The sequence below is a fragment of the Xenophilus sp. Marseille-Q4582 genome (assembly GCF_916700565.1).
In the GTDB taxonomy this organism is placed as follows: Bacteria; Pseudomonadota; Gammaproteobacteria; order Burkholderiales; family Burkholderiaceae_C; genus Xenophilus.
In genome coordinates this window covers 772,580-826,451 of sequence record NZ_CAKAKO010000006.1, presented here as the reverse complement: position 1 = coordinate 826,451, position 53,872 = coordinate 772,580, and the positions used below count along the sequence as shown (strand labels likewise).

At 70.7% G+C, this 53,872-nt stretch carries 56 protein-coding genes (2 of these 56 cut by a window edge); 31 read left to right on the top strand and 25 right to left on the bottom strand.

Features of this window, described 5'->3' with window-relative positions:
• Together LG388_RS24115 and LG388_RS24110 are read left to right on the top strand one after the other, a co-directional pair.
• A protein-coding gene (locus LG388_RS24115; RefSeq protein WP_225785193.1) for a LysR family transcriptional regulator crosses the window boundary here: on the top strand, positions 1–172 show its 3' portion. It extends 725 nt beyond the left edge of the window; the window shows 172 of its 897 coding nt (coding positions 726–897); the start codon falls outside the window, past its left edge; it ends in the stop codon at positions 170–172.
• 220 nt (positions 173–392) lie between these two features.
• On the top strand, positions 393–2,657 hold the full coding sequence (locus tag LG388_RS24110) for an acyl-CoA dehydrogenase (protein ID WP_225785082.1): 2,265 nt from the start codon (positions 393–395) through the stop codon (positions 2,655–2,657).
• Here the strand turns inward: LG388_RS24110 and LG388_RS24105 are convergent.
• A complete protein-coding gene (locus LG388_RS24105; protein ID WP_225785081.1) occupies positions 2,551–3,441 on the bottom strand; it encodes a helix-turn-helix domain-containing protein in 891 nt (296 codons plus the stop codon). The genes LG388_RS24110 and LG388_RS24105 overlap by 107 nt on opposite strands.
• Before the next feature lie 132 nt (positions 3,442–3,573).
• Here LG388_RS24105 and LG388_RS24100 point away from each other — a divergent pair, with 132 nt between their 5' ends.
• The 3 genes from LG388_RS24100 to LG388_RS24090 all read left to right on the top strand — a co-directional run bounded on the left by LG388_RS24100 (position 3,574) and on the right by LG388_RS24090 (position 8,272).
• A complete protein-coding gene (locus LG388_RS24100) occupies positions 3,574–3,990 on the top strand; it encodes a hypothetical protein (protein ID WP_225785080.1) in 417 nt (138 codons plus the stop codon).
• 177 nt (positions 3,991–4,167) lie between these two features.
• Entirely contained in the window at positions 4,168–6,963 is a 2,796-nt protein-coding gene (gene acnA / locus LG388_RS24095; protein ID WP_225785079.1) for an aconitate hydratase AcnA, read from the top strand.
• 109 nt (positions 6,964–7,072) lie between these two features.
• Positions 7,073–8,272 (top strand): FAD-dependent monooxygenase, encoded by a 1,200-nt coding sequence (locus tag LG388_RS24090; RefSeq protein WP_225785078.1) that lies wholly within the window; start codon positions 7,073–7,075, stop codon positions 8,270–8,272.
• A gap of 54 nt (positions 8,273–8,326) precedes the next feature.
• Here LG388_RS24090 and LG388_RS24085 read toward each other — a convergent pair whose 3' ends face one another.
• Positions 8,327–9,097: a hypothetical protein gene (locus LG388_RS24085; RefSeq protein WP_225785077.1), complete on the bottom strand. Its 771-nt coding sequence runs from the start codon at positions 9,095–9,097 to the stop codon at positions 8,327–8,329.
• A gap of 197 nt (positions 9,098–9,294) precedes the next feature.
• Positions 9,295–10,008 (bottom strand): autoinducer binding domain-containing protein, encoded by a 714-nt coding sequence (locus tag LG388_RS24080; RefSeq protein ID WP_225785076.1) that lies wholly within the window; start codon positions 10,006–10,008, stop codon positions 9,295–9,297.
• 244 nt (positions 10,009–10,252) lie between these two features.
• On the opposite strand from LG388_RS24080, the gene LG388_RS24075 reads away from it, so the two are divergent.
• Both LG388_RS24075 and LG388_RS24070 read left to right on the top strand, forming a co-directional pair.
• On the top strand, positions 10,253–10,648 hold the full coding sequence (locus LG388_RS24075) for a DUF4902 domain-containing protein (protein WP_225785075.1): 396 nt from the start codon (positions 10,253–10,255) through the stop codon (positions 10,646–10,648).
• Between the two features lie 173 nt (positions 10,649–10,821).
• The gene (locus LG388_RS24070) at positions 10,822–11,430 is read left to right on the top strand and encodes an acyl-homoserine-lactone synthase (RefSeq protein WP_225785074.1); all 609 of its coding nucleotides are present in this window, start codon (positions 10,822–10,824) and stop codon (positions 11,428–11,430) included.
• Positions 11,431–11,440: 10 nt separating this feature from the next.
• Here the strand turns inward: LG388_RS24070 and LG388_RS24065 are convergent, their stop codons facing one another.
• Complete coding sequence (locus LG388_RS24065; protein ID WP_225785073.1) at positions 11,441–12,715, bottom strand: MFS transporter; 1,275 nt, start codon at positions 12,713–12,715, stop codon at positions 11,441–11,443.
• An 82-nt stretch (positions 12,716–12,797) separates the two neighbouring features.
• On the opposite strand from LG388_RS24065, the gene LG388_RS24060 reads away from it, so the two are divergent.
• Positions 12,798–13,862, top strand: a complete 1,065-nt coding sequence (locus LG388_RS24060; RefSeq protein ID WP_225785072.1) for an AraC family transcriptional regulator — start codon at positions 12,798–12,800, stop codon at positions 13,860–13,862.
• Positions 13,863–13,912: 50 nt separating this feature from the next.
• On the opposite strand, the gene kynA is transcribed toward LG388_RS24060, so the two are convergent.
• Positions 13,913–14,791, bottom strand: coding sequence for a tryptophan 2,3-dioxygenase (gene kynA / locus LG388_RS24055; RefSeq protein WP_225785071.1), 879 nt, complete (start codon positions 14,789–14,791; stop codon positions 13,913–13,915).
• A gap of 94 nt (positions 14,792–14,885) precedes the next feature.
• The gene (locus tag LG388_RS24050; protein WP_225785070.1) at positions 14,886–16,082 is read right to left on the bottom strand and encodes an amino acid aminotransferase; all 1,197 of its coding nucleotides are present in this window, start codon (positions 16,080–16,082) and stop codon (positions 14,886–14,888) included.
• Positions 16,083–16,254: 172 nt separating this feature from the next.
• On the opposite strand from LG388_RS24050, the gene LG388_RS24045 reads away from it, so the two are divergent.
• Positions 16,255–16,638, top strand: coding sequence for a RidA family protein (locus tag LG388_RS24045; RefSeq protein ID WP_225785069.1), 384 nt, complete (start codon positions 16,255–16,257; stop codon positions 16,636–16,638).
• Positions 16,639–16,701: 63 nt separating this feature from the next.
• On the opposite strand, the gene LG388_RS24040 is transcribed toward LG388_RS24045, so the two are convergent.
• Together LG388_RS24040 and LG388_RS24035 are read right to left on the bottom strand one after the other, a co-directional pair.
• A protein-coding gene (locus LG388_RS24040) for an IS5-like element ISStma16 family transposase (RefSeq protein WP_086009121.1) occupies positions 16,702–17,494 on the bottom strand; the annotation gives its coding sequence in 2 pieces (ribosomal slippage) (positions 16,702–17,236 and positions 17,235–17,494; 795 coding nt in all).
• A gap of 45 nt (positions 17,495–17,539) precedes the next feature.
• A complete protein-coding gene (locus LG388_RS24035) occupies positions 17,540–18,937 on the bottom strand; it encodes a GntP family permease (RefSeq protein ID WP_225785068.1) in 1,398 nt (465 codons plus the stop codon).
• 222 nt (positions 18,938–19,159) lie between these two features.
• Between LG388_RS24035 and LG388_RS24030 the strand changes: the two genes are divergently transcribed.
• Together LG388_RS24030 and LG388_RS24025 are read left to right on the top strand one after the other, a co-directional pair.
• A protein-coding gene (locus LG388_RS24030; protein ID WP_225783007.1) for an IS3 family transposase occupies positions 19,160–20,343 on the top strand; the annotation gives its coding sequence in 2 pieces (ribosomal slippage) (positions 19,160–19,451 and positions 19,451–20,343; 1,185 coding nt in all).
• A gap of 42 nt (positions 20,344–20,385) precedes the next feature.
• Positions 20,386–20,664, top strand: coding sequence for a hypothetical protein (locus LG388_RS24025; protein WP_225785067.1), 279 nt, complete (start codon positions 20,386–20,388; stop codon positions 20,662–20,664).
• A 35-nt stretch (positions 20,665–20,699) separates the two neighbouring features.
• On the opposite strand, the gene LG388_RS24020 is transcribed toward LG388_RS24025, so the two are convergent.
• The 4 genes from LG388_RS24020 to LG388_RS24005 all read right to left on the bottom strand — a co-directional run bounded on the left by LG388_RS24020 (position 20,700) and on the right by LG388_RS24005 (position 23,905).
• A complete protein-coding gene (locus tag LG388_RS24020; RefSeq protein WP_225785066.1) occupies positions 20,700–21,008 on the bottom strand; it encodes a YkgJ family cysteine cluster protein in 309 nt (102 codons plus the stop codon).
• Positions 21,005–21,562, bottom strand: coding sequence for a hypothetical protein (locus tag LG388_RS24015; protein ID WP_225785065.1), 558 nt, complete (start codon positions 21,560–21,562; stop codon positions 21,005–21,007). Before LG388_RS24015 ends, LG388_RS24020 begins: the two co-directional genes overlap by 4 nt.
• A 51-nt stretch (positions 21,563–21,613) precedes the next feature.
• Positions 21,614–22,576 (bottom strand): ornithine carbamoyltransferase, encoded by a 963-nt coding sequence (argF, locus tag LG388_RS24010; protein ID WP_225785064.1) that lies wholly within the window; start codon positions 22,574–22,576, stop codon positions 21,614–21,616.
• Positions 22,577–22,708: 132 nt separating this feature from the next.
• Complete coding sequence (locus tag LG388_RS24005; protein ID WP_225785063.1) at positions 22,709–23,905, bottom strand: aspartate aminotransferase family protein; 1,197 nt, start codon at positions 23,903–23,905, stop codon at positions 22,709–22,711.
• A gap of 203 nt (positions 23,906–24,108) precedes the next feature.
• Here LG388_RS24005 and LG388_RS24000 point away from each other — a divergent pair, with 203 nt between their 5' ends.
• Positions 24,109–24,432, top strand: coding sequence for a DUF3579 domain-containing protein (locus LG388_RS24000; RefSeq protein WP_225785062.1), 324 nt, complete (start codon positions 24,109–24,111; stop codon positions 24,430–24,432).
• A 129-nt stretch (positions 24,433–24,561) separates the two neighbouring features.
• On the opposite strand, the gene rpsT is transcribed toward LG388_RS24000, so the two are convergent.
• Positions 24,562–24,876 carry a 30S ribosomal protein S20 gene (gene rpsT / locus LG388_RS23995; RefSeq protein ID WP_225785061.1) on the bottom strand — a complete coding sequence of 105 codons (315 nt, stop codon included), beginning with the start codon at positions 24,874–24,876 and terminating at the stop codon, positions 24,562–24,564.
• 120 nt (positions 24,877–24,996) lie between these two features.
• Between rpsT and murJ the strand changes: the two genes are divergently transcribed.
• From murJ to yccS, 4 genes are all read left to right on the top strand, one after another.
• Positions 24,997–26,559, top strand: a complete 1,563-nt coding sequence (gene murJ, locus LG388_RS23990; RefSeq protein WP_225785060.1) for a murein biosynthesis integral membrane protein MurJ — start codon at positions 24,997–24,999, stop codon at positions 26,557–26,559.
• Between the two features lie 83 nt (positions 26,560–26,642).
• A complete protein-coding gene (locus LG388_RS23985) occupies positions 26,643–27,494 on the top strand; it encodes a SirB1 family protein (protein ID WP_225785059.1) in 852 nt (283 codons plus the stop codon).
• Between the two features lie 7 nt (positions 27,495–27,501).
• A complete protein-coding gene (locus LG388_RS23980; protein ID WP_225785058.1) occupies positions 27,502–27,927 on the top strand; it encodes a VOC family protein in 426 nt (141 codons plus the stop codon).
• A gap of 87 nt (positions 27,928–28,014) precedes the next feature.
• Complete coding sequence (gene yccS, locus LG388_RS23975; protein ID WP_225785057.1) at positions 28,015–30,243, top strand: YccS family putative transporter; 2,229 nt, start codon at positions 28,015–28,017, stop codon at positions 30,241–30,243.
• A gap of 50 nt (positions 30,244–30,293) precedes the next feature.
• Here yccS and LG388_RS23970 read toward each other — a convergent pair whose 3' ends face one another.
• From LG388_RS23970 to purM, 7 genes are all read right to left on the bottom strand, one after another.
• Positions 30,294–31,268 (bottom strand): GlxA family transcriptional regulator, encoded by a 975-nt coding sequence (locus tag LG388_RS23970; protein ID WP_225785056.1) that lies wholly within the window; start codon positions 31,266–31,268, stop codon positions 30,294–30,296.
• Between the two features lie 93 nt (positions 31,269–31,361).
• Entirely contained in the window at positions 31,362–31,985 is a 624-nt protein-coding gene (locus LG388_RS23965; RefSeq protein WP_225785055.1) for a DJ-1/PfpI family protein, read from the bottom strand.
• Positions 31,982–32,560, bottom strand: a complete 579-nt coding sequence (locus LG388_RS23960) for an isochorismatase family protein (protein WP_225785054.1) — start codon at positions 32,558–32,560, stop codon at positions 31,982–31,984. Before LG388_RS23960 ends, LG388_RS23965 begins: the two co-directional genes overlap by 4 nt.
• Before the next feature lie 91 nt (positions 32,561–32,651).
• Positions 32,652–33,725: a DNA methyltransferase gene (locus LG388_RS23955; protein WP_225785053.1), complete on the bottom strand. Its 1,074-nt coding sequence runs from the start codon at positions 33,723–33,725 to the stop codon at positions 32,652–32,654.
• Entirely contained in the window at positions 33,718–34,824 is a 1,107-nt protein-coding gene (locus LG388_RS23950) for a hypothetical protein (RefSeq protein ID WP_225785052.1), read from the bottom strand. Before LG388_RS23950 ends, LG388_RS23955 begins: the two co-directional genes overlap by 8 nt.
• Before the next feature lie 63 nt (positions 34,825–34,887).
• Positions 34,888–36,009, bottom strand: coding sequence for an AI-2E family transporter (locus LG388_RS23945; RefSeq protein WP_370630232.1), 1,122 nt, complete (start codon positions 36,007–36,009; stop codon positions 34,888–34,890).
• Between the two features lie 37 nt (positions 36,010–36,046).
• Entirely contained in the window at positions 36,047–37,087 is a 1,041-nt protein-coding gene (gene purM / locus LG388_RS23940; RefSeq protein ID WP_225785051.1) for a phosphoribosylformylglycinamidine cyclo-ligase, read from the bottom strand.
• A gap of 178 nt (positions 37,088–37,265) precedes the next feature.
• On the opposite strand from purM, the gene hda reads away from it, so the two are divergent.
• From hda to LG388_RS23905, 7 genes are all read left to right on the top strand, one after another.
• Complete coding sequence (gene hda / locus LG388_RS23935) at positions 37,266–37,952, top strand: DnaA regulatory inactivator Hda (protein ID WP_225785191.1); 687 nt, start codon at positions 37,266–37,268, stop codon at positions 37,950–37,952.
• 30 nt (positions 37,953–37,982) lie between these two features.
• Positions 37,983–39,614: a polynucleotide adenylyltransferase PcnB gene (gene pcnB, locus LG388_RS23930; RefSeq protein ID WP_225785050.1), complete on the top strand. Its 1,632-nt coding sequence runs from the start codon at positions 37,983–37,985 to the stop codon at positions 39,612–39,614.
• A gap of 22 nt (positions 39,615–39,636) precedes the next feature.
• Entirely contained in the window at positions 39,637–40,110 is a 474-nt protein-coding gene (gene folK, locus LG388_RS23925) for a 2-amino-4-hydroxy-6-hydroxymethyldihydropteridine diphosphokinase (RefSeq protein WP_225785049.1), read from the top strand.
• A 92-nt stretch (positions 40,111–40,202) separates the two neighbouring features.
• Complete coding sequence (locus tag LG388_RS23920) at positions 40,203–40,835, top strand: trimeric intracellular cation channel family protein (protein WP_225785048.1); 633 nt, start codon at positions 40,203–40,205, stop codon at positions 40,833–40,835.
• The gene (locus LG388_RS23915; RefSeq protein ID WP_225785047.1) at positions 40,835–41,203 is read left to right on the top strand and encodes a DMT family protein; all 369 of its coding nucleotides are present in this window, start codon (positions 40,835–40,837) and stop codon (positions 41,201–41,203) included. Before LG388_RS23920 ends, LG388_RS23915 begins: the two co-directional genes overlap by 1 nt.
• Positions 41,204–41,321: 118 nt before the next feature.
• On the top strand, positions 41,322–41,966 hold the full coding sequence (locus LG388_RS23910) for a DUF47 domain-containing protein (RefSeq protein WP_225785046.1): 645 nt from the start codon (positions 41,322–41,324) through the stop codon (positions 41,964–41,966).
• Between the two features lie 24 nt (positions 41,967–41,990).
• Positions 41,991–43,001, top strand: a complete 1,011-nt coding sequence (locus LG388_RS23905; protein ID WP_370630235.1) for an anion permease — start codon at positions 41,991–41,993, stop codon at positions 42,999–43,001.
• Positions 43,002–43,078: 77 nt separating this feature from the next.
• Here LG388_RS23905 and LG388_RS23900 read toward each other — a convergent pair whose 3' ends face one another.
• Together LG388_RS23900 and LG388_RS23895 are read right to left on the bottom strand one after the other, a co-directional pair.
• Positions 43,079–43,558, bottom strand: coding sequence for a hypothetical protein (locus LG388_RS23900; RefSeq protein WP_225785044.1), 480 nt, complete (start codon positions 43,556–43,558; stop codon positions 43,079–43,081).
• Positions 43,555–44,082: a GNAT family N-acetyltransferase gene (locus tag LG388_RS23895; RefSeq protein WP_225785043.1), complete on the bottom strand. Its 528-nt coding sequence runs from the start codon at positions 44,080–44,082 to the stop codon at positions 43,555–43,557. Before LG388_RS23895 ends, LG388_RS23900 begins: the two co-directional genes overlap by 4 nt.
• 174 nt (positions 44,083–44,256) lie before the next feature.
• On the opposite strand from LG388_RS23895, the gene rpsP reads away from it, so the two are divergent.
• The 6 genes from rpsP (at position 44,257) to LG388_RS23865 (ending at position 48,445) form a co-directional block, all read left to right on the top strand.
• The gene (gene rpsP / locus LG388_RS23890; protein WP_225785042.1) at positions 44,257–44,520 is read left to right on the top strand and encodes a 30S ribosomal protein S16; all 264 of its coding nucleotides are present in this window, start codon (positions 44,257–44,259) and stop codon (positions 44,518–44,520) included.
• A 21-nt stretch (positions 44,521–44,541) separates the two neighbouring features.
• Complete coding sequence (rimM, locus tag LG388_RS23885; protein WP_225785041.1) at positions 44,542–45,111, top strand: ribosome maturation factor RimM; 570 nt, start codon at positions 44,542–44,544, stop codon at positions 45,109–45,111.
• A 21-nt stretch (positions 45,112–45,132) separates the two neighbouring features.
• The gene (gene trmD / locus LG388_RS23880) at positions 45,133–45,888 is read left to right on the top strand and encodes a tRNA (guanosine(37)-N1)-methyltransferase TrmD (RefSeq protein WP_225785040.1); all 756 of its coding nucleotides are present in this window, start codon (positions 45,133–45,135) and stop codon (positions 45,886–45,888) included.
• A 164-nt stretch (positions 45,889–46,052) separates the two neighbouring features.
• The gene (rplS, locus tag LG388_RS23875) at positions 46,053–46,436 is read left to right on the top strand and encodes a 50S ribosomal protein L19 (protein WP_225785039.1); all 384 of its coding nucleotides are present in this window, start codon (positions 46,053–46,055) and stop codon (positions 46,434–46,436) included.
• Positions 46,437–46,648: 212 nt separating this feature from the next.
• On the top strand, positions 46,649–47,377 hold the full coding sequence (locus tag LG388_RS23870) for a CoA pyrophosphatase (protein ID WP_370630231.1): 729 nt from the start codon (positions 46,649–46,651) through the stop codon (positions 47,375–47,377).
• Positions 47,378–47,440: 63 nt separating this feature from the next.
• Entirely contained in the window at positions 47,441–48,445 is a 1,005-nt protein-coding gene (locus LG388_RS23865) for a CobD/CbiB family protein (protein ID WP_225785038.1), read from the top strand.
• Positions 48,446–48,499: 54 nt separating this feature from the next.
• On the opposite strand, the gene rsgA is transcribed toward LG388_RS23865, so the two are convergent.
• From rsgA to LG388_RS23850, 3 genes are read right to left on the bottom strand one after another with little or no spacing between them, the layout of a single operon-like run.
• Positions 48,500–49,483: a ribosome small subunit-dependent GTPase A gene (rsgA, locus tag LG388_RS23860; RefSeq protein WP_225785037.1), complete on the bottom strand. Its 984-nt coding sequence runs from the start codon at positions 49,481–49,483 to the stop codon at positions 48,500–48,502.
• 9 nt (positions 49,484–49,492) lie between these two features.
• A complete protein-coding gene (locus LG388_RS23855) occupies positions 49,493–49,852 on the bottom strand; it encodes a 4a-hydroxytetrahydrobiopterin dehydratase (protein ID WP_225785036.1) in 360 nt (119 codons plus the stop codon).
• Between the two features lie 18 nt (positions 49,853–49,870).
• Positions 49,871–51,142 carry a M48 family metallopeptidase gene (locus LG388_RS23850; RefSeq protein ID WP_225785035.1) on the bottom strand — a complete coding sequence of 424 codons (1,272 nt, stop codon included), beginning with the start codon at positions 51,140–51,142 and terminating at the stop codon, positions 49,871–49,873.
• Between the two features lie 149 nt (positions 51,143–51,291).
• On the opposite strand from LG388_RS23850, the gene orn reads away from it, so the two are divergent.
• Positions 51,292–51,891, top strand: a complete 600-nt coding sequence (orn, locus tag LG388_RS23845) for an oligoribonuclease (protein ID WP_225785034.1) — start codon at positions 51,292–51,294, stop codon at positions 51,889–51,891.
• Between the two features lie 366 nt (positions 51,892–52,257).
• On the top strand, positions 52,258–53,872 hold the 5' portion of the coding sequence (locus LG388_RS23840) for a DEAD/DEAH box helicase (protein WP_225785033.1). 278 nt of this gene lie beyond the right edge of the window; only the first 1,615 of its 1,893 coding nucleotides appear in the window; the start codon lies at positions 52,258–52,260; the stop codon falls past the right edge of the window.

Genomic DNA, 53,872 nt, shown 5'->3' with positions numbered 1-53,872 from the left:
CACCCTGGCGCTGCGGCCGATGGCCCACTGGCATGGGCTGCAAGTGCGCCGTGTGGGCCGTCCGCAGCTCGCGCGCATGCTCACGCTGCTGCGTGCGCCGGGCAACTCGCCTTCGCCCGCCGTCGCGGCTTTCCGGGAGCTGCTGATCGGCCACGCAGCGCCCCCGGGCTGAGCCCGGCGCCGCCGGCCGCAGCCGCTCGGGCTTCGGCCCCTGTCCGACATCCGCCGGCGCGCTGGTCCCGCGCCGCGCAAGGGCCGGCGGCGCCATGCTTCGGGACTGCATGCAGGGCCCGGCCGGCGGGCTGGCCTTCGCCCTTCATGACGGCCATCGCCGGCCCCGCGTGCGCGGGCACCCGGTGCCGGCCCGGGCATCGCTTCACAGGAGTTCATGCATGACGGTCGCAGCGTGGTTGGGGCGCCGGGCGCGCCCGGTGCTGGCGAAAGCCCTGCCGGCCTTGGGAGACACCGAGCGCATCGCGCTGGAAGCCGGCAGCGTGGGCTTCGAAGGCCAGCTCTTCGCGGGCCGGCCCGATTTCAATGCGCTGGCGCGCACCGGGCCGATGGGGCTGACGCAGCGCGAGCAGGCCTTCCTCGACCACCCGGTGCGCCGCCTTTGCCGCATGCTGGACGACCATGCCATCGACGAGGCCGGCGACCTGCCGCAGGAGGTCTGGCGCTGGCTGCGCGACGAGCGCTTCTTCGGCCTGGTCATTCCCGAGCAGCATGGCGGCCTGGGCTTCAGCCACCAGGCGCATGCCACGGTGGTGGCGCGCATCGCGACGGTGAACGTGGCGGCGGCCGTCACGGTGATGGTGCCCAATTCGCTGGGCCCGGCCGAGCTGCTGCTGCGCTACGGCACGCCCGAGCAGCAGGCGCACTGGCTGCCGCGGCTGGCCGACGGCCGCGAGCTGCCCTGCTTCGCCCTCACTTCGCCCTACGCCGGCTCCGACGCGGCGTCGATCCCGGACCGCGGCGTGCTGGTCGAGCGCGAGTTCGAAGGCCGCATGACGCGCGGCTTCCTGGTCGATTTCGACAAGCGCTACATCACGCTGGCGCCCGTGGCCACCGTGGTCGGGCTGGCCTTCCAGGCGCACGACCCCAGCCGGCCCGAAGGCGAGCGCGACCTGGGCATCACCTGCGCGCTGATCCCGGTGCCGCAGCCGGGCCTGCAGATCGGCCGCCGCCACCGGCCCATGGCCTCGGCCTTCATGAACGGCCCGATCCGCGGGCGGCAGGTTTTCGTGCCGCTGGACTGGGTGATCGGCGGCGAGGCCCAGGTGGGGCAGGGCTGGCGCATGCTGATGGAATGCCTCGCCGCGGGCCGCGCCCTGTCGCTGCCCGCGCTGGGCTCGGCCATGCAGCAGACCGCGCTCTTCGTGGCGCAGGGCTACGGCCGCGTGCGCGAGCAGTTCGGGCTGCCCATCGGCCGCTTCCATGCCGTGGCCGACCTGACCGCGCGCATGGCGGCCGAACTGTATGCCACCGATGCCGCGCGGCGCTACACGGCCGTGGTGCTCGATGCGGGCGAGCGGCCCAGCGTGGCCGGCGCCCTGCTCAAGGTGCAGCTCACCGAGGCCGGACGGCGCGCCGTCAACCACGGCATGGACATCCTGGGCGGCAAGGGCATCATCGCCGGCCCGGCCAACCTGCTGGGCAATGCCTACCGGCAGGCCCCCATCGCCATCACGGTGGAAGGCGCGAACCTGCTGACGCGCGCGCTCATCGTCTTTGGCCAGGGCGCGGTGCGCTGCCATCCGCATGTGCGGGACGAGATGAAGGCCGTGCAGTCCGGCGACGACGAAGCGCTGGGCCGCGCGCTGCTGGCCCATGCCCGGCATGTGCTGCGCAACTTCGGCCGCAGCCTGTGGGGCGCGCCGCTGCGGGGCACCGTGCCCGACGGCCTGCTGCGCGAGGCCCTCGCCATTGCGCGGCTGAGTGCGCGCCTGGCCTTCGCGGCGGACCTGGCCATGGGCCTGCTGGGCGGCCGGCTCAAGCGCATGGAGCTGCTGTCGGCCCGCCTGGGCGATGTGCTTTCCCACCTGTACCTGGCCAGCGCCTGCGTGTGGCGCTTCCATGCCGAGGCGGCGCAGGCGCCGGCGCTGCTGCCGCTGGCGCGCGCGGCCATCCAGGCCCAGCTGCAGGCGGGTGCGCAGGCGCTGCAGGGCTTCTACGCCAACCTGCCACAGGCCGGCGCGCGCTGGCTGGGCGCCCTGACGGCCGGGCGCGCGCCGGCGGCGGTGCCCGACGCATGCTGGCTGGACCTGGCCGAATCGCTGGCGCAAGAGCCCGTGCTGCTCGCGCAACTGCTGCCCGATCTGCAGCGGCCCGCCGCCGGGGGCCTGCTCGACCTGATGGAGGCGCTGGAGCTCGCGCAACGGCTGGGCCCCGAGGCCCAGGCGCTGCAGAAGGCCTGGCGGCAGACAGGCTCCGTCGCCGCCGCCTGCCAGGGCGCGCGCGATCCGGCGCTGGCGCGCGCCTACCTGCAGGCGGTGGACCGCGTGATCCAGGTGGACGACAGCCCCGGCCCGCGCGACGAGGCGCGCGCTGCGCTCACGCGTGCGGCTGCGGCGGGGACGCGGGCCTCAGCGCCTGCAGCGCCTGCGCCGTCGCCGCATCGGCCGGAAAGAAGGATTCCACGGCCAGCTCCTGCAAAGTGACGTCCATCGGGGTGCCGAACAGCGTGGTGGTGCTGATGAAGCTCAGCAGGCCCGCTTCGGTGCGCAGCTGCAGGGGCACCACCACGCCGGCCAGCTCGCCGCCCGCGGCGGGCGCCTGCGTGCCGTCGCAAGGGCAGGGGTAGGCCGCCAGTTCGTCATGCAGCGCCTGCAGTTGCGCGTCGCCGGTGGCGGCGATCTGCTGCTGCAGGCGCTCCAGCAGGTGCTCGCGCCACTGGCGCAGGTTGGCGATGCGCGGCGCCACGCCCTGCGGGTGCAGCGACAGGCGCAGGACGTTGACCGGCGGCGCCAGCAGCTCGGCCGCGCTGCCCGCCATCAGCAGCGGCACCTGCGCGTTGTGCGCCAGCAGGTTCCAGTGCCGGTCCACGGCCAGCGCGGGGTAGGGCTCGTGCCCCTGGAGCACGCGCTGCACCGCCTGCCGTGCCGCAGCCATGGCCGGATCGTCCAGGCTGCGCTGGCGGTACATGGGCGCGAAGCCGGCCGCCACCAGCAGGGTGTTGCGCTCGCGCAGCGGCACCTGCAGGCGCTCGGCCAGCCGCAGCACCATCTCGCGGCTGGGCGCGGCACGGCCGGTTTCCACATAGCTCAGGTGGCGCGTGGAGATGTCCGCGTCCTGCGCCAGGTCCATCTGGCTCAGGCGTCGGTGCTGCCGCCAGTGGCGCAGGTGGGCGCCGAAGGGGTCGCGGGCGCCGGGGCCGGGGCGCGCGGCCGGTGCGGGGCCGGCGAGGCCGGCCAGCGAGGAAGAGGCGGTGCGGGCGGAAGTCATGGCGGCATTCTGGCGCCGAAGGGGCGCACGGCCATGACCTCCGAGGTCATGGACCCGCTGCGGCCGCCGCGACACGATGCGACCCAGCACGGCCCGCCGTGGATGCCGCGCCAACTTCCCAAGGAGTCCACCATGTCCTCTTCTTTTCTTGCCTCGCCCCGCTTCCTGCCCCGTGTCATGGCGCTCGACGCCGCCTCCTGCGCGCTGACCGGCGCCCTTCAGCTGGGCCTGACCGACACCCTGGCCCGGCTCACGGGCCTGCCCGCCGGGCTGCTCACGGGCACGGGCGTGTTCCTGTTGGCCTATGCGGCCGTCGCCGCCTGGGTCGCGGGCCGGCAGCCGGTGCCGCGCACGCTGATCGGGCTGATCGCCGTGGGCAACTTCGGCTGGGCCGCGGGTTGCGCGCTGCTGATGGCGGCCGGGCCCTTCGCGCTCACGGGGCTGGGCATGGCCTGGCTGCTGGCGCAGGCCCTGACCGTGGTGCTGCTGGGCGAGGCCCAATGGATGGGGCTGCGTGCCACCCGCACGCCGCAGGTCGCGGCCGCCTGACGCGGGCGCCGGCGGCGGCCGCGGTGCGCACACCCCGCGCCTCACCTTCGCCGCCATAACCGACAGGCGCGGCAGGGCGCGCCGCGCGCCTACCGCGTTCGCCATGGAAGCCTGCTATCTTGTGGCGGTGTCACACCGCGTGGCCCCCACCACGACTGAACAAGGAGCGCGATTTCCATGGCTGCTGCCGCATCCCAAGCCACCCCCCAAGCCCCCGCCGCCGGCGCTTTCGCCACCCTCAAGACCTTCAAGACCGGCACCGGCGAGTCGGGCAAGTTCTGGTCGCTCAAGGAGCTGGCCAAAAAGTACCCCAACGTGGCCAAGCTGCCGGTGTCGATCCGCATCGTGCTGGAGTCGGTGCTGCGCAACTGCGACGGCCAGAAGGTGACGCCGGCGCACGTGGAGCAGCTGGCCAACTGGCAGCCCAACGCCGAGCGCACGGAAGAGATTCCCTTCGTCGTGACGCGCGTGGTGCTGCAGGACTTCACCGGCGTGCCGCTGCTGGCCGACCTGGCCGCCATGCGCAGCGTGGCCGCCAAGCTCAACAAGTCGCCCAAGACCATCGAGCCGCTGGTGCCGGTGGACCTGGTGGTGGACCACTCGGTGATGGTGGACCACTACGGCACGCCGCAGGCGCTGGACCTGAACATGAAGCTGGAGTTCTCGCGCAACAACGAGCGCTACCAGTTCATGAAGTGGGGCATGCAGGCCTTCGACACCTTCGGCGTCACGCCGCCGGGCTTCGGCATCGTGCACCAGGTCAACCTCGAATACCTCGCGCGCGGCGTCTACAAGGCGGCCGACGACAAGGCCGACGTGCCCACCTGGTACCCCGATTCGCTGGTCGGCACCGACAGCCACACGACCATGATCAACGGCGTGGGCGTGGTGGGCTGGGGGGTGGGCGGCATCGAGGCCGAAGCCGCCATGCTGGGCCAGCCGGTGTACTTCCTGACGCCCGACGTGGTGGGCTTCGAGCTCACGGGCCAGCTGCGCGAGGGCGTGACGGCCACCGACCTGGTGCTGTACGTCACGCAGATCCTGCGCAGCGAGAAGGTGGTGGGCAAGTTCGTCGAATTCTTCGGCCCCGGCGCCGCGTCCATCCCGGTGCCCGACCGCGCCACCATCGGCAACATGGCGCCCGAGTACGGTGCCACCATGGGCTTCTTCCCGGTCGACGAGAAAACGGTCGACTACTTCCGCGGCACGGGGCGCACCGAGGCCGAGATTGCCCGCTTCGAGGCCTACTACAAGGCCCAGGGCCTGTTCGGCATGCCTGCGCCGGGCGAGCTGAACTACACCAAGATCGTCAAGCTGGACCTGTCCACCGTCACGCCCAGCCTGGCCGGCCCCAAGCGGCCGCAGGACCGCATCGACCTGGGCCATCTGTCGACGCGCTTCAAGGAGCTGTACAGCAAGCCGGTGGAAGCCAACGGCTTCAACCAGCCGGCCGACAAGCTGACGCAGCGCGTGCCGCTGAATATTGCGACTGAGGCGGCGCCGGCCAAGGCGCCGGTCACCATCGGCAACGGCGACGTGCTGATCGCGGCCATCACCTCGTGCACCAACACCTCCAACCCCAGCGTGCTGCTGGCGGCCGGCCTGCTGGCCAAGAAGGCGGTGGAGGCCGGGCTGACCGTGAAGCCGCACGTCAAGACCTCGCTGGCGCCGGGCTCGCGCATCGTCACCGAGTACCTCGAGAAGACCGGCCTGCTGCCTTACCTGGAAAAACTGGGCTTCTACCTGGCCGGCTACGGCTGCACCACCTGCATCGGCAACGCCGGCGACCTGGCGCCCGAGATCAACGAGGCCATCACCGCCAACGACCTGGTGGCGGCGGCCGTGCTGTCGGGCAACCGCAATTTCGAGGCGCGCATCCATCCGAACATCAAGGCCAACTTCCTGGCCTCGCCGCCGCTGGTGGTGGCCTTCGCCATCGCGGGCAACGTGATGGTGGACCTGATGACCGAGCCGGTGGGCCAGGGCACCGGCGGCAAGGACGTGTACCTGGGCGACATCTGGCCCAGCGCGCAGGAAATCGCCGACCTGCTGGGCTTCGCGATGAACGCCAAGGCCTTCCGCCAGAACTACGAGCAGATCGCGGCCAACCCGGGCAAGCTGTGGAGCAGCATCAAGGGCGTGACCGGCGACGTGTACGACTGGCCCCGCTCCACCTACATCGCCGAGCCGCCTTTCTTCGAAGGCTTCCAGATGCAGCCGCACGCGGCCAGCCCCGGCGTGAAGGGCGCGCGCATCATGGCGCTGTTCGGCGATTCGATCACCACCGACCACATCTCGCCGGCCGGCGCCATCAAGGAAAGCTCGCCCGCGGGCCAGTGGCTCAAGGCGCATGGCGTGCTGAAGGCCGACTTCAACAGCTACGGCTCGCGCCGCGGCAACCACGAGGTGATGATGCGCGGCACCTTCGCCAACGTACGCATCAAGAACCTGATGATCCCGGCGCTGGCGGACGGCTCGCGCGAGGAGGGCGGCCTGACGCTGTTCCAGCCCGAGCGCGGCCCGGCCGAGAAGATGTTCATCTACGACGCGGCCATGAAGTACATCGCGCAGGGCACGCCGACGGTGATCTTCGCGGGCGAGGAATACGGCACCGGCTCCAGCCGCGACTGGGCGGCCAAGGGCACGCAGCTGCTGGGCATCAAGGCCGTGGTGGCGCGCAGCTTCGAGCGCATCCACCGCGCCAACCTGGTGGGCATGGGCGTGCTGCCGCTGCAGTTCCTGGGCGCCGATTCCTGGCAGGGCCTGCAGCTCACGGGCGACGAGCGCATCGACGTGGTGGTGGAGGGCGAGCTCAAGCCCCAGCGCGACGACGTGAAGCTGGTCATCCACCGCGCCGACGGCCGCGTGCAGGAACTCAACGTGCGCCTGCGCATCGACACGCCCATCGAGGTCGAGTACTACCGCCACGGCGGCATCCTGCCCTTCGTGCTGCGGCAGCTGCTGGCGGCCTGAGAACCGCTCCAGGAGACGGCGGAAAACGCCGCTGCGCGCGGCCTGGTCCGGCGCAAGCCCTGCGCTTGCAGCCGCCGGCCGGGCCCGCGCCTTGCGGCATGATCGGCGCATGAGTCTGCAACTTCTGATCGTCGGTGGCGGCATCGGCGGGCTGGCGGCTGCGCTGGCGCTGGGCCGGGGCGGCCACCGGGTGGACGTGCTGGAGCAGGCCGCGCGCTTCGAGGAATTCGGCGCCGGGATCCAGCTGGGGCCGAACGTGGTGCGCCGGCTGCGCGCGCTGGGCGTGGAGCCCGCGCTGCAGGACGTGGCCGCGCGCCCCACGCGCCTGAGCGTGCGCAGCGTCCAGGGCGGCGACGAGCTGGCGCGCATGGTCTTCGACGCCGCGCGCGTGCGGCGCTATGGCGCGCCCTACCTGTGCGTGCACCGCGCCGACCTGCATGCGGTGCTGCTCGGTGCGCTGAAAGCGCAGGGGCCGTCGCGGCTGAGCCTGCACACGGGCGCGCGCGTCTCGCGCATCGCCACCCGTGGCGGCGAAGCCGTGTGCGCGGCCGCCGACGACACGCGCGCGTGGGAGGCCGACGGCCTGGTGGGCGCGGACGGCCTGTGGGGCGCGACGCGCGCGCGCGTGATCGAACACGACGCCCCGCCGCACCGCACCGGCCACACGGCCTGGCGTGCCTTGCTGGCGCAGGCCGCGCTGCCGCAGGCCCTGCGCAGCGACCGCATCCAGATCTGGCTGGGCGCGCGCGTGCATGTGGTGGCCTACCCGGTGCGGGCCGGCGACTTCCTCAACGTGGTGGTGCTGGCCGAGGCCGCGCCGCCCGAGGGCGCCGGGCTGGACGCGCGCGGCTGGGACCAGGAGGCCAGCCTCGACACCCTGCGGCAGGCCACGCGGCAGGCGGGCGCCGGGCTGCGCGCGCTGCTCGACGCCGTGCCCGCCTGGCGCGCCTGGACCCTGCATGACCGCCCGCCGCTGCAAGGGCCCGCGCAGATGGCGCAGGCGCGCATTGCGCTGCTGGGCGATGCCGCGCACCCCATGCTGCCCTACCTGGCGCAGGGCGCCGGCATGGCGATCGAGGACGCGGCCACCCTGGCCGAGGTGCTGGCCGGCGTGGACGCCGGGCAGCTGCCGGCGGCCTTCGCGCAGTACGCTGCCCAGCGCTGGGCCCGGAACGCGCGCGTGCAGGCGCGGGCGCGGCGCAACGCGCGCATCTTCCATGCCACGGGCTTGCTGCGGTGGGGCCGGGACTGGGCGATGCGCCTGGGCGGCGCACGCGTGCTGGACGTGCCCTGGCTCTACGCCGGCTGAACCGGCGCAGCCGCGCCAAGCGGCTCGGGCCGCGGCTGCCCCGCCGGGCCGCGTTCAGAACGCGCCGCAAAGGGCGAAGGCGTAGCGCGAATCCTGCGCCTCGCCCGCGCCGTGCCAGCGCGGCAGGCGCAGGTCGGTGGCGGCCTGCGGCGCCTCGGTGTTCGAGAAGCGGCGCAGCACGCCCGCGCCGCCCTCGCGCTGCGCGGCGGCGTCCGGCCGGCGGCGCGCCACCTCCACGTGCTCGATGCGCCGGCGATCGTGGCGCACGATGGCCTCCTGGTCGTCCTCCACCAGGCACAGCGTGCCGCGCTCGGCTTCCAGCACGTGGCGGAAGCGCTCCCACACGGCGGACAGCGAGGGCTTGATGCTGTGCAGCGAGCAGCCGGCCGCCCGGGCATGCGACTGCAGCTCGGCGCGCAGCGACATCGGGATGCAGGACACGAGCTGCTCACCGCTGGCCGCAGGGGCGGCGAAGAAGAACGCGGCGGTGCGCGCGTCGGCCTCGTACAGCTGTTCGTAGCGGGCGCGGGCGTAGCTGTCGCGCAAGGTGCGGTCCACCGATTCGGGCGACCAGGGCAGCACGAAATACTGCGCCTGGCTCGGGCCGATCACCCAGCCGAGGGTGCGGCGCGCCGAAGGCGTGTCGGTGATCCATTCGCCCAGGCGCTGCATGGCCTGCGAGCGTTCACCGCGCTGGAAGGAAAAGCTGGCCTGCCGGGCCAGCCGGCGCACGCCGCAGCGGCGCTGCACTTCACAGGCCAACAGCGAGTCGGAGGCCAGGTGAACGCTGATGTGCGCGCTGGAGAGGAAAGCGGCGAGATCCATGCGCGTGATTGAACGCGAGGGCGCCCCTTCTGTGACCTACCAGCTTTGACAGGTGGCCACAGGGTGCGCCGGCGGCGCGGCGACCGCACAATGACATTCACGTCACACACGAGGCACGGACCCGCGGCGCGGCGGCCGGCGCAGCCGCGCCGCCCGCCCGCGGCCGCGCGGCCCGGCGGGCGGGAAGACGGGGCGTGTCAGTGCAACAGGCCGCGCATCAACGCCTGCACCACCGCCGCCGTCTTGTTGGCCACCTTCAGCTTCTGCACCGCGTTCTTGATATGGAAATTGACCGTGGGGATCGAGATGGACAGGATGTCGCCGATGTCGGCGGCGGTCTTGCCGTCGGCCGTCCACTTGAGCACCTCCACCTCGCGCGCGGTCAGCGCCTCTTCCTGGGGCGGGACGTAGCGTGCCTGCATCAGCCGCGACAGCGACAGGTGCGCCGATTGCACCAGCCAGCGCATCTTGGTTTCCTTCTCGCGCAGCTCCAGCGCCGAGAAGGGCTCGCCCCCGCGCGAGAGCGTGAGCATGCCTCCCACGCCGAAGCCGTCGAGGCTGGACTGGGCCCATCCCACGCACAGGCCCTGGCCGCGCGCCTCTTCCCAGAATTCCGGCGTGTCCGCGAACATCTCGTCCGTCCACACCAGCGGCTGCTGGCTCAGGTGACCCAGGCGCACGCTGGGGTCGACCTGCAGGTAGCCGGCCTCGGCGTAGCGCCGCTGCCACTGCTCGGAGTAGTTGTTGAGCGTGATGACCTTGGGGTTCGAGACCGGGATCGCGAGCCGCAGGCCGTAGGCGCAGTGGTCGAAGCCCAGGTCGCGCGCAGCGTTCAGCAGGGCCTGGAAGACCACGGCCTCGTCGGTGGCGCGGTCCAGGGCGACCAGGAGATTCTCGGCAAAGGAGTGCACGAACGGCCTGCTGCAGGGAATCGGATGAAGGGGGAGCGCCAGACCGCCGCGCGGCGGCGCCCACGGTCCTCGCATTGTGAATCGTCAGCATGAATTTACATCAAATGTTTCTTGCTGCCGAGTCGCCGCCCGGACGACGCTGCCGCGAGAGGGCGGCGCCCGCAGGCCTGGGTGCCGTCGTGGCGCCGTTCGCGCCGCCGCGCGCCTCCCGGCCTTTCCCCGTGGCGTCGGCAGGAGGCGCGACATGAACCCGTCCTTCCATGAAGGCCTGCTGCATCTGCGCCCCTCGGAGCTGGCGGCGCTGCGCCTGGTCCACCTGATGTCCGGCATGGACGACGAGGAGGAGCCCGTGGTGGCCGCCGGGCGCTGCGGCCGCGTGGTCCAGATGTCCGGCTACACCGAATGGATCAGCCCCGACGCCGCCACCCTGACCCTGGGCTGGGATTGGCAGTTGCTGCCGGGCGTGGGGCGGCCGCAGGTCGCGCGCCTGGGCCTGCCGCGCACCAACATCCAGGTCCTGGACGCCTGCCTGCGTCCGCTGCCCTGGGAGCACAACCTCCAGGTGCTGGCCGATTTCATCGACCGCATCGACTGGATCTCGCCGGCCTTCGAGGCGGTCTGCCAACGCCATGTGAACTGAAAACGCCGGCCCGGTGCGGGTCCCTATCTTGAGCCGGCGGCCACGGGGCCGCGCCACGCTGTTGACACTTCGGAGTCCGCGGCGGGGCGCAGCGCAAGCTATCAGACTTGGTAGTTTCTTCTACGGGCCAGGAGCGCTGCAATGAATGGATACAACCACTCGGATCCACCCCCATGCAGATGCTCACTGGTCGCTGCGGCGACATCGCCCCCCAGCTGTTCGAAGACATCGGCCGCTACCGCCACAAGGTTTTCGTCGACATGCTCAAGTGGGAGTTGCTCATCGACGAGCCCGGCATCGAGCGCGACCAGTTCGACCGCGAGGACACGCTGTACGTGGTGGCGCGCGACGATGCGGGCGCGGTCATCGGCACCGCGCGCCTGCTGCCCACCACTCGCCCCTACCTGCTGGGCGAGGTGTTCCCCGAACTGATGGCTGGCGCCGAACCGCCCAGGGATCCGCGCGTGTGGGAGCTGTCGCGCTTCGCGGCCGTGGACTTCACCAAGCCCACGGGCCAGGCGATGGGCCAGTTTTCGGCCTACGTGGCGGCCTCGCTGCTGGCGGCCTCGCTGGAGGCCGCGCGCGCCCAGGGCGCCGAGCGCGTGATCACCGTGTCGCCGCTGGGCATCGAGCGCCTGCTGCGCCGAGGCGGCTACCGCTCGCACCGCGCCGGCCCCCCGCAGCTGATGGGCGGCCACCCCATCTTTGCCTGCTGGATCGACACCACCGACCCGGCCTGCTTGGCGCAGCTCGAACGCGACCGCGTCGAGCTCTCGCACTGAGCGCGGCGGCCTACCGCGCCTGGGCAGGCGCGCGCGGGCCGCGTCGCCAGACCAGTTGCGCGCCCAGCGTCATCGCGACCGCCGCGAACAGCGGGCCGCCCCGCGCGCCGATGTGGTCCACCAGCAGCCCGCCGCCCACCGCGCCCGTGGCGATGGCGATCTGGAAGGCGGCCACCAGCAGGCCGCCGGCGCCTTCCGCCTGCTCGGGCGCCGCACGCACGATCCAGGTCTGGAAACCGACCGGGAAGGCGCCGAAGGCGAAACCCCACAGCACCACCGCCACGGCCGTGACGGCGAAGGACGTGCCGGCCACCAGCAGGCTGGCGGCCAGCAGCGCGATCAGCACCGCGCCCGCCACGATGGCGCGCCGCTCGCTGCGCTCGGCGATGGCGCCGCCGACCAGGTTGCCGAAGAAGCCGCCGATGCCGTAACCCAGCAGGATGCCGGTGATCGCCCCCACCGAGAGCTGCGTGACGTTCTCCATCAGCGGCCGGATGTAGGTGAAACCGGCGAAATGGCCGGAAATGACCAGCAGCACGGCCAGCAGCGCCACGCGCACGTCGCCCCGCGCCAGCAGCCGGGCCAGCACGCGCAGGTCGGGCCGGTCGCGCGGCGGCAGCGCCGGCAGGGAGGCGAGCTGGATCGCCAGCGTCAGCAGGCTCACCGCGCCGGCCGCCAGGAAGGCGCTGCGCCAGCCCCACAGCTCGCCCATCCAGGCCCCCAGCGGCGCCGCGCACACCGTGGCGACGGACACGCCGGTCAGGATCAGCGCCATCGCACGCGCGAACAGATGCGCGGGCACCAGCCGCAGCGCGAGCGCGCCCGACATGGACCAGAAGCCGCCCAGCGCGATGCCCAGCAGCAGCCGCGCGGCCAGCAACGCCATCAGGCTGGCGGTGCTGACCGTGATCAGGTTGGACGCGACCAGCAGCCCCGTGAGCGCAAGCATCACGGTGCGACGGTCCAGGTGGCGCGTGAGCAGCGGCACCAGCGGCGCGGACACGGCGGCGACCAGGGCGGTGGCCGTCACGGTCTGGCCGGCCGTGCCTTCGCTCACGCGCAGGTCGGCCGCCATGGCCGTGAGCAGGCTGGCGGGCAGGAACTCGGCCGTGACCAGCCCGAACACGCCCAGCGACAGGGCGGCGACGGCCGGCCAGTGCGGCGCCTCCTGGGTGCTGGAGGGGGCCTGGGCGGCTGGCGGGACGCCGCTCGAAGCGGGAGCGGCATCGAGGGCGGCCGTCGCCGGAAGCGACGGGCAGGAGGTGCAGGACGAAGAGGAGGACACGAGAAGGGAGACCGGATGGCCATGCTGTGGAGGGCCCAGCTTAGGTCTAGGATACCGGCGTTTCCATGCCATAAAGAACCAAATGCTTGACCAATCCTCCAGCCTTGCCGCGTCTGCGCAGGTGGGGACGCTGCCGCCCGTGCCCCCGGATCGGCGCGATCTGCTGACCCGGATCCTGCTGGGCCTGCGCCTGGACGGCGTGGAATACGGGCGCTGCATCCTGCAGGCGCCCTGGGCGGTGCGCTTTCCGGCGCAGCGCGAGGCACGCTTTCATTTCGTCGCCAGCGGCGGCGGCTGGCTCCGCGTGGAAGGCGGCGACTGGCTTCGGCTGGCGCCGGGCGATGCCGTCCTGCTGCCGCGCGGCAGTGCCCATGTGCTGGCCAGTGCGCCTGGGCTGCAGCCTACCGACGTGCAGGCGCTGCCGCGCGTGCCGGTGTCGGAGCAGGTCTACGTGGTGCGCGGCGCAGGGCCCGGGCGGGGCGGCGAGGAGGGCGCCGGCGCTGCGCCCGCCGCGCCGGACGTGCTGTTCTGCGGCACCCTGCGTTTCAACCTGGACCCCCTGCATCCCCTGCTGGCGCTGATGCCCGAACTGATGCGCGCCGACGAACTGGCACGGCGCAACCCCGGCGTGCCCGCCTTGCTCGATGCGATGGAGCGCGAGGTGGCGATGGACCGCATCGGCAGCTGCGGCATCCTCGCGCGGCTGGCCGATGTGCTGGCGGCAAGTATCATCCGCGCCTGGGTGGAGTGCGCCTGCAACGACGCCACGGGCTGGCTGGCCGCCGTGCAGTGCCCGCGCATCGGACAGGTCATTGCCGCCATCCATGCCGAGCCGGAGCGCGACTGGCGCGTGCCGGCGCTGGCCGACCTCATGGGCGTGTCGCGCTCGCGCTTTGCCGAAGCCTTCACGCGCACGGTGGGCGAGAGCCCGGCGCGCTACGTGGCCAAGGTCAAGATGTTCCAGGCCCGGCGCTGGATCGCGCAGGAGGGCATGCGCGTGACCGTGGCCGCGAACCGGCTGGGCTATGACTCCGAGGCCTCCTTCAGCCGCGCCTTCAAACGCATCGTCGGCCAGCCGCCGAGCGCGTTGAAGGGGGAGCCGGCGCACCGCCCGGTGCGCGTGGGCGGCGAGCCGCTGCCGGCCTGAGGGGGCGCGTGGGCCGCGCCCACCCAGGGCGCCCGGCGCGCCGGGCCGGCTCAGAGCGCCGTGCGCAGCGTCCAGATCTCGGGGAAGAGCACCACGTCCAGCATCTTGCGCAGGTAGCTCACGCCGCCCGTGCCGCCGGTGCCGCGCTTGAAGCCGATCACGCGCTCCACGGTGGTCACATGGCGGAAGCGCCACAGGCGGAAGGCGTCCTCGATGTCGGTGAGCTTCTCGCCCAGCTGGTACAGGTCCCAGTACCGGTGCGGGTCGCGGTACACCGTGAGCCAGGCTTCTTCCACGCCGGGGCTGGCCACATAGGGCTGCGTCCAGTCGCGCTCCAGCCGGTCGGCCGGCACCGCGAGGCCGTGGCGCGCCATCAGGCGCAGCGCTTCGTCGTACAGCGAGGGCGCGCGCCAGGCGGCTTCCACCTGCGCCAGCAGGTCGGGCCGGTGCGCATGCGGCTTGAGCATGGCGGCGTTCTTGTTGCCCAGCGCGAACTCGATGCAGCGGTACTGCGCGCTCTGGAAGCCGCTGGAGTTGGCCAGGTAGGGCCGCATGGCGGTGTACTCGGGCGGCGTCATGGTCGACAGCACGGTCCAGGCGTTGACCAGCTGCTCCATGATGCGCGAGACGCGCGCCAGCGTCTTGAAAGCCTCGGGCTTGGTGTCTTCCGACGGATTGGCGATGGCGGCGATGGCGGCACGCAGTTCGTGCAGCATCAGCTTCATCCACAGCTCGCTGGTCTGGTGCTGCACGATGAACAGCATCTCGTCGTGCGCGGGCGAGAGCGGATGCTGGGCGTTGAGCACTTCGTCCAGATGCAGGTAATCGCCGTAGCTCATCGACTGGCTGAAGTCGAGCTGGGCCTTTTCCTCGTGGACGATGTCTTCAGGGCGGCGGGCGCCGGCATTCGGATCGTGGGGGCAGGTCATGGGGTTACCTCTGCGTGCGCTTGCGGCGCGGAAACGGCTCCGCGAGCCCTGCGCGCCAGCGGCCGCAGGGCTCGGGAAGCGATCGTTGCAAGCCTCAGGCCAGGACGGCGGCGACCGCCTGGGCCACGTGGTCCACGTTCTTCGTCGACAGGCCGGCGATGCACATGCGGCCCGAGCGCACCAGGTACACGCCGTGCTCGTCGCGCAGGCGGTCCACCTGCTCGGGCGTGAGGCCGGTGTAGCTGAACATGCCGCGCTGGGTCAGGAAGTAGCGGAAGTCGCGCTGGCCTTCGAAGCGCGCGTTCAGCGCGGCGTACAGGCGCTCGCGCATGTCCTTGATGCGCGCGCGCATCTGGCCCAGTTCGGCTTCCCATTCGGCGCGCAGTTCGGGGGTGTCCAGCACCTGCGTCACCAGGCGGGCGCCGTGCGTCGGCGGGCTGGAATAGTTGGCGCGCACGGCCGACTTGAGCTGGCCCAGCACGCGGTCGGCCTCTTCCTTGTCCTTGCACACCACCGACAGGCCGCCGCAGCGCTCGCCGTACAGCGAGAAGCTCTTGGAAAAGGAATTGGAGACGAAAAAGCGCACACCGGCATCGGCCAGCGAACGCACGGCGAAGGCGTCGGCGTCCACGCCGTCGCCGAAGCCCTGGTAGGCGATGTCCACATAAGGGATCAGTTCACGCTCGGCGATCACGGGGATCAACGTACGCCACTGGTCCTGCGACAGGTCCACGCCCGTGGGGTTGTGGCAGCTGGCGTGCAGCAGCACGATGCTCTGCTTGGGCAACTGCTTGAAGGTGGCCAGCATGTCGTCGAAGCGCAGGCCGCCCGTGGCTTCGTCGTAGTAGGGGTAGGTGTTGACCTTGAAGCCGGCGCCTTCGAACAGGGCCTTGTGGTTCTCCCAGGTCGGGTCGCTGACCCAGACCTGCGAGCCGCCGAAGTAGCGGCGCAGGAAGTCGCCACCCACCTTCAGGCCGCCCGAGCCGCCCAGGGTCTGCAGGGTGGCGATGCGGCCGCTGGTCACGGCTTCGTGCTGGGCGCCGAAGACCAGCTTCTGCACGGCCAGGCGATACGCCGCCATGCCTTCCATGGGCAGGTAGGAGCGCGGGCCGATGTTCTGCAGCAGCGCGGTCTCGGCCTTGCGCACGGCCGACATCACGGGCAGCTTGCCCTCGTCGTCGAAGTAGATGCCGATGCTCAGGCTGACCTTGTGGGGGCGCGGATCGGCCTGGAAGTCCTCCATCAGGGAGAGAATCGGGTCACCGGGATAGGCTGGGACGTGCTGGAACATGGGAGCTCGCGTGTCAGAGGAAATGAGGGAAGGCTGTAGGAAATCGCTTGTCGAGGGCGAGTGCCGGGGAAGTTAACACCGCAAAAAATGGCGTGGTGTCGGTTATTCACAACGCCTGATCCCTATTTTGTACCTCGTTTCATCAAAGAAACAAAACCAAGGATTCCAGCCCATGAAGCAAGTGATAGACGTTGGCCTGCCGGCCTTGAAGCAACCCTTCTCGTGGGCCGTCAAGGCCACGGGCGCGATGCTCTTCACCGCGCACGGCCCGGTGCGCCAGGACGGCAGCATCGACACCGGTCCCATCGAGGCGCAGACGCGCCTGACCTTCGAGAACCTGCGCCGCACGCTGGAAAACGCCGGCGGCACGCTGGCCGACGTGACGCAGGTGCTGATCTACATGACCGACGTGACCGACATGCCGGCCATCGACGCCGTGTATCGCGAGTTCTTCGAGGCGCCGTACCCCAATCGCTCCAGCGCCGCGGTGGCCGCGCTGGTGGTGCCGGGCATGAAGATCGAGATCGTGGCGTACGGGATGCTGGAGCAGGGCTGAGCGGCCCGCGTTGCTAGGGGCCGCCCACACAGGCTGCGGCCCCGGTCTTCGCTCAGAGCGTGTTCAAAGTCTCTTGAGCAAGAGCACCAAGAATGCCAAGTGGACGAACTGCAGGCTGGTGTTGAGCCATCGCTCGCAGTTCTTCCACAGCCTCCTGTTCTTGTCCAGCCAGGCAAAGCTGCGTTCCACGACCCAGCGCTTGGGCATCACCTTGAAAGTGTGAAGCTCGCTTCTCTTGGCGATCTGCACCGTCACATGCCCTCCCAGAATCTGCTGCACGCCTTGCGCGAACGGCCGACCGATGTAGCCTGCATCGCACAGCAGGCTTTGTAGCCGGCTCAACCGGGGCTTGCAGCGCTGTAGCGCCTGCAGTGCGCCTTTGCGGTCCGTCACCTCGGCCGTGGTCACCGCTATCGCATGCGGCAATCCCTGGGTGTCCACCGCGATGTGGCGCTTGATGCCCGAGACCTTCTTGCCTGCGTCATAGCCCTTCAAGCCCGCCGTGTCCGTGTTCTTCACGCTCTGCGCGTCCACGATCAAGAGCGTGCTGCAGGCGTTGCGCCCCAGTTTCTCGCGGGCCGCGCCAACCTGATTTTTTTAATGCCTGCTCCAGCAGGCTGCCACCCTCGCGTGGCTCGCTCCAGATGGCAAAGTACGAGTGCACGGTGCGCCACTTGGGAAAGTCACTGGGCAGTGCCCGCCACTGACAGCCCGTGCGCAGCAGGTAAAGCACGGCGCAAAACACCTCGTACAGCTCCACTTTGCGTGGGGCAGTCTTTCTGCGCGCACTCTCCAGCAATGGCCGGATCACCTCGAACTGCTCGCGCTTGATGTCGCTGGGGTAGCCTTTTCTCACCCACCGAGCTTCTCACATCAAGAGGGTGAGACTTTGAACACGTTCTCAGAAACTGCCGAACAGGGTGCCGAGGGTGATCACCAGCACCAGGGCCGGCAGCGGGAACAGCATGGTGACCGCGGCTACGTCGGCATACGACTGGCGGTGCGTCAGCTTGCAGATGGACAGTAGGGTGATGATGGCGCCGCAATGCGGCAGCGTGTCCATGCCGCCGGCGGCCATCACGGCCACGCGGTGCAGCAATTCGGGGCTGATGCCGGCCTGCTGCGCCATCTGCAGGTAGTCCACGCCCAGGGTCTGCAGCGCGATCGACAGGCCGCCCGAGGACGAGCCCGTGATGCCCGACAGCACGTTCATCGCGATGGCCTCGGAGATCAGCGGATTGCCCGGCGACACGTTGAGCACCGCGTCCCGGATCAGCGCGAAGCCGGCCAGACTGGCGATGACGGCGCCGTAGCCCACTTCGGAGGCCGTGTTGAACAGCGGCAGCATGAAGCCGAACACGCCCTGGTTGACGCTCTCCTTCAGGTCCTGCCAGTGGCCCAGGCGGCTCACGATCAGGGTCGCGCAGGCCGTCAGCAGCGCGATGATCAGCGACCACAGGCCCGTGAGCCTGGCCGGGTCGAGCGATTCGAAGCGCTCGGTCATGAATCCCAGGTCCACGCGCGGGAACACGGCGTAGGTCAGCAGCGCGTTGACGCCGACCACCAGCAGCAGCGGCAGCAGTGCCAGGGGCAGCGGCAGGGTCTGCTGCTGCAACTGGGTCAGTGCCTGGTCGTCATCGCGGGCCGCGGCGTCCTCGTGCCGGCCGTAGCCTTCGCCGGCGCGTCGGGCCCCGGCGGCGCGCCATTGGAGCCACAGCAGGCCGGCCGTGAAGATGAAGACCGCGCCAATCACGCCCAGGCCCGGTGCCGCGAAGGCGTTGGTGCCGAAGTAGGGAATCGGGATCGCATTCTGGATCGCCGGCGACCCCGGCAGCGCCGTCATCGTGAAGGTGAAGGAGCCCAGCGCGATGGTGGCCGGCACCAGGCGCTTGGGGATGTCGGCCGTCTGGAACAGGCTGCGAGCGATCGGGTAGATGGCGAAGGCCACGACGAACAGCGACACGCCGCCATAGGTGAGCAGCGCGCAGGCCAGCACCACCGTGAGGATGGCGTGGCGCTCGCCCACGTTGCGCACGATCCACAGCGCCAGCGTCTGTGCGGCTCCCGAGTCGGCCATCAGCCGGCCGAACAGCGCGCCCAGCAGGAAGATGGGCAGGTACTGCAGCACGTAGCCGCTGAGCGCGGCCATGAAGGTACTGGTGTACAGCGGCAGCAGCAGCGCCGCATCGCCCGACAGCAGCACGGCCAGCGCGGCTGCGAGAGGGGCCAGCAGCAGCACCGTGACGCCGCGATAGGCCAGCAGCATCAGCACGAGGAGAGAAACGACGATCGCCAGCATGGATTCGGGTAGGCTTTTGCTGCTGCATTGCAGCACAAAAGCGTTCGAATCTAGCGCAGGCCGATGGCAGTCTCAGGCGCAGGCCTCACGGCGGTGCGGGCTCTTGCGGCGCACCTTGCGATGGAGCAAGGTATGTGCAGAAAGTGCGGGCCGAGCCGATGACCTTGCCTCGATTTCACGTACAGCAAGAAGTTGGAAACTTCAAAGGTACGGAGAATCGAGATGAAAGAAGGCAGGCTGCCCAAGAGGCAGTACACACAGGAATTCAAGGCCGAGGCTATCAGGCTTGCGGCGTCGGTCGGCGGGCACGAGGCCGCGCGACGTCTTGGGGTGCCGGTGGCGACGTTGGGCAATTGGTCCAGAAAGGGCATTGCAGCGGCCGGCTCTGGCGGCGCGGCTGTGCCGCCCAGTGAGGGGCCCACTCGGCGCCCGGTGAGCGAACTGGAGGCAGAGAACAGCCGCCTGCGCAGAGAGTTGGCCGACGCGAAGCTGGACGTGGAAGTCCTTCGAAAAGCGACGGCGTACTTCGCCAGGGGGTCGCGATGAAGTACGCCTGGATCGATGAGCATCGCGACCAGTACACCGTCAGCCGGCTGTGCCGCGTGCTGCAGGTGTCCCGCAGCGGCTACTGCCAATGGCGCGTGCGCCCGCCCAGTGCCGGCACACTCGCGAACCAAGCTTTGGACGCAAAGGTGGCGGCCATCCACGATGCAAGCCGCCGAAGCTATGGCCGCCCTCGGATCGTCCACAAGCTGCGCCAGCAGGGCGAAGTCGTCAGCGCCGAGCGAGTGCGCAAGAGCCTGCGGCGCCAGGGCCTGCGCCCGGTGTACAGAAGGCCGTTCGTGGTGACCACCGACTCAGCACATTGCCTGCCGGTGGCGGCGAATCTGCTGGATCGGCGCTTCGACGGCTGGCAGTCTGATCAGGCGTGGGTGGCAGACATAACGTATGTGGCCACCGGCGAGGGCTGGCTGTATCTGGCGGCGGTGATGGACCTGGCTGGCCGGCGGATCGTGGGCTGGTCGATGTCCGAGACCATCGACGCCACGCTGGTGTGTACTGCCTTGAAGTCGTCCTGGTGGCAGCGCAAGCCGCCCAAGGGCCTGCTGGTACATAGCGACCGTGGGGCGCAATATGCGAGCGGACGCTACCGGGCGCTGGTCGCCGAGTTGGGCATCACGATGTCCATGAGCAGGAAGGCCAACGCTTGGGACAACGCGCCGATGGAAAGCTTCTTCAAGACGCTGAAGGTCGAGCGCATCTACCAGGTACGCTACGACACGCGGGCGCAGGCCAGGCTGGACATCGTCGACTGGATCGAGGGCTGGTACAACCGCCAGCGCTTGCACTCGGCTAACGGCTTCCTGCCCCCGGTGATCTGGGAGAGCACCAGCTTGGCTGCATGACTTGATGTACGTGAAAACGAGGCAAGGTCAGCCTGGAAGTGGTTGAACGCCGAGGCGATTCCCACCCAGGACAAGCTGCAAGAGCTGGCCCGTCGGCTCAAGGTGGAGCCGCACTTCCTTCGTTTCGGTGACCGCACCTTGCGCCACCTGCGTGCCGAGCAGAAACGCTGGGACGAGGGTGCGGGCTACCTGGAGCGCGAAACCTTCGACGCCTTCCTGCAACTGCCTGCGCCGCAGCGCAAGCTGATCCGCGAAGTGATCCTCACCTTCGCGAAAGTCCACGGCAGCAGTACCGCGGTGGCCGATCCACCGCAGTCATAGGCGTACAAAGCTGCTGTCGGCGCCGCGCCCGCGCTTCAGTTCGGCAGCGGCAGGAGCCCATGCCGCGCCCGCGCCCGCTGGCAGGCATCGCTGCCTTCTTCCAGTTCGTGGCAAGGGCCGGGCCGCCATTCGTAGATGCCGCAGCCCACGCGTTTGCCGATGCGGCCCGACAGCGCCGCGCAGCGCGGCGGCGAATGGTCGGTGCCGCGCATGCGCGCCAGGCTGCCCGTGAATGCGAGCGCCAGGCCGTCGGGCACCGGGCCGCCTTCGCTCATCAGCTCGTGCACGCTGAAGTCCACGCGGTAGGCGGCGCAGCAGGCGCCGCATTGCTGGCAACTGCTCATGCGTCGGGCGCCAGTGCGGCGGCGCGCACGCGCTGTAGCAGGCGCTGCCGGATCAGGCCGCTCGCGGGACGGATCAACCACCAGTAGGGGGTGAAGCGGCGGCGCGCCGCGTCGTCCCCGCACCAGACGCGCGTGCGGGTGCTCAGGCGCGTGCCGCGGCCTTCGGGCTGCACGCTGAAGTTGAGCACCAGCTTGGCCAGGCCGGCGGCGTCGAGGGCGGCGAAGGCCGGTGCATCGGCCAGCGGCACCAGGCCGTAGTCGGCCTGCCAGAAGCGGCCGGCCAGGCGGAAGGCCAGCTCTTCTTCGCTGCGGCCCAGCGGTGTGAAATGGGCGAGACCGAAGGCCGGGCGTTGCGCCAGCGCCGAGTGCAGGCCCAGCCGCCCCGCGAGCCGCGATGGCAGTTCGCGCAGCGTGATCAACCGGCGTGCCACCGGGTCGTCCACCACCTCGGGCCGGGCTGCGGCAGCCAGCACGCGCGCAGGCGGCGCAGGCACGTGCAGGCTGTGCGCCTGCGCGAACTGGTAGCGCGGCAGGTAGCTGGTCATCAGGTCCATGGGTCGGGCGCCGCGGCGGGCGCTGCGCACGAAGGCGTCAGGCGGCGGGGCTCAGAGCCGGCCCAGCAGCAGGTACTCCATGAGCGCCTTCTGCGCATGCATGCGGTTCTCGGCCTCGTCCCAGACCACGGACTGCGGGCCGTCGATGACTTCGGCCTGCACTTCCTCGCCGCGGTGGGCGGGCAGGCAGTGCATGAAGAGGGCGTCGGGTTGCGCGACGGCCATCATGGCCTCGTCCACGCACCAGTCGGCAAAAGCCTTGCGGCGGGCCTCGTTCTCGGCCTCGTAGCCCATGCTGGTCCACACGTCGGTGGTCACCAGGTCGGCGCCGCGGCAGGCGTCCATCGGGTCCTTGAACACCTTGTAGCTGCCGGCGCGCGGCGTGCGGCCGCCAAAGGCCAGCTTCTCGTCGATTTCGTAGCCGCTGGGCGTGCTCACATGCACCGTGAAGCCCAGCAGGTCGGCCGCCTGCAGCCAGGTGTTGGCCATGTTGTTGCCGTCGCCGACCCAGGCCACCGTCTTGCCGGCCAGGCGAGCCATGTCGGGCTTGCCTTCCGCGTCGGTGCCGCGGTGTTCCAGGAAGGTGAAGAGGTCGGCGACGATCTGGCAGGGGTGGAACTCGTTGGTCAGGCCGTTGATGACGGGCACGCGCGAGTTGGCGGCGAAGCGCTCGATCTTCTCCTGCTCGAAGGTGCGGATCATCACGAGGTCCGTCATGCGGCTGATGACCTTGGCGCTGTCCTCGATGGGCTCGGCGCGGCCCAGCTGGCTGTCGCCCGTGGTCAGGTGCACCACGCTGCCGCCGAGCTGGTACATGCCGGCCTCGAAGCTCACGCGCGTGCGGGTGCTGGCCTTCTCGAAGATCATGGCCAGCGTGCGGTCGGAGAGCGTGTGGTGCTTTTCGTAGGCCTTGAACTTGCGCTTGATGAACGCCGCGCGCTCGAACAGGTAGGCGTACTCGTCGGCGCTCAGGTCGCAGAACTGCAGGTAGTGGCGGATCGCGGGAGAGGTCATGGCGAAAGAGGCGGGCGCCTCGCGGCCCCCGGTGTGCTCAAAGGTGCATTGTGGCAGGGTGCTCGCGCCATCCGGCCGGCCCTTCGAGGCGGATCGCCGCGCGCGCCGATGCGGCGGGCGCGCACGTGGCGCTCACTCCTGCAGGAAGTCCTTCACGATCGGCGCCAGGATGGCGACGATCTCGTCGGCTTCGGCGATGGTGAGGATCAGCGGCGGCACCAGGCGGATCACGCTGTCGGCCGTGACCGAGAGCAGCAGCCCGGCCTCGCAGGCGCGCGTGAGGATGGCGCCGGCGGGCCGGTCCAGCTCGATGCCCAGCATCAGGCCCTGGCCGCGCACTTCCTTCACGCCGGCCACGCCGTCGAAGGCGGCCTGCAGCGCGGCCTTCAGGTGGTCGCCGACCTGCTGCACATGCGCGAGCAGGTTCTGTTCTTCCATGATGCGGATGGTCTCGATGCCCGCGCGCATGGCCAGCGGGTTGCCACCGAAGGTGGTGCCGTGGTTGCCGGGCTGGAACAGCTCGGCCGCCTTGGGGCCGGCCACGACGGCGCCGACCGGCACGCCCGAGCCCAGGCCCTTGGCCAGCGGCATCACGTCGGGCACGATGCCGGCCCACTGGTGCGCGAACCACTTGCCGGTGCGGCCCATGCCGCACTGCACCTCGTCGATCATCAGCAGCCAGTCGCGCTCGTCGCACAGCTGGCGCACCTGCTGGAGGTACTCGGCGCGCATGGGGTTGATGCCGCCTTCGCCCTGGATGGTCTCGAAGAAGACGGCCACCACGTTGGGATTGCCTTCGGTCTTGGCCTTGAGCGCCTCGATGTCGTTGAGCGGCACGCGGATGAAGCCCTCGACCAGCGGACCGAAGCCGGCCTGGATCTTGGCGTTGCCGGTGGCGCTCAGCGTGGCGATGCTGCGGCCGTGGAAGGCCTTCTCGTAGACCACGATCTCGGGCTTCTCGATGCCTTTGTTGTGGCCGAACTTGCGCGCGAGCTTGAGCGCGGCTTCGTTCGCTTCCAGGCCGGTGCAGCAGAAGAAGGCGTTGGTCATGCCCGCCAGCTCGGTCAGCTTGGCGGCCAGCTTTTCCTGGCCAGGCACGTGGTAGTAGTTGGAGCTGTGGATGATCTTGGTCAGCTGCTCCTGCAGGGCCGGCACCAGCTCGGGGTGGTTGTGGCCCAGCGTGTTCACGGCGATGCCGCCCAGGCCGTCCAGGTAGGCCTTGCCGTTCGTGTCCCAGACGCGGCAGCCCTGGCCATGCGACAGTGCGATCGGCAGGCGACCGTAGGTGTTCATGACGTGGGGCGAGGTGGGTTCGGCGGTGGCGCTCATGGGCTCTCCAGGGGTCGCAGCGTGAAAGGGAAGCGGGATTCTAGGAGCGGGCCATGACGCCTTCGTTGAGGATTGCGCATCACAGCCATGCCCGGCCGGATGCCCCTGGACAGGCACGGCGCATGCCCAGGGCGGCACGAAGCCTGCAAGGCCCGGCGGTAGAATCTTGTGCGCCGCAACACCCAGGCGGCGTCTTTCCCTCCATGGCTCCTTCCCCCTCCAAAGAGATCTTCATCCAGGGCATCACCAGCGCCGGGCGCACCTTCCGTCCCAGCGACTGGGCCGAGCGCCTGGCAGGGGTCATGTGCCAATTCCGGCCCGGCGGCGCGCGCCCCGGCAGCCACCTGAGCTACTCGCCCTGGTGCGTGCCCACGGTGGTCAACGGGGTCAAGTGCGTGGTGGTGCATCGCGACCTGCGCGACGCGGAGCCGATGGCCTGGGACTTCGTGATGAACTTCGCCAAGGACAACGACCTGCAGGTGGCCGAGGCTTGCCTGGTGCCCGACGCGAAGCCGGCCAAGGACTGATCCTCTACTCGCGCCCATGAAAAAACCGCCCGAAGGCGGTTCTCTCGTTTCGCTGCAGCGCACCCGATCAAACGGCGGATCGCAGATGCCCGAAGAGGGCGGGGCGATCCGGGCTGACCTGAATGTCCGTCAGGCGGCGGCCGGTGCGGCGGCGAGGGCCAGGGCCTTGACCTTGGCAGCCAGGCGGCTCTTGTCGCGCGCAGCCTTGTTCTTGTGGAAGATGCCCTTGTCGGCGACGGTGTCCACCACCTTCTGGGCCTTGGCGAACAGCTCGGAGGCCTTGGTCTTGTCGCCGGCGGCGACGGCCTTCTCGACGTTCTTCACCGCGGTGCGGTACTTGGAGCGCAGCGAGCTGTTGGCGGCGTTGATCTTGACGTCCTGGCGGACGCGCTTGCGGCCCGACGCGAGGCGCGGGTTCTTCTTCTTGGGCTTGGCAGATGCCATTTTTCTGAATTCCTTGGTGTCTGGGGATGTTGCAGCGAACCGCGGATTCTATCCCAGCCGTGGCCGGGGCGCAAAAGGGGCCGGCTCCGGTGGGGGCGAGCCCCTACACTGCACGCCGCCGTGTCCCTGTTCAAAGCTGCCTCCACCGTTTCCCTGCTCACCCTGGCCTCGCGTGTCACCGGCCTGGTGCGCGACGTGCTGATGACCTCGGTCTTCGGCGTCAGCGCGCTGACCGACGCCTTCCACGTCGCCTTCCGCATTCCCAACCTGTTTCGCCGCGTGTTCGGCGAGGGCGCCTTCAGCCAGGCCTTCGTGCCCGTGCTGGCCGCGCACCGCACGCAGCAGGGCGAGGCGGCGGCCAAGGACATGGTCGACCATGTGGCCACCCTGCTGACCTGGGTGCTGGTGCTGCTGTGCGTGGCCGGCGTGGTCGGGGCGCCGCTGATGGTCTGGGCCATGGCCAGCGGCCTGCGGGACAAGGGCGCCTTCGACGCCGCCGTGGTCATGACGCGCTGGATGTTCCCCTACATCGGCTTCATGTCGCTGGTGGCGCTGGCGGGCGGCGTGCTCAACACCTGGAAGAAATTCGCCGTGCCGGCCGCCTCGCCGGTGCTGCTCAATCTGGCGCTCATCCTGTCGCTGCTCGTGGGCGCGCCGCTGTTCGCGCGCTGGGGCATCGAGCCGATCTACGCGCAATGCGCGGGCGTGATGCTGGGCGGCGTGCTGCAGCTGGCCATCCAGCTGCCGGCGCTGCGGCGCATCGGCATGCTGCCGCGCATCGGCCTGGGCTGGCGCGCGCTGCGCACGGCCTGGCAGGACGGGCCCACGCGCAAGGTGCTGCGCCTCATGCTGCCGGCCCTGCTGGGCGTGAGCGTGGCGCAGATCTCGCTGCTCATCAACACGCAGATCGCCTCGCACCTGGCGGCCGGCAGCGTCACCTGGATCACCAGCGCCGACCGGCTGATGGAGTTCCCCACGGCGCTGCTGGGCGTGGCCCTGGGCGTGGTGCTGATGCCGCAGCTGGCCTCGGCCCGCGCGGCGAAGGACGAAGCGCGCTACAGCGCCATGCTTGACTGGGGCCTGCGCCTGGTGCTGCTGCTGGCCGTGCCTTGCGCGGTGGCGCTGCTGCTCTTTTCGCAGCCGCTGGTGGCGGTGCTGTTCCACAACGGCGCCTTCACCGGCACCGACGTGCAGCGCACCACGCTGGCCCTGGCCAACTATGGCGTCGGGCTGGTCGGCATCGTGGCCATCAAGGTGCTGGCGCCGGGCTACTATGCCAAGCACGACATGAAGACGCCGATGGTCATCGCCATCGGCGTGCTCGTCCTCACGCAGTTGCTCAACCTGCTGCTGGTGCCGCAGCTGCAGCATGCGGCGCTCACGCTGACCATCGGCATCGGTGCCATGGTCAATGCGCTGTGGCTGCTGGTGGGGCTGATCCGGCGCGGCAGCTACCAGCCGCTGCGGGGCTGGGGCCGCTTCGTGCTGCAGGTGCTCGTGGCCTCGGCCTTGATGGGCGCGCTGCTGTGGTGGGGCAACCGCGCCATCGACTGGGTGGCGCTGCGCGAGGCGCGGCTGCTGCGCATCGCCTGGCTGGCCGCTTTCATCGCCGGCGCGGCGCTGCTGTACTTCGGTGCGCTCACGGCCGTGGGCGTGCGGCTGCGCAGCCTCCTGCGGCGCTGAGGCTGAGGCGCCCGCCCGGGCCTGGCCCGAAACCGCATGAGAGGCTGCCTTGACGCTGTGCAGCCCCTCCACTACAAAGCCCCATGCCTCTGAGCTTCGACCCTCCCACGCCGCTGGCCTATTTCGCATCGCTGGTCCAGAGCGACGACCACTTCCCGCTGCTGGAAGCGGCCGCCAGCCTGGCGCAGGACGAGTACCCCGACGTGGACGTGCAGCAGGTGCTGGGTGACGTGGACCAGCTGCTTGCGCGCCTCAAGCGCCGCCTGCCCGCCGACGCCGCGCCGCTGGCCCGGCTGCGCGCGCTGAACCAGTTCTTCTTCCGCGACCTGAGCTTCGGCGGCAACGTCAACGACTACTACGACCCCGACAACAGCTACCTCAACGCCGTGCTGCGCACGCGCCGCGGCATCCCCATTTCGCTGGCCGTGCTGTGGCTGGAACTGGCGCAGGGTCTGAACCTGTCGGCGCGCGGCATCAGCTTCCCGGGCCATTTCATGCTCAAGGTCGCGCTGCCCAAGGGCCAGGTGGTGCTGGACCCGTTCACCGGCCAGTCGCTCTCACGCGAGGAGCTCAGCGAGCGGCTGGAGCCATACAAGCGCAGCAGCGGCCTGGTCGGCGAGTTCGACGTGCCGCTGGGCCTGTATCTGCAGCCTGCGTCCTCGCGCGAGATCATCGCGCGCATGCTGCGCAACCTGAAGGAAATCCACCAGGCGCAGGAAGACTGGGCGCGGCTGATCCCGGTGCAGGATCGGCTGGTCGTGCTGCTGCCCGAAGCCTGGGCCGAATACCGCGACCGCGGCATGGCCCATGCGCAGCAGGGCCACACGCAGCGCGCGGTGGAGGACCTGGAAACCTATCTGGCGCATGCCGAGGACGCGCTGGACGTGGACCTGGTCGCCGAACGCGTGGCCGCGCTGCGGCGGGCCAGGAACTGAGTCGGCCATGTCCGCCGGCAGCGCTCCCCTCGGGGCCGTGCACCAGTTCCACGGCGTGCAGCCGGTGCTGCCCGTGTCGGACGTGGTGCGGGCGGCGCGCTGGTTCTCCGAAGTGCTGGGTTTCGAGCAGGACTTCATCGCTGGCGAGCCGCCCACCTACGCCCGCGTCAAGCACGTGCCGCCCTCGCGCGAACTGGGCGAAGCCGTGTACCTGCGGCTGTGGCAGGGCGGCCCGCGCCCGGCGGTGCCCTGGCGCGGCGAGATCGTGATCCACGTCGGCCACGACGTGGACGGCCTGCACGCGGCCTACCGCCAGCGCGGCGTCACGGTGCTGGAGCCGCCCACCTCGCAGCCCTGGGGCCTGCGCGAGTTCGCCATCCGCGAGCCCGACGGGCACGTGCTGCGCTTCTGCGCGGATCGGGCCGATACCTGAGCGATGCGCCGCGTGGGCGCGAGCCGGCCGGGCCGGCGCTGCCCTGGTGGCACGCATCCTGCGCGCACCCTTTCCATGAATTTGCGGATGAATGTCCTCAGGCGGCACGGCCCGGCCCTGGCCGCGCAGGCGCAGCCGCTGCGCGTGCTGCTGGTGTTGGGGGGCCTGATGGCGCTGTGCCGCTGGCAGGACTGGCCGACGGCGGCGATCCCGCTGGCGCTGGGCGTGATCGCCAGCGCGCTGGCCGAGACCGACGACAGCTGGCGCGGCCGCCTGCGTGCCACGGCCACCACGCTGGGCTGCTTCGCGCTCATGGCTTCGGGCGTCGAATGGCTGTTCCCGCATCCGCTGGCCTATGTGGCCGCCTTCGCGCTGGCCGCCTTCGGCCTGACCATGCTCGGCGCCGTGGGCGCGCGCTACAAGGCCATCGCCTACGCCACCCTGATCCTGGGCATGTACGCGACGTTGAGCGCCGAGCATGCGCAGGCGGCCGGCCTGGCCGGGTGGCGCTGGCAGGAGCCCGCGCTGCTGCTGGCCGGCGCCGCCGCCTTCGGCGGGGTGTCGGTGCTCTGGTGCGCGCTGTTCCCGGTGCAGCCCGTGCAGGCGCTGCTGGTGCGGCTGTTCCAGGTGCTGGGTGCGCATGTGCAGTACAAGGCCTCGCTCCTCGAGCCGCTGCGCGACGTGGACGTGCAGGGCCGCCGCCTCGTGCTGGCGCGCCGCAACGCCGCCGTGGTGGAAGCGCTCAACGCCACCAAGGAAGCGCTCTTCAGCCGCCTGGGCCGGCGCGCGCCCTCGGGGCGGCTGGCGCGCTACCGCGGCCTGTACCTGATCGCGCAGGACGTGCACGAGCGCGCGAGTTCCTCGCACGAGCAGTACGAGGCCCTGGCCCGCACCTTCTTCCACAGCGACCTGCTGTACCGCTGCCAGCGCGTGCTGAACCTGCAGGGCGAGGCCTGCCGCCGCCTGGCCGCGTCCATCGCGCGGCGCGAGCCCTTCGTGAGGGGCGACGCCGGCGTGCAGGCCCTGGCCGAGCTGCGCAGTGCGATCGCCCATGCGCGCGCGCAGGGCCTGGCGCCCGAGGCCGCGGCGCTGCTGAGCTCGGTCGAGGCGCTGGCGCGCAACCTGGCGCAGCTCGAAGGCCAGCTGGCCGGCGCCAGCCACACGGCGCACCCGGCGGCGCGCCTGGGCCGCGCCGACATGAGCCTGTTCGACCGTTCGCCGCGCGGCTGGCGCGACGCCTGGGCGCGCGTGCGCCGCCAGTGCACGCCGCGCTCGCCGCTGTTCCGGCACGGCGTGCGCCTGGGCGTGGCGCTGGCGGCGGGCTTCGGTGTGATGCGGCTGTTCCACCTGCCGCACGGCCACTGGATCCTGCTGACCACGCTTTTCGTGTGCCAGCCCAGCTATGGCGACACCATCGCGCGCATGGGCCAGCGCATCGCCGGCACAGCGCTGGGCGTGGTGGTCGGCTGGGCGCTGGTCGAACTGTTCCCGCAGCCGCTGGCGCAGACGCTTTTCGCGGTGATGGCGGGCGTGCTCTTCTTCGCCCTGCGCGGCACACGCTACCTGCTGGCCACGGCCTGCGTGACGCTGCTGGTGCTGCTGAGCTTCCACCAAGTGATGGACAGCGCGACGCTGATCGTGCCGCGCCTGATCGACACCGCCATCGGCAGCGCGATCGCCGGCCTGGCCGTGCTGCTGGTGCTGCCGCACTGGCAGGCGCGGCGCATGCACGAGGTGGCGGGCCAGGCGCTGCACGCGCAGGGCGCCTACCTGGCCGAGATCGCGGCGCAGTACCGCAGCGGTGCCAACGACACGCTGGCCTACCGGCTGGCGCGGCGCAACGCGCACAACGCCGATGCCGCGCTGGCCACGGCCGTGAACGAGATGCTGCGCGAGCCCGGCTTCGCGCGGCCGCAGGCCGGGGCGGCGCTGCGCTTCCTGATCCAGTCGCACACCTTGCTCAACTACCTCTCGGCGCTGGGCGCGCACCGCATGGCGCTCACGGACGCCGTGCGCGGCCCGGTGCTCCAGCAGGCGGCGGCCGAGGCCGTGGCGGCTCTCCAGGCGCTGGGCGGGGCCCTGGCGCGCGGCGAGCCGCCCGCGCCGCCGGCCGCCGCGGCTCGGGCCGCGCGCGCCGCCCTCTCGGCGATGGCCGACCACGGCAGCGGCGCGGCGTCGGAGGATGAGACGGCCACGCTGCGGCTGGTGCGCACGCAGCTGGCGCTGGTGTGGCTGCAGATCGATGCGCTGGCGGGCCACGCGGCCGGCTGGCTGGCGCGGCGCCACGCAGCGACGGATGAACCTGCGCAGGCGTGATCCGCCCGGCGGGCGGCTGCGCGGGATGCGGGCCCAGCCGCGGGCGGCCTTCAGCCGCCGCCCGGCGTGCCGGGCAGGCCGAAATGCCGCCACGCGCGCCGCAGCTGCGTGTCGGAGCTGAAGCCGGCCTGCGCCGCCGCATGCCCCACGCTGGCGCCGGCCGCCAGGGCCATCTGCGCCGTGGCCAGGCGCAGGCGGCGCAGGTAGGCCAGCGGCGCCACGCCCGTGTGCTCGGCAAAGAGGCGTGCCAGATGGCGCGGCGAGGTGCAGGCCACTGCGGCCATGCGCGGCACGGTCCAGTCCTCCTGCGGCTGCGCGCTGACGGCGTCCTGCACGCGGTGCAGCGCCGCATGCAGGTGATTGCGGTGGGCCAGGAAGGGCGACAGCTCCGGATCGTGCGGGCCGCGCCGCAGCGCCACCACCATCGCCTGTGCCACGCGCGCGGCCAGCGCATCGCCGCACAGCGCGGCGATGCGGTGCAGCACCAGGTCGATGCCGGTGGTGACGCCCGCGCTGCTGTAGACCGGCGCGTCGAGCACGAAGACGCGGTTGTTCACGACCTCGCAGTGCCGTTCGACCTCGGCCAGTTCCTGCAGATGGTGGTGGTGCGTGGTCGCGCGGCGGCCGGCAAGCAGGCCGGCGTGGGCCGCCAGCACCGCGCCCGCGCACACGGTGAGCAGCTCCAGCCGCCCGGCCTCCAATCGCTGGCCGCGCAGCCAGTGCAGCAGCGCGCGCGCCTCGGGCGTGTGCACCGCGATGCGCTCACCCGGCTGGCCGACCAGCACGATCCAGGCCGGCTCGTCGCCCCACTGCGCGGGCAGCGGCGCCAGCCCTTGCAACTGGGCGCCGACCGAGCTGCGCGCCGAGGGCGCAGGCCCCACGAATTCGAGCCGGAAGCGCTCGGGCCGTCCGTCGGCGCGCAATTGCTGGTTGGCGATGCGCAGCGCCTCGGCCGGGCCCGCCCAGTCGAGGATGAGGCTGTCGGGCAACAGCACGAAAAGGACGCGGATGGGCGGCTCTGGCATGTCAAGGACAAGGTTTGCAGGCGCCCACAGGCCCGCGATGCGCGCCTGCGGCCGGCGGCGAGCGCCGTGCGGGCGGCAGGCGCGGACCGGCGTTCACAGCGTCCGGCCCTCGGCGGCCCCGGGGTAGTCCATTTGGCGCGCCGTGGCCTCGGCCAGCGCGGGGTCCGCCCATTCGCCGACCAGGTGCAGGCTCAGGTCGATGCCGGCGCTGATGCCGGCCGAGGTGCACAGCCGGCGCGCGGGCTGGGCCACCCAGCGGCGCGAGGTGTCCACCTGCAAGGCGGGGAACTGGCCCTGCAGGTCGGCCGCGTCCTCGCAATGCGTGGTGCAGGGGCCGTCGGGCAGCACGCCGGCTTCGGCCAGCAGGAAGGCGCCCGTGCAGACCGAGGCCGTGAGCCGCGCCTGGGCGTGCTGGCGCGCGATCCACGCCAGCACGGCGGGCGACTGGCGCGGGCCGTCCACCACGCCGCCCGGGATCAGCAGGATGTCGGCCGGCGGCGCCTCCTGCAGCGCATGGTCGGGCAGCACGCGCAGGCCGGCGCGGGCGCGCACCGGCGCCAGGCGGGGGGCGGCCAGCGACACGCGGAAGACCGGTGCCTGCGCGGGCGCCTGGCGCGCCCGCACGCGCGCGGCGGTGGTGAAGACTTCGTACGGACCGGCGAAGTCCAGCACTTCGACGTCGTCGAACACGAGGATCGTGACCTGCAGCGTGGTCATGCGGGCACGGCCTCCACGGTGCGGGTGCGCGCCAGCGCTTCGGCGGCGCTGCACACATGGGCAAAGCGGCCGTGCAGCACGGTGGCGGTGCGCGCCCGGATCTGCGCGACGGACAGCGGCTGCCCGTCGGGCTGCACCATGTCGAAGGTCAGCGTGGCGTCCAGCGCGAAATCCACCGTCCAGCCCAGGTCCGAGGCATGGCGCGTGGTGGTCTCGCAGCACTGCTCGGTGCGGATGCCGCTCACGATCAGGCGCCCGATGCCGTGGCAGGTGAGCCAGACATCCAGGCCGCTGCCCACCAGCGCGCTGTGGCGGTGCTTGACGAAGGTGGCGCAGGCTTCGAATTCGGCCAGGCCGTCGATGGGGCGCACGAGGCCGGATGCCTCGGCGAAAGGGTTCGAGGCATCGGCCGGTCCATCGACGTGGAACACGCGCAGCACCGGCACATCGGCCGCGATGCAGCCTGCGATGAGCGCGTTCTGCGCCGCCAGCCAGGCCGGCACGTCGGCCGGACTGTAAAAGGGGCGGTGGCGGAACGACTCCTGCGCGTCGATCACTATCAGACAGCTTTTCATGGCGAATCCTCGAGACATGGAGGGTTGGGGAATGCCCGGGATTCTTCTGCGTCCGTGCGCAGACGTCCTGCAACGAACGGACGAGTTCCGATCAGTTTAGGACATCGAAAGAGGCTTCGGGACCGCTGGGCTCGAAGCACAGGTCCAGCCGGATCACCGCGCCTTCGCGATCGATGCGCTCGGCCCGGAAGTAGTGGCGCCCGCGCCAGGCGTCCAGCTTCAGGGGCAGGTGGACCGGGTCGCCCCAGCAGCGCAGCGAAAAGCCGCGCAGGGCCAGGCTGCGCATCAGTGCACCGAGCGCGGCTTCGTCGGGCGCCACCTGCAGGTCGGCGTCTGCGGGCCTGGCCGAGGCCGGGTCTCGCAGCCAGCGCGCGAAGCTGCCGAAGACGATGAAGCGATGGCCCTCGGCGCGCAGCGCCTGCAGCAGCGCCGCGGTGGCGAGCAGGTCCACCCGTTCGCGATGCTTGCGGGCGATGAGGGCGTACTCGTGGCTGCGGTTGCTGCGCGCGTCCAGCGGCGTGGCGGCACGGGCGGGGCGGTCGTAGACGATCACGCGCTCTTCCTGCAGCGTGAACAGGCTGCCGAGAAGGCGCGCCAGGTCGAAGGCCAGCGGCAGCATGCGTTCGCCCACGCGCAGGTTCTGCACCATGGCGATGCAGAAGCCGTCGTCGGCCAGCGTGCCGCGCACGCGGTGGAAGACATCGCGCAGCCCGTTCAGGTGCGCTTCGTAGCTGGCGCTGCCGTAGAGCTGGCCCGGCACCGTTTCGCCCACCCATCGGCAGCCGAAATAGGGCACGTTGGCCAGGCACAGGTCGAAGGGCGGCAGGACGCTGTCGGCCAGCGTGTCGCAGGAGGCCGCGAACACCGTCGGCGAGGCCAGGCCCAGGCGCGCGAAGCGTTCGCCGATCTGCGCGGCGCGCGCGGCGTCGATCTCGCAGCCGAAGGCGTCGCGTCCTTCGAGGCGGGCGGCCAGCAGCGTGCTGCCCAGGCCCGCGAAAGGGTCGAAGACGCGCCCGCCCGGCGGGCAGAACTGGCGCACGAAAGGCCGCATCTGCGTGACCCAGCCGATGTCGCGCCCGGCCATGGGGTCGCGTGCGATCAGGTCGGCCGGCACAGCGTGCTCGGCGGGCTCCGGCTCCAGGTGCAGCCAGCTGCGCTCATCCATCCACGGCTCCTGCCAGGCGGGTGTCCAGCAGCACCTCGTGACCGGGTTCCCAGCCGCTGCACAACTGGCCGTTGGCGAAGTAGACGAGCTTGTAGACGTCGCCGCTCGCATGGCGGCGGTGCATCGCCGCATAGTCGGAGCGCTCGAACACGACCTGCAGCCCCTCGCGCGTGCGCAGCCGCAGGTTCCAGAAGTAGTAGCCCTCGGTGAGCGATTCGATCCGCCAGCCGGCGCAGGTGGACGCATCGGCCAGGCAGGCCTGCAGCAGCGGCGCCATGGGCACGCGGGCGGCCTGCAGGTGGCGCGCGGTGGCGTTGTCGCGGTAGCCGGCGTCCAGTTGCGAGAACTCGCGGAAAATCACGGTGCCGGCACCGCAGCGGCGCGCCCAGGCCAGGTAGGCCGCCACGTCGGCGAGCGTGCGCACGCCGCCCTGCTGCAACAGGCAGACCAGCCGCACCGGGAAGGCATCGGCCAGCTCGGCCAGCACGCGCTCGAAGACCGCCTGCGTGGCGATCGGCTCGCCGGGCCGGAAACGCATCAGGGCCTGGTTGACCGGCCCCTCGGCATGGTGGCGCGACAGTTCGATCCAGCTCAGTCCGAAGCGCTGCAGTGCCTCGCGCAGGGCCGCGCCCCGGGCCTGCGCGAAGCCGGCCCCGTTGGTGTACAGCACGCGCTCTTCCACCGCCACGCCTTCGCCGGGGCCGGCGCCTTCGGCCGCCTGCAGGGTGTGGAGCAGCGTGAGCAGCCAGTCGGGATCGTCGGTGTTCTCCAGCCCCGACAGGGACCAGGACAGCGGCACGCCGCGCAGGGCCGCCAGCGCGCGCCGCAGGCCCGCGAAGTAGCCCGCATCCGGCCGCAGCCGCGCGGCCGCCACGCCGCCGCGGTCGGTGCGCAGGTTCTCCGAACAGAAGGCGCAGCGCGCCGAGCAGGGGCGTGCCGACGCATAGGGTGTGAAGGTGATCGGCCGCACGAGGCGCAGGGCGCGGCCGTTGAGCCGGTGGGCATGCCAGCGGCCGGCCTCGTCGGCCTCGGGCAGGCGGCGGACCACCCGGTCCACGCGGGTGCGCAGGGTCTGCAGCAGGGCGGCTTCGGCGTCCATGCGATGGATTGTCCGCTGGCGCCTGCCCTGGCGCGCAAGCGGCGCGGCCGCGCCCGAAGGCGGCTAGACCAGCTGCGCCGCCTGCAGCTCTTTCTTCAGGTAGGCGTAGAACAGCGGCGCGGCCACCAGGCCGGCCGGGCCGAAGACCGCCTCGGCCGCGAACATGACGGCCAGCAGCTCCCACACGGCGATGTGCGTGCGGCTGCCCACCACCTTGGCATTGATCGCGTACTCGGCCTTGTGGATCAGGATCAGGAAGGCCAGGCAGGCGGCGGCCGTGAGCGGCGAGACCGACAGGCCCACCAGCGTGATCACCACGTTGCACAGCAGGTTGCCCACGATCGGGATCAGCCCGGCCACGAAGGTGAGCGTGATCAGCGCGGGCGTGTAGGGCAGCTGCAGGTTCCACAGCGGCAGCACGAACAGCAGGAAGATGGCCGTCAGCGTGGTGTTGAAGGTGGCGATCCAGAACTGCGCCGCGACGATCTGGCGGAAGGCCTGCCCGAAGGTGGTGATGCGCTGGTGCATCTGGGCCGCCAGCGGCAGCCGCAGGGCCGGCGCGCGCGTCACGGCGGCCAGGCCGCCGACGATCAGGCCCACGTACGCGAACAGCAGCCCGGCCAGCCAGGCGCGGCCCGCCAGCGCCAGCGAGCCGGCCTGCGTGCGCAGGTAGTTGGCCACCATGTGCTGCACCTCGCCGGCGGCGGCCGGCAGCGCGCTGGCCAGGTCCGGCGGCAGCTTCTGGCGCAGCTCGAGGATGGTGCGCGCCACGTAGTCCAGCAGCTCGCGGTACTGCTGCGGTGCGTCCACGATGTACTCGCGCGCCTGCGAAATGCCGATGCCCAGCAGCGCCAGCGGCCCCACGATCACCACGATGATGGTGACGGCCTGGATGATGCTTTCGATGCGCCGCGGCAGCGGGCCGTCGGCGTCCCCGGGCGAATAGCGCGCCAGCAGCCGGTGGGCCAGCCGCAGCATCAGCCGCACGAAGGTGCGCGTGGCCAGGAAGCCCACGCACACGGCCAGCAGGCCCACCAGCAGATGGCTCAGCATCACGCCCAGCAGGGCCGCGCCCATGAGCACGTAGCTCGCGATCACCACGCCTGGCGAGGCCGGCGGCCCCAGCATCGGCGGGGTGGCAAGGGGGGCGGGGGCGCTGGACGGATGGATCGGGGAACGAGACATGCGTGGCGGCCGGGCCTGGGTGGCTGCTGCGGGAGGCTCAGCCCACTTGCACGGCGGCGCCGTCGCCGCGCGGCGCGATGGCGCCGATCTCATGCACCGTCTCGCCCAGGCCGCGCAGCGTGGCGGCACAGGCGCCGGCCTCGGCGGCGTCGATCACGACCACCATGCCGATGCCGTTGTTGAAGGTGCGGTTCATCTCGATGTCGTCGATGGCCGCCACCTTCTGCAGCCAGGCGAAGAGTTCGGTCTGCGGCCAGCTGCCCTTCTTCAGGCGGGCGGCCATGCCTTCGGGCAGCACGCGCGGGATGTTCTCGAGCAGGCCGCCGCCGGTGATGTGGGCCAGCGCCTTGATCGGGTGCTTGTCCAGCGCCGCGAGCACCGGCTTGACGTACAGGCGCGTGGGCGCCATCACGGCCTCGCGGAAGGGCTTGCCGTCCAGCGTGGCGGGCAGGTCCGCGCCAGCGCGTTCGATCACCTTGCGCACCAGCGAGAAACCGTTGGAATGCACGCCGTGCGAGGCCAGGCCCAGCACCACGTCGCCGGGTTTCACGTTCTGGCCGGTGAGGATCTTCGACTTTTCCACGGCACCGACCGCGAAGCCGGCCAGGTCGTATTCGCCGGCCGGGTACATGCCGGGCATCTCGGCCGTCTCGCCGCCGATCAGCGCGCAGCCCGAGAGCTCGCAGCCCTTGGCGATGCCGCCGACCACGGCCGCGGCCGTGTCCACGTCCAGCTTGCCGCAGGCGAAGTAGTCGAGGAAGAACAGCGGCTCGGCGCCCTGCACCAGCACGTCGTTGACGCTCATGGCCACGAGGTCGATGCCCACGGTGTCGTGCATGTTCCATTCGAAGGCCAGCTTGAGCTTGGTGCCCACGCCGTCGGTGCCCGAGACCAGCACCGGCTCCTTGTAGCGCTTGGGCACCTCGAACAGCGCGCCGAAGCCGCCGATGCCCGCCAGCACGCCTTCGCGCATCGTCTTCTTGGCCAGTGGCTTGATGCGGTCGACCAGCGCGTCGCCCGCGTCGATGTCGACGCCGGCGTCCTTGTAGCTCAGGGGGGGGGAGGAGGGCGGGGTCATGGGCAGGGCAGGCGGGAAGCGGGAGGCAAGGGTGGGTGAAAGGCGCCGCGCCGGGGCGCCGCAAGCGGGCTCGGGACGGGCCGATAGAATTCCGCGGCGATTTTAAGGGTCGCCCAACCGCGCCCCGCGGCCATTCCATTCCGGGCCTCGCCCTTTTTCCGTTCCTTTGCACGTGTCCATGAAGCAGCTCGCGCTCGACATCGGTCTCCAGACCGGGCCGACCCTTGCCAGCTTCATTGCGGGCCCGAACGTCGCGGCGCTGGAGCACCTGAAGCTCTGGGTCGGCCACGGCCCGGAGCCCGCGCTGCATTCGCCGGTGCCCACCTACCTGTGGGGCGAGGAAGGGACGGGCAAGAGCCACCTGCTGGAGGCCGTGCGCGCGTCGCTGCGCGAGCAGGGCGCGCTGGTGGGCTGGCTGCACCCGGACATCAACGAGCCGCCCGCGTTCGACGAACGCTGGGGCGCCGTGATGATGGACGACGTGCAGCACTATTCCCCGGTGCAGCAGCAGGCGGCCTTCAACTGGTTCATCAACGCGCAGACGCTGCGGCGCGGCGTGGTGGCGGCCGGCACGCTGCCGCCGGCCGACCTGCCGCTGCGCGAGGACCTGCGCACGCGCCTGGGCTGGGGGCATGTGTTCCAGCTGCACCTGCTGGACGAGCCCGCGCGGCGCGCGGTGCTGCGCAAGGCGGCCGACGCCAAGGGCCTGGTGCTGCCCGAAGAGGTCATCGACTACGTGCTGCACCGCTTCAGCCGTGACCTGGGCAGCCTGATGGAGCTGCTGGACCACCTGGACGGGTATGCCCTGCGCACGCAGCGCGCGCTGACCATCCCGCTGGTGCGGTCCATGCTCGAAAACGAATAAAGGCAGGGGCGCCGGGCGCCTCTGGAATCCATGATCAAGACACTCATCGACAAGCTGCTGGGCAAGGCCGAAGGCGCCGGCAAGTCGCGCTTCGGCAAGCGCCAGGAGGTGGACGCCAGCGTGCACGGCATCAACCCCGCGCTGGTGGACGAGCGCGCCAGGAACGTGGTCGCCACGCTGCAGGACGCCGGTTACGAGGCCTACATCGTCGGCGGCGCCGTGCGCGACCTGCTGCTGGGGCTCAAGCCCAAGGATTTCGACGTCGCCACCAACGCCACGCCCGAGCAGGTCAAGGCCCTGTTCCGCCGCGCCTTCATCATCGGGCGGCGCTTTCGCATCGTGCACGTGGTCTTCGGCCGCGGGCGCGAGCACGAGGTGATCGAGGTCTCCACCTTCCGCGCCTACATGGACAACGCCGCCCCCGCCGGCCAGGTGAAGGGCAACGAGCGCACCAGCAAGAGCGAGCTGGCCGCCATGACCCATGCGGTGGACGCCAGCGGCCGCGTGCTGCGCGACAACGTCTGGGGCCCGCAGGACGAGGACGCCGCGCGGCGCGACTTCAGCGTCAACGCCATGTACTACGACCCGGGGCGCCAGATCGTGGTCGACTACCACCATGGCATCCGCGACGCCAAGAAGCTCACGCTGCGCATGATCGGCGACCCGGCCACGCGCTACCGCGAAGACCCGGTGCGCGTCATCCGCGCGATCCGCTTCTCGGCCAAGCTGGCGGCGCTGGGCTTCAAGCTCGAAGCGAAGACGGCCGCGCCGCTGGTCGAGTCGGCGAAGCTGCTGGCCGACGTGCCGCAGAGCCGCCTGTTCGACGAGATGCTCAAGCTGCTGCAGACCGGGCATGCGGTGGCCACCATCGCGCAGCTGCGCGCGCTGGGCCTTTCGACGGGCATCTACCCGCTGCTGGACGTGGTGGTGGAGCGCGCCGACCAGCCCTTCGTGAAGGCCGCCCTGCAGGACACCGACCGCCGCGTGGCCGAGGGCAAGCCCGTGGCCGCCAGCTTCCTCTTGGCCTGCGTGCTCTGGAACGACGTGCGCCAGGGCTGGCAGCAGCGCATGCAGGACGGCCCCGGCGGCCAGCGCGGCCAGGCGCCTTTCCCGGCGCTGCAGGACGCGATCGACGAGGTCTTCGATGCGCGCATCGGCGATGTCTCGGGCCGCGGCAAGCTGGGCGCCGACATGCGCGAGATCTGGATGATGCAGCCGCGCTTCGAGAAGCGCAGCGGCAGCACGCCCTATGGCCTGGTCGAGCAGGCGCGCTTTCGCGCCGGCTTCGACTTCATGCGCCTGCGCGCCGACGTCGGCGAGCTCAGCGAGGCCATCGCCGAGTGGTGGCAGGAGTTCAGCACGGCCGACGACCTGCGCCGCCAGGACCTGATGGACCAGGTGCGCGCCGAGCAGCGGCAGGGCCAGAAGTCCCCGGGCCCGCGCGTGCACCAGCGCGCCCCGGCCAAGCGCACGGCGCGCGAACCGCAGCGCGACGAGGTCCCGGACCGTGAACGCGAAGGTCCCGTGGCCGCTGCCGACACGGACCCGCCGGCCGAGGGCGCGCCGCGCAAGCGCCGCCGCCGCCGCAAGCCGCGCGGCGGCGCCGGCGAAGGCAGCCACGGCGCGAGCCCCGCGGAAGGCCGCGAGGCCGCCGCCGACTGAGCGCCGCCCGGGTCCGCCAGCCATGCCCGACGCACCGTCCGCCGTGCAGGCCTTCGTGGGCCTGGGCGCCAACCTGGGTGACGCGCAGGCCGCCGTGCAGCGCAGCCTGCAAGCGCTGGACCGCCTGCCGCAGACGCGGCTGGCGGCGCGGTCCAGCCTGTACCGCAGTGCGCCGGTGGATGCCGGCGGGCCGGACTATGTCAATGCCGTGGCCGAACTGCGCACCGCGCTGCCGCCCGAGGCGCTGCTGGCCGAGCTGCAGCGCCTGGAGCAGGCCGAGGGCCGCGAGCGCCCCTACCGCAACGCCCCGCGCACGCTGGACCTCGACCTGCTGCTGTACGGCGATGCGCAGATCGCCACGCCCGCGCTCACGGTGCCGCATCCGCGCATGGCGGCGCGCGCCTTCGTGCTGCTGCCGCTGGCCGAGATCGCGCCGCAGCGCGTGACACCCGGGCAGCTGCGGGCGGTGGCGGACCAGGCGATCCAGAGAATCTGAGATGGGCCGGCCCCGCCTTTTCCCGCGTCGAGAAGTCCGCCGGGCGCTGCTGGAGCGCATCGCCGCTTTCGCGGCGGCCGGGGCGCGGTGACATGACGCGTGTGCTCTACGTGCTGGACCTCATGGGCGTGGCCGTGTTCGCCGTCAGCGGCGTGCTGGCCGCGGCGCAGGCGGGCATGGACTGGCTGGGCGCACTGGTGCTGGCCTCCGTCACGGCCATCGGCGGCGGCACGATGCGCGACCTGCTGCTGGGCCGCCATCCCATCTTCTGGGTGCGCGATGCGCGCTACCCGTGGGTGATCCTGCTCACGGCGGCGGCCACCGTGACCTACGTGCACGAGTTCGTGCCGCCCGGCATGGCGCTGCTGGTGGCCGATGCGCTGGGGCTGGCGCTGTTCGCCGTCACCGGTGCGCAGATCGCCGAGTCGGTGCGGCATTCGCCGCTGATCACCGTGATGGTGGGCACCATGACCGGCTCGGGCGGCGGCGTCATCCGCGACCTGCTGTCGGGCCAGGTGCCGCTCATGCTGCGCGGTGGCTTCTATGCCTCGGCCGCCATCGGCGGCATCGCGCTGTACCTGCTGGTGCAGGCGGCGGGGCTGCCGCGCCGGCATGCGTTCTTCGTCGGCTTCGCGGCGGTCTTCGGGCTGCGCATGGCCGCGATCCTGTGGGACTGGCACCTGCCCGCCCTCAGCCCACCCCGCGCCTCCTGGAGCCATCCCTGATGCTGTCGAACATCCACCTGCCGGCCGCTGGCTGGACGCTGCTGTTGCTCACCGCGAGCAACGTGTTCATGACCTTCGCCTGGTACGGCCACCTGCGCAACCACGCGACATCGCCCTGGTACGTGGCGGCGCTGGTGAGCTGGGGCATCGCGCTCTTCGAGTACCTGCTGCAGGTGCCGGCCAACCGCATCGGCTTCACGCAGGCGGGCCTGAGCGTGGGGCAGCTCAAGATCATGCAGGAGGTGATCACGCTGTGCGTGTTCGTGCCCTTCGCGATGTTCTTCCTGAAGCAGCCCTTCCGCCTCGACTACGTCTGGGCGGCCCTGTGCCTGGTGGGCGCCGTCTACTTCGTCTTCCGCGCGGGCTGAGCCGTGCGCAGGGCGCGCGGCCCTGCGCGGCGGCAGGGCTCACGTGAGAAATTACACTTGCGGCCACCACGGGTGTGTCACACCCCTGTCGTGAAACTCGTGTAAGGACGATCCGCCAATGTTCGGCAAGCTGCTGCCCCGCGAGGGCAATTTTTTCGAGATGTTCAACCAGCATGCCGAGCGCATCGTCGAGGCCGCGCGCGCCTTCGAGCAGCTGGTGGCGAACTACAACGACCTGCACCTGCGCGAGCAGTACAACCGCGACGTGGACAACGCCGAGCGCGCCGCCGACCGCGTGACGCATGACGTGAACCGCCTGATCCACAAGACCTTCATCACGCCCATCGACCGCGAGCAGATCCACAAGCTCATCAACACGATGGACGACGTGGCCGACCTGATCCAGGACTGCGCCGAGACCATGGCGCTGTACGACGTGCGCCACATGACCGAGGAGATCAGCCGCCTGACCACGCTCAGCGTCAAGGGCTGCGAGCGCCTGAAGGACGCCGTGCGCCACCTCGGCAAGATCGCCGACCCGGCCGTCGCCGAAGCCACGCTCAAGACCTGCGAGGAGATCGACCGCATCGAGTCCGACGCCGACCGTGTGATGCGCAGCGCCATGAGCAAGCTGTTCCGCGAGGAGCCCGACGTGCGCGAGGTCATCAAGCTCAAGGCCATCTACGAGCTGCTGGAGACCGTCACCGACAAGTGCGAGGACGTGGCGAACGTGATCGAGGGCATCGTCCTCGAGAATTCCTGATCCGGGGCACCGCCGATGGAAACGGTGCAAGTCGCCCAGGTGGCGCTATGGGTGGTGGTGATGCTGGTCGCGCTCGCCATCATTTTCGACTTCATGAACGGCTTCCACGACGCGGCGAACTCCATCGCCACCGTGGTGTCCACCGGCGTGCTCAAGCCCTTCCACGCGGTGTTGTTCGCGGCCTTCTTCAACTTCATCGCCATCTTCATCTTCCACCTGAGCGTGGCGGCCACGGTGGGCAAGGGCATCGCCCAGCCCGGGGTGGTGGACACGCACGTGGTCTTCGGGGCGCTGGTGGGGGCGATCAGCTGGAACCTCGTGACCTGGTACTACGGCATCCCGAGCAGCTCGTCGCATGCGCTGATCGGCGGCATCGTGGGCGCCGTGATCGCCAAGACCGGCGGCAGCGGCCTGGTGGCCTCCGGCATCCTGAAGACGGTGGCCTTCATCTTCGTGTCGCCGCTGCTGGGCTTCCTGCTGGGGTCGATGATGCTGGTGCTCGTGGCCTGGGTCTGCCGGCGCGCCACGCCTTCACGGGTGGATGCCTGGTTCCGGCGGCTGCAGCTCGTCTCGGCCGGCGCCTACAGCCTGGGTCACGGCGGCAACGATGCGCAGAAGACCATCGGCATCATCTGGATGCTGCTGATCGCGACCGGCTACTCGGCTGCCAGCGACGCATCGCCCCCGACCTGGGTGGTGATCAGCTGCTACGTGGCCATCGCGGCCGGCACCATGTTCGGCGGCTGGCGCATCGTGAAGACCATGGGCCAGAAGATCACCAAGCTCAAGCCCGTGGGCGGCTTCTGCGCCGAGACCGGCGGGGCCATGACGCTGTTCATCGCCACGCTGCTGGGCATTCCGGTGTCGACCACCCACACCATCACCGGGGCCATCGTTGGCGTGGGGGCTGCGCAGCGCATGAGCGCCGTGCGCTGGGGCGTGGCCGGCAACATCGTCTGGGCCTGGATCTTCACCATTCCCGCCGCGGCCTTCATGGCGGCGATCGGCTACTGGGTGAGCATGCAGCTGTTCTGAGCCAAAGGGCGCGCAGGAAGTGAAAAGGCCCGGCTGCATGCAGCCGGGCCTTCTTCTTTGTCGCGCAGGTGAGAGGCCTACTGCGAGATCATCCGGCCGGCCTCGATCTGGTGCTCGAAGTAGCGCTGGAAGCTGAACACGATGCTGGACATGAGCACCGTGGCGCCGAAGAAGAGCGAAGCGACCACGGCCGCGACGGTGAACCAGCTGGTCTGGCCAGGCCGCGCGTCGGGCGCCAGGCCGGGGTTGTGGCGCGCATTCCATTTCTCGGGCGTCTGCAGGCCGTAGATGATCGCCATCAGCGCGCAGCCGGCCACCGTGAAGCCCAGGCAGGGGATCAGTACCCAGCTCAGGTGGTCGTCCAGTCCGTAGAGGCGTGCGCGTTCGATGCCGTACAGGCCGAGGGCCGTGGGAATGGGCAGCAGCCAGCCGAGCAGATCGCCCGGGCCGTGCAGGTAGAAGCGGTGCAGGCCCAGCGGGCCGCCCAGGAAGGCCAGCCAGGCCGCCCAGGTCTTGCGCTTGGCGCGGGCGGGCTTGGGCGTCAGAACGGCGCTCATTGCGGCGGCGTGCTGCTGCCTTCGCCCAGCACCTTGTCCATCAGCACCACGTCGAGCCAGCGCTCGAACTTCCAGCCCACGTTGCGCAGCACGCCGACTTCCGCGAAGCCCTGGCGGCGGTGCACGCCCACCGAGCCCGCGTTGCCGGAATCGCCGATCACGGCGATCAGCTTGCGCACGCCGGCGGCCTGCGCCGCGTCGCACAGCGCCTGCAGCAGTTGCGTGCCCAGGCCGCGGCCGCGCGCGGCGTCGGCCAGGTAGATCGAGTCTTCGGCCGAGTAGCGGTAGGCCGGGCGGGGCTTGAACCAGTTGCAGTAGGCATAGCCCAGTACCTGCCCGTCGGCGTCCTCGGCCACCAGCCAGGGCAGGCCCTTGCCCAGTACGTCGGCATGGCGGGCGGCCATTTCGGCTTCGGTGGGCGGCGTGGTTTCGAAGGTGCCGGTGCCGTGCAGCACGTGGTGGGCGTAGATGGCGGTGATCGCGGCGAGGTCCTCGTCGCGGCTGGGGCGGATGTGCAGGCTCATGGAGGAAGGCCGCGCTTCTTGCGCGGCGGGCTATAATCGCGGGCTTTTCGGCGTGTCGCTGGCCGGGTGGCCATGTCGCGTGTCTCAACGCCGAGAGAAATCAGTCGGTGCCAAACAGGGAATCTTTCCCAGGGAGTCTTTCCCACGGCACCGGTTCCACCCGAAGGATAAATCATGGTCGTGATTCGACTCTCCCGCGGCGGCGCCAAGGCCCGTCCTTTCTTCAACATCGTCGTTGCCGACAAGCGCGTGCGCCGTGACGGCCGCTTCATCGAGCGCGTGGGCTTCTACAACCCCACCGCCCGCGGCGGCGAAGAGGGCATCCGCATCGCCCAGGACCGCGTGGCCTACTGGAAGAGCGTGGGCGCCCAGGTGTCGCCCACCGTCGAGCGCATCATCAAGCAAGCCGCCGCCGCAGCCCCCCAGGCCGCCGCCTGATCGGCCGGCCGACCGCACGCGATGCTGCCCACGCTCGAAGCCGCCGAACTGCCGGCGGACGCCGTCGAAGTGGGGCGCATCGCGGATGCATGGGGGGTCAAGGGCTGGTTCAAGGTCCACCCCCACAGCGCCCAGCCCGAGGCGCTTTTTTCTTCCCGCCGCTGGTTTCTGCAGCCGCCGGCAGGCGGCAGCCAGGTCTTCCGCCTGCCGGTGCGTGAAGCCCGCGAGCATGCCGATTGCGTGGTCGCCAGTTCGCCCGAGGTGCCCGACCGCAACGCGGCCGAAGCGCTCAAGGGCGCGCGCGTGTTCGTGCCGCGCAGCAGCTTCCCTACGCCGGACGAAGGCGAATACTACTGGGTCGACCTGATCGGACTGGCCGTGCGCAACCGCGAAGGCGTGGCACTGGGCACGGTGCGTGAGCTGCTTTCCACCGGCCCGCAGACCACGCTGGTGCTGCAGGCCGATCCGCCCGCGGATGCGCCCGAGGGCGCCAGGCCCGTGGAGCGCATGATCCCCTTCGTGGCCGCCTTCATCGACCAGGTGGACCTGCAGGCGCGATCGATCACCGTGGACTGGCAGCCCGATTACTGAGGGCCCGTCGCGGGCGTTGCCATGCGTTTCGACGTCCTGACCCTGTTCCCCGAACTCTTCGCGCCCTTCCTGCAAAGCGGCGTGACGCGCCGCGCCTATGGCACCGGGCAGGTGCAAGTGCACCTGTGGAACCCGCGCGACCATGCCGAGGGCAATTACCGCCGCGTGGACGACCGCCCCTTCGGCGGCGGCCCGGGCATGGTCATGATGGCGCAGCCGCTCAGCGATTGCCTGGATGCCGCGCTCGCGGCGCGCGGCGGGCCCGCGCCCGTCGTGCTGTTCTCGCCGGCCGGCGAGCCCCTGCGCCATGCCAGCGTCGAGCATTGGGCCGCCAGCGAGGGGGCCGTGCTGCTGTGCGGCCGCTACGAGGGCATCGACCAGCGTTTCATCGATGCGCGCGTGACGCACCAGATCAGCCTGGGCGACTTCGTGCTCTCGGGCGGCGAGATCGCCGCCATGGCCCTGATCGACGCCGTGACCCGCCTGCAGCCCGGCGTGCTGGGCGATGCCGGCAGCCACGTGCAGGACAGCTTCAACCCTGCGCTCGACGGCCTGCTCGATTGCCCCCACTACACGCGGCCCGAACTGTGGGCCGGGCAGGCGGTGCCGGCGCCGTTGCTGTCGGGCCACCACGTGCAGATCGAGCGCTGGCGCCGCGACCAGCGCCTGCGCATCACGGCCGAGCGGCGGCCGGAACTGATCGCCGCGGCGCGCGCCGCCGGCCGCCTGAGCCGCGAGGACGAGCAGTTCTTGGCGGGAACGCGAAGCACGCTATAATGGCGGGCTTTTCCCGATCCTCTGTCCGGCCGCGGCCTTGATCGGGGAGGGTCCGCAAGCCGGCGCGCGACGCCGTGCGAGGGCCTTCCTTCGATGCCTGCAGGAGTCTTCCTCGCCAGGTGCCGCCTTCTGTGTAGCGCGGGCACGATCCCATTCAGGAAATCATGAACCTCATCCAGACTCTCGAGCAGGAAGAAATTGCCCGCCTGGGCAAGACCATTCCCGAATTCGCCCCGGGCGACACGGTGATCGTCAGCGTCAACGTCGTCGAAGGCAACCGCAAGCGCGTGCAGGCCTACGAAGGCGTGGTGATCGCCAAGCGCAACCGCGGCCTGAACAGCGCCTTCACGGTGCGCAAGATCTCCAGCGGCGAAGGCGTGGAGCGGACCTTCCAGACCTACAGCCCGCTGATCGCCAAGATCGAAGTCAAGCGCCGCGGTGACGTGCGTCGTGCCAAGCTGTACTACCTGCGCGAGCGCAGCGGCCGTTCGGCCCGCATCAAGGAAAAGCTGCCCGGCAAGTCGGCCGCCAACGCTGCCGCCCAGTAAGCGGGATGCCGGCGCTTTTCGTTGCCGGCCTCTGCGTCTTGCCAAACCGCCTTCGGGCGGTTTTTGTTTTTTCGCCTTCGGCTTCCGGGGTCGGCGCGGCCTGTGATGCGTGATGCATCGACGCCCGGGTGACATCGGGCGGGCCTGCCTCTATCAACCCGAAGCGCCGTTCGCCCGTTATCCCTTCGTCCCTTTCTTCAGAGCCTGATCACTTGTCTTCCTCGTCCCACTCCCATGCGCCCGCCGGTGTGATCAATGTCGTGCCGCCGCTGGTGGCCAACTTCGATCCCCGCGGCGTGCCGGTGGACCGGGTGGACACCGACCTGCCGGCGGTGCCGGCGCAGCGGCTGACGGCCGCGGCCCTGCGGCAGCGTTTCGCGCACCCCCCGCTGTGGGAAGCTGAAGTGCGGCGCGAGCCGCGCCTGACCGACCGCTTGCCGGCCCAGGCCGCCGTGCTGGTGCCCATCGTGCAGCGCGAGCAACCCATGGTCCTGCTCACCGAACGGGCCAGCCGCATGTCCACCCACTCGGGGCAGATCGCCTTCCCGGGCGGCCGCGTGGACCCGGAGGACGCCAACATCGCGGCCGCGGCGCTGCGCGAGGCCTGGGAGGAAGTGGGGCTGTCGGCGCACTACATCGAGGTGCTGGGGCAGTTGCCCACCTACACCACGATCACGGCCTTCGTCGTGACTCCGGTGGTCGCGCTGGTGCAGCCGGGCTTCGAACTGCGCCCCAACCCCGGCGAGGTGGCCGACGTGTTCGAAGTGCCGCTCGCTTTCCTCATGAATCCCGCGCACCACCGCCGCCACCAGGTGGACCGGGGCGGCCCCCTGGCGCGGCACTGGTTCTCCATGCCCTACCAGGATGGGCCGACGGAGCGCTTCGTGTGGGGGGCGACCGCGGGCATGCTGCGCAACCTGTACCGCTTCCTGATCGCTTGACCGGCGCGGGCGGCCGGTGCGCGGCGCCCGCCTGGTGCCACGCGCTGCCCCTATGATCGCGCCATGAGTTTCTTCGCCATCCTGTGCGCGCTGCTGATCGAGCAGCTGCGCCCGCTGGCCTATCACAACCCGGTGTATGGCGCGGTGCTGGGATGGACGCGGTGGACCAGCCGCAATTTCGATGCGGGCCGGCCGCATCACGGCTGGGTGGCGTGGAGCCTGGCGGTGGGCCTGCCGAGCCTGATCGCGCTGGGCGTGCACTGGCTGCTGCTGCATTTCCTGGGCCTGGCCTTTGCGCTGCTGTGGAGCATCGCGGTGCTCTACACCACGCTGGGCTTTCGCCAGTTCAGCCACCACTTCACGGGCATCCGCGATGCGCTGGACATGGGCGACGAGGCGCTCGCGCGGGAACTGCTCGCGCGGTGGCAGCGCGTGGACGCGGCCGACCTGCCGCGCAGCGCCATCGTGCGGCACGTGATCGAGTACTCGGTGATCGCGGCCCACCGCCATGTGTTCGGCGTGCTGGCCTGGTTCTCGATCCTCGCGGCCTTCGGCTTTGGACCGGCCGGCGCGGTGTTCTACCGCATGAGCGAATTCGTGGCGCGCTACTGGGCGCAGAAGACGCATGCCTCGGCCCAGCCGGCCAGCGTGTGGGTGCGGCAGGTGGCCGATCGCGCCTGGGCCGCCGTGGACTGGCTGCCCGCGCGCATCACGGCGCTGGGCTTTGCCGTGGTGGGCAGCTTCGAAGAGGCCATCCACTGCTGGCGCAACGATGCGCGGCGCTTTCCCGACCTCAACGACGGCGTGATCCTCGCCGCGACTTCGGGCGCGCTCAACGTGCGCCTGGGGGGCGGGCAGCTGGCGCCCATCGCCAGCCCGCGCGATGCCTGGCCGCAGCCCAGCAGCGGCGAGACGCCGAGTGCTTTGATCGGGCTGGACAGCGGCAGCACGCCGGGCCGCGAGCCCGTGCTGGCGCATCTGCGCAGCGTGGTCGGCCTCGTGTGGCGCTCGGTGGTGATGTGGATGGTGCTGCTCGCGCTGCTGACGCTCGCGCGGCTGCTGGGCTGAAGGGCCCGCACCGGGCCTCGGGCCGGGGCAGGGCGCCCCGGCGGGCTGGCGCCTTCAGTAGCGCGGCGGCGCGCTCAATTCCTCGAACAGCTCGCCGTAGATCCGGTGCCGATTCGGGCTGATGGCGCCCTCGGCCGCTGCGTCGCCATCGCCGTCCGGCTGCACATGCGCCAGCACGGCGCAGCCGGGCTCGTGCAGGTGCGTGCAGTTGTAGAAGCGGCAGTCGCCCGCATGGCGCGCCAGGTCGGGCATCAGCACGGCCAGTTGCATGGGCTCGATGTGGTGCAGGCCGAATTCCTGGAAGCCGGGCGAGTCGATCAGCGCCGTGGTCCGCGCAGCATCCGTCCAGTACCAGGTGGTGGTCGTGGTGGTGTGGCGGCCTGAATGGAGGGCCTGCGAAATCTCGCCGGTGAGCGCGCTGGCGCCGGGCACCAGTTCATTGATCAGGGTGCTCTTGCCGCTGCCCGAGGGACCGAGCACCAGCGTGCTGCGGCCCGCCAGCAGTGGCGCGAGGGTGGCATGGTCGGCCTCGGGCCGGTGCGTGAGCGCCAGCGGCAGCACCGGGTAGCCCATGCGCCGGTAGGGCGCCAGGCGATGCCATGCCCGCTCGAAGGGCTGGGCCAGGTCCTGCTTGTTGAGCGCGATCAGTGGCCGGATGTGCGCGGCTTCGGCGGCGATGAGCGCACGCGTGAGCTGCTGCTCGGAGAACTCGGGCTCCGCCGCGATCAGCACCAGCACCTGGTCCAGGTTGGCCGCGAAGGACTTGGTGCGGATCTCGTCCTGGCGGTAGAAGAGGTTGCGCCGCTCCTGCACGCGCTCGATGGTGCCTTCGTCCTGGCTGGCCTGCCACAGCACGCGGTCGCCGACCACGGCCTGGCTCTTCTTGCCGCGTGGATGACAGATGCGCCGGCTGCCGTCGGCCGCCTCCACCACGCAGTGCCGGCCGTGGCTGCCCACCACCAGCCCTTCCTGCCATGCGGTGCCCGTGCCGGGACCGGCTGCGCCGCGGGCAGGGGCGGAACGGGCGCGGCCGGCCATGCGCTTCGTTCAGGCCGCGGCCGCAGCGGGCTGCAGCAGGGCGTCGGCCTGCTGCGCGCAGTCCAGGTCGCTTTGGGAGATGCCGCCCGCATCGTGCGTGTTGAAACGCACCACGCAGCGGTCGTAATGCACCGAGAGGTCGGGGTGATGGTCCTCGCGGTGCGCGATCAGTGCCAATGCATTCACGAAGGCGATGGTCTCGAAGTAGTTCGCGAAGCGGTAGGTCTTCTCGATGGCGACCTGCGCGCCGTCGCCGCTGAGCGTCCAGCCCTGCAGGCGGGCGAGGGCGGTGACGATCTCGCTGGGGCTGAGCGCCTTGCGCGCGGGCAGCTTCTTCCAGTCCTTGATGACGAGCTGGCTGGGGGGCATGGCAATCTCCAAGAAGGGTCAGGCCGCGGCCGGGCCGGCCTGCATGCGCGCAAGCCGCTCCGACGCGGGCGGGTGGGAGTAATAGAAACGCACGTAGACCGGATCGGGGGTCAGCGTGGAGGCGTTGTCCTGGTAGAGCTTGAGCAGGGCGCCTGCCAGGTCCTGCGCGCGGGTCTGCGCCACGGCATAGGCATCGGCCTCGAACTCGTCGCGGCGCGACAGCTGCGCCAGCAGCGGCGAGACGAAGAAGGTGAAGACCGGCATGGCCAGCATGAACAGCAGCAGCGCCACCGCTTCGTTGCCGGCGCTCAGGCTTGGCTGCACGCCCAGGCCGGTGTAGAACCAGACCTGGCCCGAGAGCCAGCCCAGCAGCGCAAAGCCGGCCAGGCTGACGGCGAAGGTCAGCCCCATGCGCTTGAGGATGTGGCGGTGGCGGAAATGCCCCAGTTCATGCGCGAGCACGGCTTCCACCTCGCCCGTGCTGAGCTGGCGCAGCAGGGTATCGAAGAACACCACGCGCTTGTTGCGCCCGAAGCCCGTGAAGTAGGCATTGGCATGCGCGCTGCGGCGGCTGCCATCCATCACGTACAGGCCCTTGGCCGCAAAGCCGCAGCGCTGCATCAGCGCATTCACGCGCGCCTTGAGCGTGGCGTCCTCCAGCGGTTCGAACTTGTTGAACAGCGGCGCGATCCAGCTCGGGTACACGAACTGCAGCAGCAGCGTCCAGCCCGTGAGCAGGCCCCAGGCCCACAGCCACCACAGGCTGCCTGCCTGCGCCATCAGCCACAGGATGGCCGCGGCCAGCGGCAGGCCGAGCGCCGCGCCGAGCAGCACGCCCTTGAGCGTGTCGCCCAGCCACAGCCGCCAGGTCATCTTGTTGAAGCCGAAGCGCTCCTCGAGGCCGAAGGTCTGCCACAGCGCAAAGGGCAGTTCCAGCACGCCGCCGATCAGCGCGAAAGCCGCCAGCAGCGCGAGCTGCTGCGCCAGACCCGGCCCCAGTGCACCCAGCAGCAGGCGGTTGAGCAGGTCCAGCCCGCCGAGCAGGGTCCAGGCCAGCAGCAGCGCGGCGCTCCAGCTCATCTCCAGCATGCCCAAGCGCGCCTTGGCGAGCGTGTAGTCGGCCGCCTTCTGGTGCGCGGCGAGGCTGATGGTCTGCGCGAAGGCGGCGGGCACCGCGCCGCGGTGGCGCGCCACATGCCGCACCTGGCGCGACAGCAGCCAGAAGCGCAGCGCGAGCCCCAGCAGCAGGCAGGCGGCGAAAACGGCGGTGAAGAGCAGCGAGGCGGACATGGGCGGGCCAGGAGGGTGCGGCAGTGTAGTGCGCGGGCAGGGCGCCTCGCCCCATGCGCGGGCGGTGCCCTTGCGCGGCGCGGGGCGGTGCGGCGCGCCGCGGCTGCGTCGAAGAAGGAAGGCTGCGGCGGCTCATGGACAATCGGCCCATGTCTTCTTCCGCACCGATCCCCGCAGCCGCCCCGGCGACCCCCGAACTTCGCAAGAGCGACCAGAACCTGGTCTGGCTGGATTGCGAAATGAGCGGGCTGGACCCGGAGAAGGAACGCCTGCTCGAGATCGCCGTGGTCGTCACCTCGCCCGACCTGGCCGTGCGCGTGGAAGGACCGGTGTTCGTCATCCACCAGAGCGACGCCGTGCTCGACGGCATGGACGCCTGGAACAAGGGCACGCACGGCCGCAGCGGCCTGATCGACAAGGTCAAGGCCTCGACCGTGGACGAGGCCATGGCCGAGCGGCAGCTGCTGGACTTCCTGGGCCGCTACGTGCCGAAGAACGGCTCGCCGATGTGTGGCAACACCATCGGCCAGGACCGCCGCTTCCTGGTCAAGTACATGCCGGCGCTGGAAGCTTGGTTCCACTACCGCAACCTGGACGTGAGCACGCTCAAGGAACTGGCCAAGCGCTGGAAGCCGGCCGCCTACAACGGCTTCAAGAAGCAGCAGGCCCACACGGCGCTGGCCGACGTGCACGAATCCATCGAGGAGCTGGTGCACTACCGCAAGACCTTCCTGCGCCTGGAAGACTGACGCGCCGGATCGCCGCGCCTGTCTTCCGTCCGCCGGGGCGCCGCCAAGGGAGGCTGGTCGGGCGGTCGGGCAGGTGCTGCGCCGCGCGATGCACGAAGCAGTCACCGAGCACTGGTAAAAACCCGCAGAAACTGCCATAATCGCCGGCTTGCCCGAAATCCTCGCATTTCGCGCAGTTCCTGCATCTCCCTTCTTGCACATCGGCTGGGTCGTCGTGGCGCCAAGGAATCCCCCGGATTCGGTGCCCGTCGACAGAGGAAAGCCACGGCAGCGCCCGCTGCCGACGTCGTTGGATGGTTGATGTTCTTTTGACCTCCAACGCAGGCGCCCGCCTCGGGCGCCGCGCGTGTGAAAACCGAGTTTTTCATGACCGATTCTCTGCAAGAGCTGCAGGGCGCTGCCGCGCCTGCGCACGATTCCAATGTCCAAGCCGCCGCTGCTGCCGAAGTGCTGAACGCCCCCGTGGCGGATGCCGCCGAAGCGCAGGCGCCCGCCGAGCCCAACGCCTTCGCTGAACTGGGCCTGGCGCCCGAGCTGGTGGCCGCCGTCACCGATCTGGGCTACACCGCCCCCACCGCCGTGCAGCAACAGGCCATCCCGATGGCCATGGGCGGCGCGCAGGGCGGCGAAGGCCGTTTCGTCGACCTGATGGTGTCCAGCCAGACCGGCAGCGGCAAGACCGCGGCCTTCCTGCTGCCCGTGCTGCACACGCTGATCCGCCAGCAGCAGGAGGCGCACGAGGCCGCCCAGGCCGAATACGCCCGCCTGGCGGCCGAAGCCGCCGAGCGGGGCGAGCCCGCGCCCAAGCGTCCGCGCCGCCAGGACCCGACCAATCCGCGCCACTTCAAGCCCGCCGTGCCCGGCGCGCTGGTGCTGTGCCCCACGCGTGAGCTGGCGCAGCAGGTGGCGCACGACGCCATCGATCTGGTGCGCCACGTGCGCGGCCTGCGTGTGGCCAACGTGGTGGGCGGCATGCCCTACCAGTTGCAGATCGCACGCCTGCAGAACGCCAACCTCGTGGTCGCCACGCCCGGCCGCCTGCTGGACCTGCAGCGCTCCATGCAGATCAAGCTGGACCAGGTGCAGTTCCTGGTGGTCGATGAAGCCGACCGCATGCTGGACCTGGGCTTCGCCGACGACCTGGCCGAGATCAACCAGCTGACCATCGAGCGCAAGCAGACCATGATGTTCAGCGCCACCTTCGCGCCGCGCATCCAGCAGCTGGCCGCGCGCGTGATGCGCGAGCCGCAGCGCGTGCAGATCGACACGCCGCAGCAAAAGCACGCCAACATCAAGCAGATCCTGCACTGGGCCGACCACTTCGACCACAAGCGCGCACTGCTCGACCACTGGCTGCGCGATGCGTCGATCCAGCAGGCCGTGGTGTTCGCCAGCACGCAGATCGAATGCGACGGCCTGGCGAACGACCTGCAGCAGGCCGGCTTCTCGGCCGTGGCGCTGCACGGCGCGCTGAGCCAGGGCCTGCGCAACCGCCGCCTGATGGCGCTGCGCAACGGCCAGGTGCAGATCCTGGTGGCCACCGACGTCGCCGCGCGCGGCATCGACGTGCCCAGCATCAGCCATGTCTTCAACTTCGGCCTGCCGATGAAGTCGGAGGACTACACCCACCGCATCGGCCGCACCGGCCGCGCGGGGCGCGACGGCATCGCCGTGACCTTCGCGGAGTTCCGCGACCAGCGCAAGATCTTCGACATCGAAGCCTTCACCAAGCAGGTGTTCAAGCCGGAGGTGATCGCCGGCATGGAACCCACGCGCCGCGCGCCGGTGGCGCCGCAGGGCCGTGGCGCCGGCCCGGGCCGCGGGGGCCGCGGCCGTCCGGACGGCGCCGGTCCGCGCCGCGGCGCGGGCATCGGCTCGCAAGGCGGCCGTGCCTCCGGCTGGGGCGACGCCGGCGGGGCGGGCCGCCGCGAAGGCGGTCGCGGCGGGGATGCACGCGAGGGCTTCGGCCGCCGCGAAGGCT

Excerpts from the sequence above, each read along its gene's own strand:
- LG388_RS24110 (WP_225785082.1), top strand. The coding sequence starts at position 393 with ATGACGGTCGCAGCGTGGTTGGGGCGCCGGGCGCGCCCGGTGCTGGCG.
- LG388_RS24105 (WP_225785081.1), bottom strand. The coding sequence starts at position 3,441 with ATGACTTCCGCCCGCACCGCCTCTTCCTCGCTGGCCGGCCTCGCCGGC.
- LG388_RS24100 (WP_225785080.1), top strand. The coding sequence starts at position 3,574 with ATGTCCTCTTCTTTTCTTGCCTCGCCCCGCTTCCTGCCCCGTGTCATG.
- acnA (WP_225785079.1), top strand. The coding sequence starts at position 4,168 with ATGGCTGCTGCCGCATCCCAAGCCACCCCCCAAGCCCCCGCCGCCGGC.
- LG388_RS24090 (WP_225785078.1), top strand. The coding sequence starts at position 7,073 with ATGAGTCTGCAACTTCTGATCGTCGGTGGCGGCATCGGCGGGCTGGCG.
- LG388_RS24085 (WP_225785077.1), bottom strand. The coding sequence starts at position 9,097 with ATGGATCTCGCCGCTTTCCTCTCCAGCGCGCACATCAGCGTTCACCTG.
- LG388_RS24075 (WP_225785075.1), top strand. The coding sequence starts at position 10,253 with ATGAACCCGTCCTTCCATGAAGGCCTGCTGCATCTGCGCCCCTCGGAG.
- LG388_RS24070 (WP_225785074.1), top strand. The coding sequence starts at position 10,822 with ATGCAGATGCTCACTGGTCGCTGCGGCGACATCGCCCCCCAGCTGTTC.
- LG388_RS24060 (WP_225785072.1), top strand. The coding sequence starts at position 12,798 with ATGCTTGACCAATCCTCCAGCCTTGCCGCGTCTGCGCAGGTGGGGACG.
- kynA (WP_225785071.1), bottom strand. The coding sequence starts at position 14,791 with ATGACCTGCCCCCACGATCCGAATGCCGGCGCCCGCCGCCCTGAAGAC.
- LG388_RS24050 (WP_225785070.1), bottom strand. The coding sequence starts at position 16,082 with ATGTTCCAGCACGTCCCAGCCTATCCCGGTGACCCGATTCTCTCCCTG.
- LG388_RS24045 (WP_225785069.1), top strand. The coding sequence starts at position 16,255 with ATGAAGCAAGTGATAGACGTTGGCCTGCCGGCCTTGAAGCAACCCTTC.
- LG388_RS24035 (WP_225785068.1), bottom strand. The coding sequence starts at position 18,937 with ATGCTGGCGATCGTCGTTTCTCTCCTCGTGCTGATGCTGCTGGCCTAT.
- LG388_RS24020 (WP_225785066.1), bottom strand. The coding sequence starts at position 21,008 with ATGAGCAGTTGCCAGCAATGCGGCGCCTGCTGCGCCGCCTACCGCGTG.
- LG388_RS24015 (WP_225785065.1), bottom strand. The coding sequence starts at position 21,562 with ATGGACCTGATGACCAGCTACCTGCCGCGCTACCAGTTCGCGCAGGCG.
- argF (WP_225785064.1), bottom strand. The coding sequence starts at position 22,576 with ATGACCTCTCCCGCGATCCGCCACTACCTGCAGTTCTGCGACCTGAGC.
- LG388_RS24005 (WP_225785063.1), bottom strand. The coding sequence starts at position 23,905 with ATGAGCGCCACCGCCGAACCCACCTCGCCCCACGTCATGAACACCTAC.
- LG388_RS24000 (WP_225785062.1), top strand. The coding sequence starts at position 24,109 with ATGGCTCCTTCCCCCTCCAAAGAGATCTTCATCCAGGGCATCACCAGC.
- rpsT (WP_225785061.1), bottom strand. The coding sequence starts at position 24,876 with ATGGCATCTGCCAAGCCCAAGAAGAAGAACCCGCGCCTCGCGTCGGGC.
- LG388_RS23985 (WP_225785059.1), top strand. The coding sequence starts at position 26,643 with ATGCCTCTGAGCTTCGACCCTCCCACGCCGCTGGCCTATTTCGCATCG.
- LG388_RS23980 (WP_225785058.1), top strand. The coding sequence starts at position 27,502 with ATGTCCGCCGGCAGCGCTCCCCTCGGGGCCGTGCACCAGTTCCACGGC.
- yccS (WP_225785057.1), top strand. The coding sequence starts at position 28,015 with ATGAATGTCCTCAGGCGGCACGGCCCGGCCCTGGCCGCGCAGGCGCAG.
- LG388_RS23970 (WP_225785056.1), bottom strand. The coding sequence starts at position 31,268 with ATGCCAGAGCCGCCCATCCGCGTCCTTTTCGTGCTGTTGCCCGACAGC.
- LG388_RS23965 (WP_225785055.1), bottom strand. The coding sequence starts at position 31,985 with ATGACCACGCTGCAGGTCACGATCCTCGTGTTCGACGACGTCGAAGTG.
- LG388_RS23960 (WP_225785054.1), bottom strand. The coding sequence starts at position 32,560 with ATGAAAAGCTGTCTGATAGTGATCGACGCGCAGGAGTCGTTCCGCCAC.
- LG388_RS23955 (WP_225785053.1), bottom strand. The coding sequence starts at position 33,725 with ATGGATGAGCGCAGCTGGCTGCACCTGGAGCCGGAGCCCGCCGAGCAC.
- LG388_RS23950 (WP_225785052.1), bottom strand. The coding sequence starts at position 34,824 with ATGGACGCCGAAGCCGCCCTGCTGCAGACCCTGCGCACCCGCGTGGAC.
- LG388_RS23945 (WP_370630232.1), bottom strand. The coding sequence starts at position 36,009 with ATGTCTCGTTCCCCGATCCATCCGTCCAGCGCCCCCGCCCCCCTTGCC.
- purM (WP_225785051.1), bottom strand. The coding sequence starts at position 37,087 with ATGACCCCGCCCTCCTCCCCCCCCCTGAGCTACAAGGACGCCGGCGTC.
- hda (WP_225785191.1), top strand. The coding sequence starts at position 37,266 with ATGAAGCAGCTCGCGCTCGACATCGGTCTCCAGACCGGGCCGACCCTT.
- pcnB (WP_225785050.1), top strand. The coding sequence starts at position 37,983 with ATGATCAAGACACTCATCGACAAGCTGCTGGGCAAGGCCGAAGGCGCC.
- folK (WP_225785049.1), top strand. The coding sequence starts at position 39,637 with ATGCCCGACGCACCGTCCGCCGTGCAGGCCTTCGTGGGCCTGGGCGCC.
- LG388_RS23920 (WP_225785048.1), top strand. The coding sequence starts at position 40,203 with ATGACGCGTGTGCTCTACGTGCTGGACCTCATGGGCGTGGCCGTGTTC.
- LG388_RS23915 (WP_225785047.1), top strand. The coding sequence starts at position 40,835 with ATGCTGTCGAACATCCACCTGCCGGCCGCTGGCTGGACGCTGCTGTTG.
- LG388_RS23910 (WP_225785046.1), top strand. The coding sequence starts at position 41,322 with ATGTTCGGCAAGCTGCTGCCCCGCGAGGGCAATTTTTTCGAGATGTTC.
- LG388_RS23900 (WP_225785044.1), bottom strand. The coding sequence starts at position 43,558 with ATGAGCGCCGTTCTGACGCCCAAGCCCGCCCGCGCCAAGCGCAAGACC.
- LG388_RS23895 (WP_225785043.1), bottom strand. The coding sequence starts at position 44,082 with ATGAGCCTGCACATCCGCCCCAGCCGCGACGAGGACCTCGCCGCGATC.
- rpsP (WP_225785042.1), top strand. The coding sequence starts at position 44,257 with ATGGTCGTGATTCGACTCTCCCGCGGCGGCGCCAAGGCCCGTCCTTTC.
- rimM (WP_225785041.1), top strand. The coding sequence starts at position 44,542 with ATGCTGCCCACGCTCGAAGCCGCCGAACTGCCGGCGGACGCCGTCGAA.
- trmD (WP_225785040.1), top strand. The coding sequence starts at position 45,133 with ATGCGTTTCGACGTCCTGACCCTGTTCCCCGAACTCTTCGCGCCCTTC.
- rplS (WP_225785039.1), top strand. The coding sequence starts at position 46,053 with ATGAACCTCATCCAGACTCTCGAGCAGGAAGAAATTGCCCGCCTGGGC.
- LG388_RS23865 (WP_225785038.1), top strand. The coding sequence starts at position 47,441 with ATGAGTTTCTTCGCCATCCTGTGCGCGCTGCTGATCGAGCAGCTGCGC.
- rsgA (WP_225785037.1), bottom strand. The coding sequence starts at position 49,483 with ATGGCCGGCCGCGCCCGTTCCGCCCCTGCCCGCGGCGCAGCCGGTCCC.
- LG388_RS23855 (WP_225785036.1), bottom strand. The coding sequence starts at position 49,852 with ATGCCCCCCAGCCAGCTCGTCATCAAGGACTGGAAGAAGCTGCCCGCG.
- LG388_RS23850 (WP_225785035.1), bottom strand. The coding sequence starts at position 51,142 with ATGTCCGCCTCGCTGCTCTTCACCGCCGTTTTCGCCGCCTGCCTGCTG.
- orn (WP_225785034.1), top strand. The coding sequence starts at position 51,292 with ATGTCTTCTTCCGCACCGATCCCCGCAGCCGCCCCGGCGACCCCCGAA.